General features: G+C 67.2%; 50 protein-coding genes and 1 tRNA gene. 12 read left to right on the forward strand and 39 right to left on the reverse strand.

Annotated features, from left to right (window positions below; genetic code table 11):
• Nucleotides 1-91 precede the first annotated feature (91 nt).
• The 4 genes from E3O44_RS15305 to bglB all read right to left on the reverse strand — a co-directional run bounded on the left by E3O44_RS15305 (nucleotide 92) and on the right by bglB (nucleotide 4296).
• Nucleotides 92-1426, reverse strand: a complete 1335-nt coding sequence (locus E3O44_RS15305; RefSeq protein ID WP_134535642.1) for an MFS transporter — start codon at nucleotides 1424-1426, stop codon at nucleotides 92-94.
• Between the two features lie 227 nt (nucleotides 1427-1653).
• Entirely contained in the window at nucleotides 1654-2292 is a 639-nt protein-coding gene (locus tag E3O44_RS15310; protein ID WP_134535643.1) for an RpiB/LacA/LacB family sugar-phosphate isomerase, read from the reverse strand.
• Between the two features lie 57 nt (nucleotides 2293-2349).
• Nucleotides 2350-3162 carry a gluconate 5-dehydrogenase gene (locus tag E3O44_RS15315; RefSeq protein WP_134535644.1) on the reverse strand — a complete coding sequence of 271 codons (813 nt, stop codon included), beginning with the start codon at nucleotides 3160-3162 and terminating at the stop codon, nucleotides 2350-2352.
• Nucleotides 3163-3195: 33 nt separating this feature from the next.
• Nucleotides 3196-4296, reverse strand: a complete 1101-nt coding sequence (bglB, locus tag E3O44_RS15320) for a beta-galactosidase BglB (RefSeq protein WP_134535645.1) — start codon at nucleotides 4294-4296, stop codon at nucleotides 3196-3198.
• A gap of 166 nt (nucleotides 4297-4462) precedes the next feature.
• Here bglB and E3O44_RS15325 point away from each other — a divergent pair, with 166 nt between their 5' ends.
• Nucleotides 4463-5347, forward strand: a complete 885-nt coding sequence (locus E3O44_RS15325; RefSeq protein ID WP_134535646.1) for an AraC family transcriptional regulator — start codon at nucleotides 4463-4465, stop codon at nucleotides 5345-5347.
• On the opposite strand, the gene E3O44_RS15330 is transcribed toward E3O44_RS15325, so the two are convergent.
• A complete protein-coding gene (locus E3O44_RS15330; protein WP_134535647.1) occupies nucleotides 5320-6165 on the reverse strand; it encodes a sugar phosphate isomerase/epimerase family protein in 846 nt (281 codons plus the stop codon). The genes E3O44_RS15325 and E3O44_RS15330 overlap by 28 nt on opposite strands.
• Nucleotides 6166-6299: 134 nt before the next feature.
• Between E3O44_RS15330 and E3O44_RS15335 the strand changes: the two genes are divergently transcribed.
• The 3 genes from E3O44_RS15335 to araA all read left to right on the forward strand — a co-directional run bounded on the left by E3O44_RS15335 (nucleotide 6300) and on the right by araA (nucleotide 10572).
• A complete protein-coding gene (locus tag E3O44_RS15335) occupies nucleotides 6300-7331 on the forward strand; it encodes a LacI family DNA-binding transcriptional regulator (RefSeq protein WP_134535648.1) in 1032 nt (343 codons plus the stop codon).
• Nucleotides 7332-7414: 83 nt separating this feature from the next.
• Nucleotides 7415-9055 carry a xylulokinase gene (locus E3O44_RS15340; protein WP_134535649.1) on the forward strand — a complete coding sequence of 547 codons (1641 nt, stop codon included), beginning with the start codon at nucleotides 7415-7417 and terminating at the stop codon, nucleotides 9053-9055.
• Nucleotides 9052-10572 (forward strand): L-arabinose isomerase, encoded by a 1521-nt coding sequence (gene araA, locus E3O44_RS15345; protein ID WP_134535650.1) that lies wholly within the window; start codon nucleotides 9052-9054, stop codon nucleotides 10570-10572. Before E3O44_RS15340 ends, araA begins: the two co-directional genes overlap by 4 nt.
• Nucleotides 10573-10766: 194 nt before the next feature.
• On the opposite strand, the gene E3O44_RS15350 is transcribed toward araA, so the two are convergent.
• On the reverse strand, nucleotides 10767-11864 hold the full coding sequence (locus tag E3O44_RS15350; protein ID WP_198415963.1) for an oxygenase MpaB family protein: 1098 nt from the start codon (nucleotides 11862-11864) through the stop codon (nucleotides 10767-10769).
• A gap of 145 nt (nucleotides 11865-12009) precedes the next feature.
• On the opposite strand from E3O44_RS15350, the gene E3O44_RS15355 reads away from it, so the two are divergent.
• Nucleotides 12010-12663 (forward strand): TetR/AcrR family transcriptional regulator, encoded by a 654-nt coding sequence (locus E3O44_RS15355; protein WP_134535651.1) that lies wholly within the window; start codon nucleotides 12010-12012, stop codon nucleotides 12661-12663.
• Nucleotides 12664-12795: 132 nt separating this feature from the next.
• On the opposite strand, the gene E3O44_RS15360 is transcribed toward E3O44_RS15355, so the two are convergent.
• Together E3O44_RS15360 and E3O44_RS15365 are read right to left on the reverse strand one after the other, a co-directional pair.
• Entirely contained in the window at nucleotides 12796-13368 is a 573-nt protein-coding gene (locus tag E3O44_RS15360) for a TetR/AcrR family transcriptional regulator (RefSeq protein ID WP_134535652.1), read from the reverse strand.
• 3 nt (nucleotides 13369-13371) lie between these two features.
• The gene (locus E3O44_RS15365; RefSeq protein ID WP_134535653.1) at nucleotides 13372-13830 is read right to left on the reverse strand and encodes a DoxX family protein; all 459 of its coding nucleotides are present in this window, start codon (nucleotides 13828-13830) and stop codon (nucleotides 13372-13374) included.
• Between the two features lie 220 nt (nucleotides 13831-14050).
• Here E3O44_RS15365 and E3O44_RS15370 point away from each other — a divergent pair, with 220 nt between their 5' ends.
• Entirely contained in the window at nucleotides 14051-15664 is a 1614-nt protein-coding gene (locus E3O44_RS15370) for a M1 family metallopeptidase (protein ID WP_241976367.1), read from the forward strand.
• An 84-nt stretch (nucleotides 15665-15748) separates the two neighbouring features.
• Here the strand turns inward: E3O44_RS15370 and E3O44_RS15375 are convergent, their stop codons facing one another.
• From E3O44_RS15375 to E3O44_RS15400, 6 genes are all read right to left on the reverse strand, one after another.
• Complete coding sequence (locus E3O44_RS15375) at nucleotides 15749-16471, reverse strand: CE1759 family FMN reductase (protein WP_134535655.1); 723 nt, start codon at nucleotides 16469-16471, stop codon at nucleotides 15749-15751.
• A complete protein-coding gene (locus E3O44_RS15380; RefSeq protein ID WP_134535656.1) occupies nucleotides 16468-16944 on the reverse strand; it encodes a MarR family winged helix-turn-helix transcriptional regulator in 477 nt (158 codons plus the stop codon). The genes E3O44_RS15375 and E3O44_RS15380 overlap by 4 nt, the downstream gene beginning before the upstream one ends.
• The gene (locus tag E3O44_RS15385) at nucleotides 16941-18131 is read right to left on the reverse strand and encodes a CE1758 family FMN-dependent luciferase-like monooxygenase (RefSeq protein WP_134535657.1); all 1191 of its coding nucleotides are present in this window, start codon (nucleotides 18129-18131) and stop codon (nucleotides 16941-16943) included. Before E3O44_RS15385 ends, E3O44_RS15380 begins: the two co-directional genes overlap by 4 nt.
• Nucleotides 18132-18336: 205 nt before the next feature.
• Nucleotides 18337-18906 (reverse strand): dihydrofolate reductase family protein, encoded by a 570-nt coding sequence (locus E3O44_RS15390; RefSeq protein WP_134535658.1) that lies wholly within the window; start codon nucleotides 18904-18906, stop codon nucleotides 18337-18339.
• Between the two features lie 239 nt (nucleotides 18907-19145).
• Complete coding sequence (locus tag E3O44_RS15395; RefSeq protein WP_166792678.1) at nucleotides 19146-19607, reverse strand: SRPBCC domain-containing protein; 462 nt, start codon at nucleotides 19605-19607, stop codon at nucleotides 19146-19148.
• Nucleotides 19608-20063: 456 nt separating this feature from the next.
• Nucleotides 20064-20651, reverse strand: coding sequence for a hypothetical protein (locus tag E3O44_RS15400; protein ID WP_134535660.1), 588 nt, complete (start codon nucleotides 20649-20651; stop codon nucleotides 20064-20066).
• A 1194-nt stretch (nucleotides 20652-21845) separates the two neighbouring features.
• On the opposite strand from E3O44_RS15400, the gene E3O44_RS15405 reads away from it, so the two are divergent.
• Nucleotides 21846-22949, forward strand: a complete 1104-nt coding sequence (locus E3O44_RS15405; protein ID WP_134535661.1) for a site-specific integrase — start codon at nucleotides 21846-21848, stop codon at nucleotides 22947-22949.
• Nucleotides 22950-23046: 97 nt separating this feature from the next.
• Here E3O44_RS15405 and E3O44_RS15410 read toward each other — a convergent pair whose 3' ends face one another.
• Both E3O44_RS15410 and E3O44_RS15415 read right to left on the reverse strand, forming a co-directional pair.
• Nucleotides 23047-23712, reverse strand: coding sequence for a hypothetical protein (locus E3O44_RS15410; RefSeq protein ID WP_134535662.1), 666 nt, complete (start codon nucleotides 23710-23712; stop codon nucleotides 23047-23049).
• A gap of 327 nt (nucleotides 23713-24039) precedes the next feature.
• Nucleotides 24040-24129 (reverse strand) — tRNA-Ser (locus tag E3O44_RS15415).
• A 148-nt stretch (nucleotides 24130-24277) separates the two neighbouring features.
• On the opposite strand from E3O44_RS15415, the gene E3O44_RS15420 reads away from it, so the two are divergent.
• Together E3O44_RS15420 and radA are read left to right on the forward strand one after the other, a co-directional pair.
• Entirely contained in the window at nucleotides 24278-25078 is an 801-nt protein-coding gene (locus E3O44_RS15420) for an SGNH/GDSL hydrolase family protein (protein WP_241976368.1), read from the forward strand.
• A gap of 141 nt (nucleotides 25079-25219) precedes the next feature.
• Nucleotides 25220-26587 carry a DNA repair protein RadA gene (gene radA, locus E3O44_RS15425; RefSeq protein ID WP_134535663.1) on the forward strand — a complete coding sequence of 456 codons (1368 nt, stop codon included), beginning with the start codon at nucleotides 25220-25222 and terminating at the stop codon, nucleotides 26585-26587.
• A gap of 208 nt (nucleotides 26588-26795) precedes the next feature.
• Here radA and E3O44_RS15430 read toward each other — a convergent pair whose 3' ends face one another.
• From E3O44_RS15430 to E3O44_RS15450, 5 genes are all read right to left on the reverse strand, one after another.
• Entirely contained in the window at nucleotides 26796-28427 is a 1632-nt protein-coding gene (locus tag E3O44_RS15430) for a GGDEF domain-containing protein (protein ID WP_134535664.1), read from the reverse strand.
• Nucleotides 28428-28587: 160 nt separating this feature from the next.
• Nucleotides 28588-29052, reverse strand: coding sequence for a dehydrogenase (locus E3O44_RS15435; RefSeq protein WP_174775090.1), 465 nt, complete (start codon nucleotides 29050-29052; stop codon nucleotides 28588-28590).
• Between the two features lie 121 nt (nucleotides 29053-29173).
• Nucleotides 29174-29794 (reverse strand): hypothetical protein, encoded by a 621-nt coding sequence (locus E3O44_RS15440; protein WP_134535665.1) that lies wholly within the window; start codon nucleotides 29792-29794, stop codon nucleotides 29174-29176.
• Nucleotides 29795-29912: 118 nt separating this feature from the next.
• Nucleotides 29913-30419, reverse strand: a complete 507-nt coding sequence (locus E3O44_RS15445) for an amino-acid N-acetyltransferase (protein WP_134535666.1) — start codon at nucleotides 30417-30419, stop codon at nucleotides 29913-29915.
• Nucleotides 30420-30633: 214 nt separating this feature from the next.
• Nucleotides 30634-33159: an ATP-dependent Clp protease ATP-binding subunit gene (locus E3O44_RS15450; RefSeq protein ID WP_134535667.1), complete on the reverse strand. Its 2526-nt coding sequence runs from the start codon at nucleotides 33157-33159 to the stop codon at nucleotides 30634-30636.
• Between the two features lie 244 nt (nucleotides 33160-33403).
• Between E3O44_RS15450 and E3O44_RS15455 the strand changes: the two genes are divergently transcribed.
• A complete protein-coding gene (locus E3O44_RS15455; protein ID WP_134535668.1) occupies nucleotides 33404-34639 on the forward strand; it encodes an AI-2E family transporter in 1236 nt (411 codons plus the stop codon).
• Nucleotides 34640-34658: 19 nt separating this feature from the next.
• On the opposite strand, the gene E3O44_RS15460 is transcribed toward E3O44_RS15455, so the two are convergent.
• Entirely contained in the window at nucleotides 34659-35969 is a 1311-nt protein-coding gene (locus tag E3O44_RS15460; RefSeq protein WP_134535669.1) for an amidohydrolase, read from the reverse strand.
• Between the two features lie 125 nt (nucleotides 35970-36094).
• On the opposite strand from E3O44_RS15460, the gene E3O44_RS15465 reads away from it, so the two are divergent.
• On the forward strand, nucleotides 36095-37288 hold the full coding sequence (locus tag E3O44_RS15465) for a pirin family protein (protein WP_420897936.1): 1194 nt from the start codon (nucleotides 36095-36097) through the stop codon (nucleotides 37286-37288).
• Nucleotides 37289-37389: 101 nt separating this feature from the next.
• On the opposite strand, the gene cls is transcribed toward E3O44_RS15465, so the two are convergent.
• The 16 genes from cls to E3O44_RS15540 all read right to left on the reverse strand — a co-directional run bounded on the left by cls (nucleotide 37390) and on the right by E3O44_RS15540 (nucleotide 51622).
• Complete coding sequence (cls, locus tag E3O44_RS15470) at nucleotides 37390-38853, reverse strand: cardiolipin synthase (RefSeq protein ID WP_134535670.1); 1464 nt, start codon at nucleotides 38851-38853, stop codon at nucleotides 37390-37392.
• A gap of 6 nt (nucleotides 38854-38859) precedes the next feature.
• Nucleotides 38860-39033 (reverse strand): hypothetical protein, encoded by a 174-nt coding sequence (locus tag E3O44_RS19280; RefSeq protein ID WP_166792679.1) that lies wholly within the window; start codon nucleotides 39031-39033, stop codon nucleotides 38860-38862.
• A gap of 12 nt (nucleotides 39034-39045) precedes the next feature.
• On the reverse strand, nucleotides 39046-39258 hold the full coding sequence (locus tag E3O44_RS15475) for a hypothetical protein (RefSeq protein ID WP_134535671.1): 213 nt from the start codon (nucleotides 39256-39258) through the stop codon (nucleotides 39046-39048).
• 5 nt (nucleotides 39259-39263) lie between these two features.
• Entirely contained in the window at nucleotides 39264-40796 is a 1533-nt protein-coding gene (lysS, locus tag E3O44_RS15480; RefSeq protein WP_134535672.1) for a lysine--tRNA ligase, read from the reverse strand.
• A 114-nt stretch (nucleotides 40797-40910) separates the two neighbouring features.
• On the reverse strand, nucleotides 40911-41801 hold the full coding sequence (gene panC, locus E3O44_RS15485; protein WP_241976369.1) for a pantoate--beta-alanine ligase: 891 nt from the start codon (nucleotides 41799-41801) through the stop codon (nucleotides 40911-40913).
• Nucleotides 41798-42577, reverse strand: coding sequence for a Rossmann-like and DUF2520 domain-containing protein (locus E3O44_RS15490; RefSeq protein WP_134535673.1), 780 nt, complete (start codon nucleotides 42575-42577; stop codon nucleotides 41798-41800). The genes panC and E3O44_RS15490 overlap by 4 nt, the downstream gene beginning before the upstream one ends.
• A complete protein-coding gene (locus tag E3O44_RS15495) occupies nucleotides 42574-44286 on the reverse strand; it encodes a PH domain-containing protein (protein ID WP_134535674.1) in 1713 nt (570 codons plus the stop codon). The genes E3O44_RS15490 and E3O44_RS15495 overlap by 4 nt, the downstream gene beginning before the upstream one ends.
• A complete protein-coding gene (locus E3O44_RS15500) occupies nucleotides 44283-44843 on the reverse strand; it encodes a PH domain-containing protein (RefSeq protein ID WP_134535675.1) in 561 nt (186 codons plus the stop codon). The genes E3O44_RS15495 and E3O44_RS15500 overlap by 4 nt, the downstream gene beginning before the upstream one ends.
• A complete protein-coding gene (locus E3O44_RS15505; RefSeq protein ID WP_134535676.1) occupies nucleotides 44836-45321 on the reverse strand; it encodes a DUF3180 domain-containing protein in 486 nt (161 codons plus the stop codon). The genes E3O44_RS15500 and E3O44_RS15505 overlap by 8 nt, the downstream gene beginning before the upstream one ends.
• A complete protein-coding gene (gene folK, locus E3O44_RS15510) occupies nucleotides 45318-45938 on the reverse strand; it encodes a 2-amino-4-hydroxy-6-hydroxymethyldihydropteridine diphosphokinase (RefSeq protein ID WP_241976370.1) in 621 nt (206 codons plus the stop codon). The genes E3O44_RS15505 and folK overlap by 4 nt, the downstream gene beginning before the upstream one ends.
• Entirely contained in the window at nucleotides 45935-46300 is a 366-nt protein-coding gene (gene folB, locus E3O44_RS15515) for a dihydroneopterin aldolase (protein WP_134535677.1), read from the reverse strand. Before folB ends, folK begins: the two co-directional genes overlap by 4 nt.
• Nucleotides 46297-47103: a dihydropteroate synthase gene (folP, locus tag E3O44_RS15520; protein WP_134535678.1), complete on the reverse strand. Its 807-nt coding sequence runs from the start codon at nucleotides 47101-47103 to the stop codon at nucleotides 46297-46299. The genes folB and folP overlap by 4 nt, the downstream gene beginning before the upstream one ends.
• Nucleotides 47100-47669, reverse strand: a complete 570-nt coding sequence (gene folE, locus E3O44_RS15525) for a GTP cyclohydrolase I FolE (protein ID WP_134535679.1) — start codon at nucleotides 47667-47669, stop codon at nucleotides 47100-47102. Before folE ends, folP begins: the two co-directional genes overlap by 4 nt.
• Nucleotides 47670-47676: 7 nt before the next feature.
• Nucleotides 47677-49689, reverse strand: a complete 2013-nt coding sequence (gene ftsH, locus E3O44_RS15530; RefSeq protein ID WP_134535680.1) for an ATP-dependent zinc metalloprotease FtsH — start codon at nucleotides 49687-49689, stop codon at nucleotides 47677-47679.
• Between the two features lie 87 nt (nucleotides 49690-49776).
• Nucleotides 49777-50328: a hypoxanthine phosphoribosyltransferase gene (gene hpt / locus E3O44_RS15535; RefSeq protein ID WP_134535681.1), complete on the reverse strand. Its 552-nt coding sequence runs from the start codon at nucleotides 50326-50328 to the stop codon at nucleotides 49777-49779.
• The gene (locus E3O44_RS15540; RefSeq protein WP_134535682.1) at nucleotides 50309-51622 is read right to left on the reverse strand and encodes a tRNA lysidine(34) synthetase; all 1314 of its coding nucleotides are present in this window, start codon (nucleotides 51620-51622) and stop codon (nucleotides 50309-50311) included. Before E3O44_RS15540 ends, hpt begins: the two co-directional genes overlap by 20 nt.
• Before the next feature lie 45 nt (nucleotides 51623-51667).
• Between E3O44_RS15540 and E3O44_RS15545 the strand changes: the two genes are divergently transcribed.
• On the forward strand, nucleotides 51668-52159 hold the full coding sequence (locus tag E3O44_RS15545; protein ID WP_134446288.1) for an inorganic diphosphatase: 492 nt from the start codon (nucleotides 51668-51670) through the stop codon (nucleotides 52157-52159).
• A gap of 218 nt (nucleotides 52160-52377) precedes the next feature.
• On the opposite strand, the gene E3O44_RS15550 is transcribed toward E3O44_RS15545, so the two are convergent.
• A partial coding sequence (locus tag E3O44_RS15550; protein WP_166792680.1) for a C40 family peptidase occupies nucleotides 52378-52978 on the reverse strand: 601 nt, incomplete at its 5' end.

Consider the following 52978-nt stretch of genomic DNA (forward strand, 5'->3'; position numbering starts at 1 on the left):
TCGGCCGGACGGGCGGGTGCCGGGGCGGCTCACGACAAAGCCCCCTTCATCCCGGTCACGCGTGGGATGGAGGAGGCTTCGGTCGTTCCCGTTACTCGGCCAGGCTTTCACCGGATCCGTTGCGGAGGAACAGGGTGGCACCTGCCGCGATGACGGTGACCACCAGGGTGGTGATGCCGATCACGATCGGGATGTTGCTGGTTCCGGGAGGGGCCATCAGCGTGAAGATCGCCGGCGCGAACGCGGCAAGCATCAGGCCGACGTTCTGCGAGACGGCGAAGCCGGTGACGCGCAGCCGGGTGGGGAACTGTTCCTGGTAGGCCGTGGCGAACGTGGCATTCCACATCTGGAAGAAGATCGACATGGCGAGCACGCCGAGGATCAGCACCAGGGCGAAGTTCTTCTCCTGCACCGCGAAGAGGAACGGGATCGAGGTGAGACCGCCGCCGAGGGCGCCGGTGATCATGAGCGCCTTCCTGCCGAAGACGTCCGACAGCTTCCCGAACAGCGGGATCGTCAGGGCAGAGGCAGAGTTGATGATGAGGATGATCCAGAGGAACTCACTCGTCGTGAAGCCGACTCCGTAACTCTCCTGCTTGCCGTAGGTGACACCGAAAACCAGGGTCGCCGTGCCGATCACGTTGGCCAGGGTGCTGATCACGCAGATGAGGAGCATGCGCGGGTAGCGACGGAACAGTTCGATCGCCGGGGTCTTGAACTCCTTGACCTGGGACTGCTTCAGGTAGGCGGGCGGCTCTTCGATATTGCGGCGGATCAGGTAGCCGGCGAGGATGACGACCGCGCTCAGCAGGAACGGAATCCTCCAGCCCCAGGTCTGGAAGGCCTCGGCGGGAAGCGCGGATGCGAGCGGGAGCATGAACGCGAGGGCGAGGATGCTGCCGATCTGGGACCCCTGGAGGCTGAAGCTTGCGAAGAAGCCGCGCTTCGAGTCGGGCGAGTGTTCGACGATGAGGGCGTTCGAGGCACCCAGCTCCCCGGCGACGGCGAAGCCCTGGACGAGCCGGAGCACCACCAGCAGGATCGGCGCGAGGATGCCGACCTGGGAGTAGGTCGGCAGGACGCCGACGAGGAGCGTGGCCAGGCCCATCATCATCATCGCGATGACGAGCACGTGCTTCCTGCCGTGGCGGTCGGCCAGGTTGCCCAGGACGATGGCGCCGATCGGCCGCGCCACATAACCGACACCGTACGTGGCCAGAGAGGCGACGATGGCGACGGCCGGGCTCGAGGTGGGGAAGAACACCGTGGGGAACACCAGCGCGGCGGCCTGGGAGTACAGCGTGAAGTCGTAGTACTCCAGTGCGCTCCCGATCCACCCGCTGAAGGCGGCGCGCTTGAGATTGCGAGATGAAACCTGTTTGTCGTTGGACGGCGTCTTGAGTGACGTTGCCGTGCTTCCGGTCATGACTAACCCTGATCTTCCTAAACTAAGTGGATCTGCTTTGATCGCTTTCGAAAGAAGTACTGTCATCGTGCGCTCGCCGGGCTGAAACCCCTATTCGGGCGCGGGCCCACGCACAACTTTGTGGTGACCGCGTCGGAATTCGGGCGCGAGAGACTTACGTCTCGGTACTTTCCTTGGATAGACGTCTAGTTCGAATTGTGAAGTTGGTACAGCAGTGCGCTCGCCGGTCAGGCGAGTGACGCGAGGATGTAGTCGCGCACCTCCCCCGGTTCGGCGTTCGCGGTGAAGTACTCCGTGAAGTTCTCGGTGGCGATGGTCTCCTTCAGGAAGTCCTGATCGATTTCCTGGAGGACCTGGATGAGGGGCTTGTACACGACGGCCTTCATCTCAGTGAGGATGCGGGCATTGCGCTGCTCGGGGACCACTCGGTCCTTGGGGTACCCGCCGCCCATCGGCTCGGCGAACAGGCGCTCGAAGATGAGCGTGAGGTTGAGCTCTGCTCCCCAGCCGAAGCCCTTCGCATAGGGGATGGAGAGCGCGTTGCCACCGTTGATCTGGGAGAAGAGATAGGCATCCGTAGGTTCGATCGCGAGGCCGCAGACCACGCCGGGGAAGCTGTTGCAAGCCAGCATCGCCCCCACTCCGGTGCCGCACCCGGTGACGACGAAGTCCACGGCCTTCGTGCCCAGCAGGATCGAGGCGAGGAGACCGTTCTGCACGTAGGTCAGCTGGCTCTCGCCCGCCACACCGGTCATTCCGTAGTTAAAGGACTCGTAGCCTTTCTCGTCGGCCACGTCCGCGAGCGCCTTGTAGATGACGGCGTTCTTGGAGGCCTGGGAGTTCTCGTTTATCAAAGCAATCTTCATTGGTTCTTCGACCTTCTTCATTGATGGAGTTCACGAGCTGGTGCGGGCGGTCCCGCGTTACTGAGGGGTCTTGCCGATGTAGGCGAGGATGCCGCCGTCGACGTAGAGGACCAGTCCGTTGACGAAATTGCTCGCGTCGGAGGCCAGGAACACTGCGGGGCCGCAGAGGTCGTTCGGTGTGCCCCAGCGCGCGGCCGGGGTCCTCGCGATGATGAACTGATCGAACGGATGCCGGGAGCCGTCGTCCTGAAGCTCACGGAGCGGGGCCGTCTGCGGCGTCGCGATGTAGCCCGGGCCGATGGCGTTGCACTGGATGTTGGCCTCGGCGAATTCCGAGCAGATGTTGCGCGTGAGCATCTTCAGGCCGCCCTTGGCTGCGGCATATGCCGACACCGTTTCGCGCCCGAGCTCCGACATCATCGAGCACATGTTGATGATCTTGCCGTGACCCTTCTTGATCATTCCCGGCAGCACGGCCTTGGCGACGATGAACGGACCGTTCAGGTCCACGTCGATCACCTGGCGGAAGTCGGCGACGCTCATCTCGAGCATCGGGACACGCTTGATGATGCCGGCGTTGTTGACGAGGATGTCGATGGAACCGACCTCCTGCTCGATCTGTTTCACCATCGCGACGATCGCGTCTTCGTCCGTGACGTCGGCCACATACCCGTGGGCCTCGATCCCGGCCTCCTGGTATGCCGCGAGTCCCCGGTCCACCGCGGCCTGGTCGCGATCGTTGAAGGCGATCCGGGCGCCGGCGGCGGCGTACGCCGAGGCGATGGCGAGCCCGATGCCGTAGCTGGCTCCGGTGATCAGGGCGACTTTGCCGTTCAGGGAGAAGCTCCCCATGTCGAATTTTTCGGTCATGTTCTTACTCTTTTCGTGAAAGGCGCGGGATTCTCAGCAGAATGAGACGAGGTACTCGGCGAAGCACAGCACCGTGAGCGATTGGCCGTACGGCATCGCCGTCTGGTCGATGTTCTTGTAGAAGTCCAGGTCATCGCCCATTCCGGTTCCGACCGAGACGTTCTGGACTTCGCCATCGTCGGTGATCCGGTCGAAGAGCGCGGCGACGGCCTTCTCGGCCACGGCCGCGTAGCTCGTGTCGATGTAGCGTTCGTGCACCGCTTTGAGCAGCCCGTATGCGATGCCGGCCGTCGCGGACGACTCCAGGTAGGAGGTCGGGTCGTCGAGCAGCGTGTGCCACATGCCGGACTCGTCCTGCAGTTCCGCGAGCGCGGAGACCTGGCTGTTCAGAATTTCGAGTAACCACTCCCTGACCGGGTCGCCGGGCTTCAGCCCCAGGGTTCCGATGAGTTCCGGAATGGCGATGGTGATCCAGCAGTTGCCCCGCGCCCAGAGCGCGTTGGCGTAGTTGTCCCTGCGGTCGAACGACCAGCCGTGGAACCAGAGGCCCGTCTTCTTGTCCATGAGGTACTGGGCGTGGATGAGGAACTGATACTTGGCTTCCTCGATGTATTCCGGCCGGTCCAGCAGGCGACCGATCTTCGCCAGCGGCAGCACCGTCATCATCAGGGTGTCGTCCCAGAGCTGCTGGGAGTTCGGTCCGGCATAGGTCATGTGCTGCATGCCGCCGCCGTGGGTGCGCGGCATGTCGTGCATGGCCCACTGCGCCCACTGGTTGAGGTACGGCACGTACCTGCTGTCCTTGGTGTCCTCGTACAGGCAGGCCATGGCGAGCAGTGGCGCCATCGTGTTGACGTTCTTCGGCGGAGCGCCCGCGGCAAGCGCGGTGTCGAACCACTCGTGCACGACATCCGCTGCGAGAGGATTTCCGGTGATCCGGTAGTTCTTGTAGATCCCGTAGAGACCGACGCCCTGGGGCCAATTCCACACATTCCAGCTCTTGTCGTCGACGACGACATCATTGAAATGGAGCAGAAACTTACCCGACTCGTCCCTGATTGTGGTCAGGTTGGAGATCATGGCATCGATCTTGTGGACGATCTGCTCTCTGCTGACGGCAGTGTCTAGATGCATGGTTTCTCTTCACAATCTTCTTTGATTCCTTGGTATTTGAAACGTTACAACCCGCGAATCCGCGGATACAGGCCCCGTCATGTCGACCGTTGCGCAAAAACTGCCGTTTCTTGCAGCGGAGGCTGCGTGCCAGACTGTCGCCTGAGCTCACGGAGAGGAGAGGACGATGGAGCCTCGCCGCGCAGTGATCGTGAACTCGATGATCTCCGGGCATTTCGAGCTGTACCACGTCGACAATGCCGTCCGTGAGCACGCGAACCTGCACTATCACGACTTCCACGAGATCAACTGCGTACTGAGCGGCACGGGTGTCTTCCGGCTGGGCGGGACCGAATACTCCACGGAACCGGGAACCGTGACCTTCGTGCGGAGGAACGACCTGCACAACATCGTCAGGCAGTCCAGCGAGTACTACGAACGTGCCTACATCCACATTCGCGAGGAGTTCCTCACGAGCCGTTCGTCGGAAAGCACCAACCTCAACCTCCTGTTCGCCAAGGACGGCACCCCGACGAGCCAGGTGATCCGAGTGGATGCCGGCTGGTTGCGCGACCAGATCTCTCGCCTGGACGATCCCGGTCAGGGGGGCTTCGGCGCGGACCTCGTCCGCGAGAACCGGCTGATCGAGTTCCTGATCGAACTCAACAAGGCGGTCTTCGACTCCGAGAACGCGGTCGTTCCCCACGACCTTCCCGTGTCCGCCCTGATCTCGGCGGTCATGGGCTACGTCGCAGACAACCTCGACGAGGACCTGTCGCTCGATGCCGTCGCGGGCAGGTTCTTCATCAGTAAGTACTACCTGTCACGGCAGTTCAAGACGAACACCGGACTCAATTTCCACCGGTACACGCTGAAGAAACGGCTGCTGCACAGCAAGGATCTGCTGAGCACACACGGAAACGCCCTGGACGCCTATCGGCAGGCCGGGTTCTCGTCGTACACGCACTTCCTTCGCTGCTTCAAGGACGAGTTCGGCATGACGACCAAGGAGTTCATCCGCCGGAGTCGAAACCCCGAGGACATTCACTTCGAGAATCCCGATTCCGCGTAGCGATCCACCGTCCTGGCGATCGCGTCGTTGACGGTTTCCTCCATGATCACCGCGAGATGGGGAGAGTGCGCGCTGATCGTCGCCAGGATCTGGGCGACCGGAAGCACCCCGTCGTCGATGTCGCAGCGGATGACCCGGCCATCCGAGAGGCGGTAGTCGTCGAGGTGAGCCGCGACGATGCGTCCCCCGAACCGCTCGAAGGCGTCGCCCGCCAACACCGCAAGGTCGACGGGCTCGTGCGGGTCGAGCAACGCCGTGGCGTCGAACACGATGCCGAGGTAGGGCGAGTCGATGTCGTCGAGGAGTTGCTCGACCCGATCGAGGTTGTGGATCGGGTGGTTGATGCCCGGCTCGATGGCGACGATGGTCCCCACGCGTTCGCCGAATTCGGCCAGCCGCCGGATGACCGCGGCGGTCTCCCGATACGCCTCGTCGGTGAAGTTCGCCCGGGTGAAGGCAAAGCCCTCCCGGTTGACGCTCCCGGTCTCGGTCGCGACCATCGGTGCCCCGAAGTGCCGGGCGTTGCGAAGGTAGGCCTCGAACTTCCGCAGGATCGGCTCCCGGCGCCCGGCATCCGGATGGATGATGTTGTCGTAGCAACCCAGCACGGCGATGTCCACGCCCTGGGCGGCCAGCGTGCGGCGGAAGTATGCGCCCATTCCCGGGTTGAGGGCGTCCGCGCCGCTCAGCTCGGGGAAAGACCGGCCGAGCGCAAGTTGCACGGTGTGCACCCCGTAACCCGCCAGGCCACGTGCCAGCTCCTCGGGAGTCGACGCCCACGTCACATCGTGCCCGCGAGCGCCGAAATTGATTGTCATGTCCCAACCTTTCACCGCGGTGGCCAACTCGCCGAACTGTACTCCTGTCCCCGTGCGAGCCCTGACCTCGTCATCAGGCAGAGTTGGGACGCCCCGTGACCGGCACGACCCCCGCACCCGGCGATAATCAGACCATGGGCGTAGATCGAGACAACGAGGAGGCCAGACCTCGTGCCGCCAGTGTGTTCGATGTGGCCAGGGTCGCCGGAGTATCCCACCAGACGGTTTCCCGTGTTCTGAATGATCACCCCAGCCTGCGCGCGGCCACGCGCCAGAAGGTGCTCGATGCCATGCGGGAGTTGAACTACCGGCCGAACGCCGCCGCCCGCGCGTTGTCCTCGAGCCGATCGCGCCTGATCGGAATCCTGTCGACCTCGAGTGGAGAGTACGGCCCCGCGACCATCGTCGCGGCCATCGGGGCCGCGGCACGCAGTCGCGGCTACAGCGTGACGATCGCGAACGCGGACGGACTCGACCGGAAATCGGTGGACGACGCCCTCAGCCACCTGGCCGATCTCTCGGCCGAGGGGCTGATCGTGGTCGCCCCACAGACCCAGGTGCTCGTCGCGCTCGAAGGCCTGACGATCCCGGTGCCGTACGTGACACTGCAGACGGCGGCGGGGAGCGCGCCACACGACGGGATGCTGGACCAGGTCCGGGGGGCCCGGCTGGCCACCTCGCACCTGCTGGACCTCGGCCACCAGCGGGTGGGCCACATCGCCGGCCCGCCGGAATGGCTCGACGCACAACAGCGCCTGACCGGCTTCCAGGAGGAGCTCCGGTCGCGACAGCTGGATCCACGATTCGTGGAGATCGGCGACTGGAGCGCCGCGTCAGGACATCGTGCCGCCCGGGCGCTGATCGGACAGGGCGTGACGGCCATCTTCTCCGGCAACGACCAGATGGCGCTCGGCGCTCTGAGCGCCGCAGTCTCTCTGGGCCTGACCGTGCCGGGGGACCTCAGCATCGTCGGCTTCGATGACGTTCCCGAGGCCGCCTACTACCAGCCCGCGTTGACGACCGTGCGGCAGGACCTGGCCGAAGCCGGGCGGCGCGCCGTGGCGCTTCTCCTCGGCGAAGCGGACGTGCGCCCGGTCGTCGACCCGGAGCTCATCGAACGGGCGTCCACCGGCGCCCCGCCGGAGCGGCTGCGCCCCGCACACTGACAGTCGACAGACGGGAGGACGATGTCGTAGACTGCATACCATCGCGCATGTGATCGATCACATGAGCAAGTCAAAGGAGTCTTGTGTCGACATCGAAAACCGTTTCCCCCGGCGATTCCGCGCGAGACGACCTGCGCGCGGGGCGTCTCTCCCTCGGGATAGAACTGGGGTCGACCCGGATCAAGGCCTGTCTGATCGGCGAAGACCCGTCGCAGGTGATCGCGGTCGGCAGTCACGAGTGGGACAACGAGTTCGTCGGACAGGTGTGGACCTATTCGCTCGAGAACGTGTGGTCCGGCTTGCAGGCTGCCTACGCCGACCTCATCTACAATGCCGAATCTCGCTACGGCGTGCGCCCCGACAGCTTCGCGGCGATCGGCGTCTCGGCCATGATGCACGGATACCTCGCCTTCGATGCGGCCGGTGACCTCCTCGCGCCGTTCCGGACCTGGCGGAACACGACGACCGGCCCAGCCGCGGCGGAACTCACCGAGCTGTTCGGCGTGAACATCCCGCTGCGCTGGTCCATCGCACACCTCCGCCAGGCGGTCCTCGACAACGAACCACACGTTCCCGAGATCGCCTCTCTCACCACCCTCGCCGGTTATGTCCACTGGCAGCTCACGGGTCGGAAAGTCCTGGGCGTCGGCGACGCATCGGGCATGTTCCCGATCGACGCACTGACCAAGACCTACGACACCGAGCTCCTGGCGCGCTACGACGGGCTCTCCGCATCGGGAACCGCCGGATCCCACCTCGTCGACCTGCTGCCGGAGGTGCTCGTTGCGGGTCAGCCCGCTGGGAACTTGACCGTCCAGGGCGCCCGCCTTCTCGACCCGACGGGTACGCTCAAGCCCGGCGCGGCCCTCTGCCCGCCCGAGGGTGATGCCGGAACGGGAATGGTCGCGACCCGGTCCGTCGCCCCCCGCTCGGGCAATGTCAGTGCGGGCACGAGCATCTTCGCCATGGTCGTGCTCGAACGGCCGCTCGACAATGTGCATCACGAGCTCGATCTGGTCACTACTCCGGCTGGGGACCCCGTCGCGATGGTCCACTGCAACAACGGTGCGAGCGAACTCGCGACCTGGGTCGGCCTCTTCGCCCGGTTCGCCACGGTCGCCGGCCAGCCGCTCGCCAGCGACGCCGTCTTCAACGCGCTGTTTAGCGAAGCACTCGAGGGCGAGGCGGACGCCGGCGGGCTGCTGGCCTACAACCACCTGGCGGGCGAGCCGATCGCCGGCCTCACCGAGGGCAGGCCCCTCGTCGTGCGCACGCCGGACAGCCGGTTGACGCTCGCGAACTTCATGCGGGCCCAGCTCTACGGGGTCTTCGGCACGCTCAGCCTCGGGATGCGCGTCCTTGCGGACGAGGGTGTCGTGATCGACGAGATGTTCGCCCACGGCGGCATGTTCCGCACCGCCGGGGTCGCGCAGCGATTCCTCGCCGGGGCGCTCGGCACCCCCGTCACCGTGACCGAAACGGCCTCCGAAGGCGGGGCCTGGGGCATCGCAGTGCTGGCGTCCTACCTTCGGGCCGCCGAGCACGGCCAGAGCCTCGACGACTACCTCGACGAACACGTCTTCGCGAACACCGCGTTCGACACCACCCAGCCCGATCCGACGGACGTCGCTGGATTCACGACCTACCTTGCGCGGTATTCCGCCGGCCTCGCCGTCGAACGTACCGCAGTTGACACACTCTCACTGAAGGAAAGCACCCTATGAGCAACCGCATCACTCCCGACCTACGCTCCTACGAGGTCTGGTTCCTCACCGGCAGCCAGAACCTGTACGGCGAGGAGACCCTCCGTCAGGTGGCGGAACAGTCGCGCGCCATTTCGGACACGCTCGCGGCAGCATCCGACATTCCGGTCACGATCGTGTGGAAGCCGGTGCTGAAGGATTCGGAGTCGATCAAGCGGGCGATCCTCGAGGCGAACGCCGCCGACAACGTGATCGGCCTGATCGCGTGGATGCACACCTTCTCCCCCGCAAAGATGTGGATTTCCGGGCTCGACGCCCTCCAGAAGCCCCTGCTGCACTTCCACACCCAGGCGAACGTCGAACTGCCGTGGGCGGACATCGACATGGACTTCATGAACCTCAACCAGGCCGCGCACGGCGACCGGGAGTTCGGCTACATCCAGACCCGCCTGGGCGTCGCCCGGAAGACGGTCGTCGGCCACGCCTCGAGCTCCGCGGTCACCGCGCAGATCGGCACCTGGACCCGTGCCGCCGCCGGTTGGGCTGCGACCAAGAGCCTCAAGCTCGCCCGGTTCGGCGACAACATGCGTTACGTCGCGGTCACCGAGGGTGACAAGACCGAGGCAGAGCTGCGGTTCGGCGTTCAGGTCAACACCTGGGGCGTCAATGACCTCGCCGAGGCCGTCGACGCGGCCACGGAGGACCAGATCGACGCCCTCGTCGCCGAGTACGAGGAACTCTATGACGTCGCGCCGGAACTGCGGGCGGGCGCCGAGCGTCACGAGTCACTGCGCTACGGCGCCGCGATCGAGATCGGCCTCCGGTCATTCCTCGAAGCAGGCGGATTCGGCGCGTTCACCACAAGCTTCGAAGACCTCGGAGCCCTCCGCCAGCTCCCCGGCCTCGCCGTGCAGCGCCTGATGGCCGACGGCTACGGCTTCGGCGCCGAAGGCGACTGGAAGACGGCCATCCTCGTGCACGCCGCCAACGTCATGGGTTCCGGGCTCCCCGGCGGCGCCTCCCTGATGGAGGACTACACCTACGACCTGACCCCCGGGGCGGAAGTCATTCTGGGTGCCCACATGCTCGAGGTCAACCCCGCCCTGACGACCGCGAAGCCGACCCTCGAGATCCACCCGCTCGGTATCGGCGGCCGCGAAGACCCCGTGCGCCTCGTGTTCACGGCCGATCCTGGACCCGCCGTGGTCGTCGCGATGAGCGACATGCGCGACCGGTTCCGCCTCGTCGCCAACGTCATCGAAGTTGTCGAGCCCACCGAGCCCCTGCCGAAGCTGCCGGTCGGCCGCGCCGTCTGGAAGCCCGCACCGTCCTTCGCCGTCTCGGCGGCCGCCTGGCTTACCGCTGGTGCGGCGCACCACACCGTGATGTCGACCGCGCTCGGCCTCGAGGCGTTCACCGACTTCGCCGACATCGCGAAGACGGAGCTTCTCGTCATCGACGAGACGACCGAACTGCGGAGCTTCGAACAGGGAATCCGCTGGAACGCGGCGTACTACCGGCTGGCCCAGGGCCTCTAAGTCCAGGAACCTCAGAACGGATCGCCTGGCCGCTTTCGGCCGGGCGATCCGTTCGTTAAGGGCGGCGCAGCCCAGGTCGCATCGTGTCAGTGATCCCAATCGGCGTCACACCTGTTGATGTTGGACGCTCGATCTAGTCGAATCACTCGAACACACTGGCACCCTCGAGACTTCGTCCTGCAGGACCTGTGCTCTTATGCCGTCTGAGCGAGTGCCTCCTGCTGGAGTCGACGCGCATTGTGAATCAGGTCCACTCCGTCCGGCCCCCACAACAGCCGCATGATGCGCGCCTCGTTTGCAGGGTTCTGAATCTGACGAATGTCAGCTTCGCGACGGCGGATGACGTCATCCGAGGCATCGATCCGGTCCCGAGGCACGCCCGCCGCAACTTGCAACTTCTCCGGAAGCACCGCGTGCATCACGTCGTGCCACTGCTCATAGACTTCGGCCAACGCGTCGGTCGCGAGCTTGTGACTGGGGTCCCAGTTCTGCTGACCGACTTGCTTGTACTGGGCGATCATGTCCACCCCGGTCTCCCTGTCGCGGAAGACGCTCTCGCGGTGTCCGAAGTAGGGCCAATACTTCTCGTAGAGAGCGTCCAGGTCAGCCATGCTCTGCGGAATCTCGGACTCCTCAGCACCGACAAGGCGCAAATACGAGCCCATCTCCATGACGAACTGGTCCCGCTGGGCGGCAGTGAGCGGTCGAGGGGGCTCATCGCCGTGCCACGCGAGCTTCTCGTATGCGCAGAGCATCGCGTGCATCTCGGTGATCGCCGCCCACATCGCGTCCCGCGGCTCAGCCGCAGCGTAGCCGCCCAGCGACGGGTCTTTCGGGTCGATGACATCGCCGTTCACGTGACTGTGGATGCGATGAAGATGCGTGGCCATGCTCGTCGCCGTGGCCGTATCGCCAAGCCACATCGGCGCGTGCATTCCCGAATTGCGCTGAAACCGTTCGAAGAAGTCGAACATGGTGAATCTGCCCGCTCGAGCCTTGCGAGAGATCGGATCCAAGTCGCGGATGCCCGCCGTGATCGGCTTGTAGAGGAACTGCACCGCCCCTTGCGCGGCCGTCTCGAAAACGATCGAGGCGGGATGGAGCAGCACCTCCCAAACGATCGACCCAGGCCCGAAAAGGCCGTAGTCCGCCGATCCATCATCGTTCAGCGACCCGCCTGCAGGTACAACATCGCCGAAGCGACGCCATCGACCGGCATCACCGAGCATGAGCTCTTCTGTAATCACGGGGATCTTGGGCGTGCGTTCGGGTGCGATGCCATCAATATTCACGTGGACTCCTTCGTCATTTACGTACGATGACCGTACGTAACTGATCATAGGTAGTGACCACTCCCGATCACAAGTGTTTCTGCGCCCACGCCAGCCGGCGCTCGATGCGTAGGCTGGTGGACAACGGGCATGTGGAGGGAGCAGGGTGAACGAGCAGAAACAACGCCGGCCGGGGCGCCCTCGAGATCCAGAAATCCACAACAAGGTCCTCCTCGCTGCGCAACGCGTCTATGTGCAGGGCGGCCGAGCAGGCTTCACATTCGAGGCAATCGCGCGAGAAGCTGCTGTCGGAAAGCCAGCGATCTACCGCAGATGGGCATCCGTCGACGATCTGATGGACGATGTCCTTCGCTCCCACACCCTGGTCCCGGAGAACGTTCTTCAAGGAGACCTCCGGGGGGAACTCCAGGAAATCGCGATGGCCACACTGAGACTCGCTCATTCTGAGCAAGGTGCGTTCATCCTGCGGTTGAGTTCTGAGCGAGGGCTGCAGCCGGGGCTTTATCGACAGTATTTTGAGAGACTCCGAAACGTCATCCATTTCCAGAACCGTGCACTCATCGTCGCCGCAATCACGCGCGACGAACTTTCGACGGAATGTGACCCGGATATCCTCATCCAGGCAATCACCGGATCGGTGTTGGTGGGGACTCTCATGGGCTTCGTTCCGCCACCTCGGGAAGCGGAAGCCGCCGCCCGTTACTGCGAACACCTCGTGAACCAGCTGCTGCAGGGCGCTTTGCCCTCGCACCAGCCGCTCCCCCACGCAGTTAGTCCGGATGGACGCGCCCGGGCGTGACGTCGCCTTCCCGGCTGCTGACCGCGACCTCTCAACGTTCCGTGAACGACGCCTGGCCGCTTTCGGCCAGGCGATCCGGTCATAAGTCCGGCGCAGCCCACCGGACCTGGTCACTCGCTCCGGCCATTCCGATCAGGCCGGGCGCACCGCTCGAAGCGTCGCCAGGATCGCCTCCGGGTCGAAGATCTCCGGGTTGCGGATCGCCTGGATCGAGGCACCCTGGACCAGGGCGACCACCGTTGCCGCGAGCTCGTCACCCTGGATGCGGGTCCCGACGGCGACCTCACGACAGACCGGCGAGAACGCCTGCAGGTAGCGACCGAAATTCGATTCGATGCGGGTGCGGAACAGGTCGTCGCGTCGGGAGAAGTAGAACGCGAAGATCAGTTCGACCGCACCGTGGTACTCCACCAGGCGCTCCAGCTCGACCCGGATCATCCGCTCGAGGCGGTCCCACGGCTCCAGCCGTTCCAGGCCGGAGTCGGACAGGGCGTCGAGCGTGCCATCGAGCAGCACGCCGAGCAACGCCTCGAGCAGACCGTCTTTCGACTGGAAGTGGAAGAACACGAGGCCCGTGGAGATGCCGGCCGCGGTGGCCACCCGGCGTGCAGTGACGGCATCGAGACCCTCGGCGAGGGCGATCTCGTACGCAGCGGCGAGGATCGCAGCGCAGCGCTCCTGTTCGGGCTTCTTGGGGCCACCCATCGATCAGGCGTCTTCCTCGGTGCGCCGTTCGGCGCGATACCGGCGCCAGGCCAGCCACGCGCCCGAGGACCAGAGCGCCCACAGCACCAGGACGGGCTGGAAGAGCAGCCGAACTGCGCGATCGAGGTCGGTGTTGAGCCCGAAGGAATCGGTGTGCGTGACCAGCTGGGAGATATTGCCGGGGAAGATGGCGATGAAGAAGGCCGCGACGATCCAGCCGACCTGTACGCGGTACCGGCCCAGCGCGAGCAGGGAGGCACCGAGGACGATCTCGACGACGCCGGAGGCCAGGACGACGAAGTCTCCCGCGATCGGAAGCCAGGTGGGTACCTGGGCGAGGAACGCCTCACGGTTCACGGTGAGATGGCTGATGCCGGCGAGCAGGAGGAAGGCTCCCAGCACCATCCTGAATATGGTGCGAAGCACGGTCGTGCGCTTCTTCTGCGGTGCGAGGAGGTTCATGGTGCGGCTTTCGTCGGGAGATTCGCGGGGAGAAGCGATGCTCCGACTCTACATTGATCGCACGGTCAATGATCACCCGGTCAATGGCGGAGCTCCGGGACGGGAGGAGGCGAGGGCGGCCGCTCCGCTGCGCTCCGGTGAATCGAGCTAGCCGCTCGTGCGTGACCGAAGTAGGTTGACGGGAATGCGCCCCTGGTTCGCCCACCAAAGGAGATGTTCCGTGCAGTCATTCACAAGATTCCACACCGCCGCCGTCGCGGGGCTGTCCGTGCTGGCACTCACTGCCTTCGGGACGGGAAGCGCTGCCGCCCTCGGCACGCACGCGAGCACAGCACGTGCAAACAGTGCCGCCAGTGCCGCCTACACGGTCGGGGCTCCCGGGAGCGGCGACCCGTACTTTCCTTACGACGGCAACGGCGGTTACGACGTGCTGCACTACGATCTCGCCCTGCGCTACGCGCCGCCGACGGACCCCGCGGCACTCGTGGGAAAGCTCAGCGGCATCGCGACCATCACACTGCGAGCGAAGCAGAACCTGCAATCGCTCAACTTCGATTTGCGCGGTCTCGACGTCACGTCGGTGCGGGTGGACGGCAAGGCGGCGGCTCACGGGAAATCGCCGGGCAACGGCAGCGCCGAATGGTCGCAGAAGCAGGACGACGCCAACCGGTTCTGGGAGCTCACCGTCGGTCTGCTGCCGAAGCTCAGGGAGGGAAAGTCCACAACGATCATCATCGAATACGGCGGAAACACCGGGCGTCCGCTGGACACAACGGGAGCCCTCTATGGGTGGGTCACGACTGCGGATGGCGCGATGGTGGTCAACGAGCCCGACGGAGCCTCGACCTGGTATCCCGTGAACGACGATCCGCAAGACAAGGCCACCTATTCGTTCCACATCACCGTGCCGGAGGGAAAGACGGCGGTTGCGAACGGTCTTGCCGACGGCCGGCCACGGACCAAAGCCGGGTGGACCACCTGGTCGTGGGAGGCCACGGACCCGATGTCCAGCTACCTGGCGACGGCGACGGTCGGTGACTTCACCCTGGCCAACGATAAGGGCCCGCACGGACTCCCGATCGTCAATGCCATCGACGCGGGCGTGACGGGCCCGGCTCTCGCGGAGACGAAGGCGTCACTCGCGCTTCAGCCCCAGATGATTGCCTTCCTAGAGGGCACGTTCGGGCGCTACCCGTTCGAGTCGTTCGGCGCGATTGTCGACGACGATTCCGTCGACTACGCCCTGGAGACTCAAACCCGGCCCGTTTACTCCCAGGTCGCAGACGAAGCGACAGTGGTCCACGAACTCGGGCACCAATGGTTCGGCGATTCGGTGACGCCCTCCGACTGGAAGGACATCTGGCTCAACGAAGGCTGGGCCACCTACATCGAATGGCTCTGGGCTGAACATCAAGGCACCGCAACGATTCCTGCGCAGTTTGCCGACGCGGTCTCGTACCTGGACGCGAACGACGGCTGGACGCTCAACATCGCTGACCCCGGTCGCGACGAACTCTTCGCGGCTCCCGTCTACCTGCGGGGAGCGGCCGCCCTGCACGCGTTGCGTACGGAGGTCGGCGACAAGGCGTTCTTCGCCGGCGCCCGCTTGTGGCTGAACCGATACAAAAACTCCACGGCGACCACGGCAGACTTCGAAGCCGTGATGGAAAAGACCTCAGGCCGATCGCTCACCACCTTCTTCGACGAGTGGCTGCGTCAGGGCGTCCGCCCGGCGACGCCGCAACTGCAGGCAGAGCTCCCTGCGGGCCCGAGCAATGCAACGCAGGGGCCGGCCGCATCCGACCCCAACGCGGGCCACCGAGAGGCTCGTTGACCAAGGAGAGTGATTCCTCGCCGTGACCCGGTCCGTGCGCCGGTGCCGCGTAGCGCTCTCGGCGCGCGTCACGGGCGCAGTTCGTCAGCTGTGAGCCGCGACCGAACTGCCGCCGGTCGCGAGGCGCATCAGGTCGGTGTCGAAATTGAACTCGGCAGCAGCGCCGTCGGGGCGGGCATTGCTGCCGAAGGAGTGCTGATACTTGTCCCAGACCTTGCCGGTGATGGCGGCACTGATGCCGGTTGCGATCATGGCGGACAGTTCGTTCGCCGCCCGTTCGATCCTGCCGAGGAGGGCGGGGTCTGCCCAGTCTTCCGGTGCCGCGAAGACCGAGGTCGGTGTCGTGAGCGATCGCATGAAGGCGAAGAGGGAGCGCAGCTGGTCGTCGATGACGAGGGCGTGGCGCGCCGTGCCCGCTGTTGCGGAGAGCACGAGGGGCTTGGCGATCAGGAGGTCGTTGTCGAGGACGTCGACGAACGACTTGAGCAGTCCGCTCATCCCGGCCTTGTAGACGGGTGTGGCCACGATCACTCCGTCGGCAGCGGCGAGCTGGTGGACGGCGTCGAGGAGCGCGCCCTGGGGGAACCCGGACACGATAGCGTGCGCGATCTCCCCTGCGAGTGGGCCGAGGTCGATCAGGCGGACCGAGGCTGGGATGCCCTGGGCGCGAAGTTGATCGATGGTCTTCTGCGCGATCCGATCGGCGAGCATCCGTGACGAGGATGGGTCGCTCGTGCCTGCGTTGACGATGACGATGCGCCGAGGCTCATCAGGGGTGTCGGTGAGGTTCTGGGTTGTGGTGCTCATGCGCGGATTCGCGGGCTTTCCTGGTCGGTGTGCGTGGGGTGGATCGCGGAGGTGATCGTGCGCGAGATGTCGCGCAGCTGCTCGAGCTGCTCGTGACTGAGCGCTCGGGTCATGGTGGATGCGACGGCCGACGCATGGCGGCGGCCGACGACCTTCTGGATGCGTGCGCCGTCGGGCGTGAGGACCATCCGGACGGCCCGGCGATCGTGATCGTCCACGCAGCGTTCGAGAAGTCCGCGCGTCTCGAGTCGGGCGATGAGGCGTGAGATGCCGGCCTGGGTCATCAGGATGCCGCGGTTGATCTCGACCATGCTCATCCCGTTGGCCGACTTGGACAGGGTATAGAGCACGTCGTATTCGTTCTGGGAGACCTCGAGCCAGACGTCGTCTGCGCCGAAGGTCCGGAGGAGCGCCACCTGGGCCCGGAACATCGCTTCCCAGGCTTCGTTGGCCAACCGGGTCTCGCCGCTCACAGCAGCACAGGGTAGTTGGCGGGACGCTCGGGGTCGCTGTCCTGGTACGGCGACGTGCCGGTCACGTTGTCGCCGCGGTTGGCGTTCGGGCGGGGCTGGCGGGGTTCGGCATCGCCGTACTTCGCCCGGACCAGGCTCTCGTGGGTGGGCGCATCTGCGGCGCCGGGAGACCGGCGTGCGGCCATTTCCTTGCGAAGCACGGGGACGACTTCGGAGCCCAGGAGTTCGAGCTGGTCGAGCACCATTCCGAGCGGGAGCCCGGCGTGGTCCATCAGCCACAACTGGCGCTGGTAGTCGCCGAAGACGTCGCGGAACTCGAGCGTCTTGTCGATGATCTGCTGCGGGCTGCCGACACTGAGCGGTGAAGCCTCGGCCCACTGCTCGAGGGAGATGCTGTGATCGTAGACGGGAGCGCTGTTGAAGTAGGGACGGTAGGCGTCGAAGGCGTCCTGGGAGCGGTGGGCGATGAAGGCCTGACCGCCGAGCCCGACGATGGCCTGTTCCTCCGTGCCGTGGCCATAGTGGGCGAAGCGCTTGCGGTAGAAGTCGACGAGGGGCTTGAAATGCCCGTTGGGCGCGAACAGGTTGTTCGCGAAGAAGCCGTTGCCGTAGTACGCCGCCTGCTCCGCGATCTCGGGGGTGCGAATCGAGCCGTGCCAGACGAACGGGGCCACGTCGTCGAGAGGGCGCGGAGTCGAGGTGAATCCCTGGAGCGGGGTGCGGAACGTTCCCTCCCAATCGACGACGTCCTCGGACCACAGGCGGTGCAGCAGGTTGTAGTTCTCGAGGGCGAGCGGCAGCCCCTGACGGATGTCCTTACCGAACCACGGGTAGACCGGGACGGTGTTGCCGCGGCCGAGGGTGATGTCCAGGCGGCCCTTGGCGAGATGCTGGGCCATCGCGTATTCCTCGGCGATACGCACCGGGTCATTGGTCGTGATCAGGGTCGTCGACGTCGACAGGATGATCCGGTGGGTGAGCGCCGCGATGTGGGCGAGCAAGGTCACGGGCGACGAGGAGAAGAACGGGGCGTTGTGGTGCTCGCCCATCGCGAAGACGTCGAGGCCGACTTCCTCCGCCTTGACGGCGATCTTCACCGATGCATCGATGCGCTCGGCCTCACTGGGTGTGTATCCGGTGGTGGGATCCTGGGTGATATCGCTGACCGCGAAGATGCCGAACTGCATCGTCGGTTCCTTTCCTCTGCCCGGGGAGCCGAGCGGCTTGACTGCATGACTGGTTATGTATGTTCTGCGTAACGATGACTGTAACCACTCGTCCGCCGAATACATTCCCAGTTGTGTATTGTGGGCGCGCCGCGGAGCCCGGAGCGCGGTTCGCATCCGTCATTCGACGAGACGGACGTCCCCAGGAGAATCGCCTTTTCTGTGGCTAAGCCGCTTCTCGCGTGGGCCGGTATCGCACGGCGACCGCTCCCGACCGGAACTCGTGGCGGTCGACGAGTTCGAGCTGGATGCGCTCGCGCAGACCGGCGAGCAACGTCGGCCCGTGTCCGGCCAGGACCGGGTGCACGACGAACTCGTACTCGTCGATGAGTCCCAGGTCCGCCAACGCCACGGGGAGTGTCACTCCACCGACCCACAGGCCCTCGCCGGGCTCCTCTTTGAGCCGCTGGACCGCCAGCGCCAATCCGCCCTGTACCAGCTCGGCATTCCACTCGACGCCGCCCAGCGTGGCGGACACAACGTACTTCTTCGCCCGGTCAATCGCCTCGGCGAACGGAAGCTGCCACTCATTCACCCAGTCGGGCCAGGCGCCCGTGGCAGGCTTCCGCCACGCGGACTCCATCATTTCGTAGGCCACCCGGCCGAACAGCAGGGCATCGGCTCGCTCCATCTCCGCGGTCCAGTAGCGCATGGACTCCTCGTCTGGCGGGAGCCCCGCCTCGTGATGGCAGCAGCCGTCGAGTGTTACGTTGATCGAGTATCGAAGTGGTCTCATCTCAGGCTCCCCTCTGATGCGCAGCGCGTCTTCACGGGACCGGAAGTCTGCCAGACCGCGTGCACGCGCACGTCGTTTATGGGCAGAGAATAGTCAGCCTCGTTGCCCAACGGCAATGCGCTCGGGCTAGGCGCGCCTGGACCGAAACCGGCCAGTCGTATTCGCCCACCTGGGCGGGTCGCACACGACACTGCTGTTTCCACTGCGTGACCGCTGACAGCGCCCCCCGCAAACCTGAACTACTGGGTGACACCCTCGAGTAGGTTTACGAGCTCGTCGAGTTCGACGTCCCAGCCCTCTCGGTTCTGCTCAAGACGTTCGCGACGGTAGAGGGTGCCGCCGGGGAGTGTTTCGAAGCCCGACTCGATCACCGTGACATCCGTCCCCGTACCAGCATCGGCGATGGTGAAGCGCACGTGCGTCGAGTACTCGTCAAGCTCTTCGGCGGGGATGCCCGACCAACGGAAACCGAACGAGCCGTCGGGCACCACCTCGGTGATTTCGATCGGGAAGCTGCCGTAGTCATCCCAGTCGATGCTGCCGGTAGCACCGGGCTCGAGCGCGCCGAACTCCACACCGTCTCCAAACCACTTGACCATCACCTCGGGGTCGGTCAGCGCCTTCCAGACTTTCGCGCGGGAGGCCTCGATGTGCACGGTGCGGGTCACGGTGTGGCCCTTGATTCTTGCGTGATCAGACACGGTGTTTCCTTCACGTTCGAGCAGAGCGCGACGGGGACACTGCCCGCCGAGCGGCACGTCGACTAGTTCTGCAAACGCACCTCATCGAGCGTACCTATGTTTGCGTATCGGTTCACGGGCGGGAGAACCCCGTGAAAACGAGCACGAATCGGCGCCCAACCCACTCGGAAACGACGCATGGCCTCCAAAACCTCGGAGGCCATTCGTTTTGGGACTAGTTCTTGGAACAGAATCAAGCAATTCCAGGAACAACCCCGTGGCGGTACCGGTGGGATTTGAACTCAAACTCGCGCCCAATAGCCGCCTGGATCGAGGTCAACTTCCGCGTAATTTCAACGGTTTTCGATCACTGTGACGTGCCCGAACCCAACCTGAATTCCGTCAGATGTTGCCAAAATGTTGCCACGCGGCTGAGAACAACGTCCGTCGCATTCGACCGACTACCTGCCTCACGGCCTAGCGTCGAAGTTTCGCCATGCTGTTTCCCAACTTGGCAATCTCCTCTGGACTAGGCGGGAGCAATCCCTTGAAGCCGGTACCCACGATCATGAACGGAAGCGCGCTGGAAAGGTCGTGTTGCCGAACCACGACCTCCAAGCCGCCAAGTCGCTGACTCCGCACGACGAACATAGCCGGCACAATGTCGGCGATGTCGGTCCACGCCCATCTGCATATTTCGTACGGCCGTCCCCATCCGTCCCAGATCGCAATCCCATCCGCGGACCCCACCAAAGTGAGATACCCGAATCCCAGGCCGACTATGGAATGTCCTTCGGAGTCGACAACCCGCCTGAGCGCCTTCCTCAGTTGCAGAAGCGCCCTGGAGCGGAGCACGATGGCGTCGGGGAAGTTGATCCGAAGCCGTCGTTCTCGAAGCTCTGCAAGGTGCCTCATCGTAAGCACCCAAGCAAACACGACAACGGATGCTGCGACCGCCCAGACTCCGATCTCAAGCACCGAGTTCCAGGCTGCTGCGGGACTCCCAGTCGTTTTCAATGTGCTGCGGTAGGTCATCGCCGAGTAGCCGACGGCGAGGACGACCATTCCCAAAATCCCGCCCAGCCCTCGACTCCCCAGTCGAGGCGGCTTAGTCGACTCAGACACCGGTCTCTGGCTTGCCGTCGCTCGTCAATTGGCACCCCCACTCGGCCAGGCAACCAGACCGCTCGCTGAGGTACCGAAATCAGGAATCGAGGCTCTGTGCCAGTTCAGGCTGGCATATGCCCCTGTCGGCGTCAAGCAGTCGGGTCGGGCCGTCAACTTCGAATTCGCTGTCCAACCAATCGAGTGTCGTGAAACGAACTTTCACCGTGGTCAATCCCCCAGCGATGCCGAAAGGGGTGAGCCCAAAACTGTTCCGATTGCATCCAGTTTGCCGAGCTGACATTCTTCCGCGGCGGCCATTCTTTTCTGTTCTCACGACCGAATGCGCCCCTACCAAACCATCGTCGCTCTCACTCCAACTGCTCCAACAACCTCGCTCTCTTCTTCTCTTCTCTTCAATTTTTTCATCTCTATTTTTCTCTCTTCCATCTCTTTCTCCTTCCCTGTCCCACAGCCTCCCCTTTACTTCCCAACCCCCCACACAATGCCGTTGAGTGTGGGGGGTTGGGAAGCGAGCGCAGCGAGGGGGTGGCTGTGGGACAGGGAAGGAGGGCCCTTACCTAGTCGTTTGGGTATTCGCTCTCAACGAATAGCCAAACGAATAGGCAAACGAATAGGCGGTGCCTCCGGACAGGGCTTTCCGGCCGAGTGCTGACATCGTCTTTTGAACCCGCAACTCCCTGCCGATGATCTCTCCCAAGTCGTGCACGTCGTCCCCTTTGACGAGCACATCCATTCACCAGATAGCGAACGTGAGCATGTTCAAGACGTCGCAATGACGATCGCTTTGCGTGCCGGCGTCACAGCGTCGGTCTCCGGCAGGTCGCTTTCGGCGGCAACCGTGCATACAGTCCCACACCTCGACTGTTCGGTCTCGAAGGGCTCGAGCCCCCTGTCGCGCACTGTGTCGGAGCAACTGAGTACTCTCGGCATCGATAGATCGCAAATCCCGCTGAACGCACCATTTTGAGCTCACGCGCGGCTTTCCCTGGCTGAGGTCAACGTGCCAGAGCACCATGGGAGCCGAAGAACTCCGCAGTCGAATCGCGAAAGGACTTCAATGACACGTTTCCAGGACGGTTGCGATTCCGTCGCCATCGGGATGCGCGGAGTCGTCAAGGCAGGTGTCTGACGATGGGAAGCATCGAGTCGTACGTCACTGCGAGCGGCAAGCGTTACCGAGTTCTCTACCGTCGGCCCGACCACCGCCAGACGCAGAAGCGTGGCTTCCGGACGAAGAAGGATGCTGAGCTGTACCTGTCGGCGGTCGAGATCAAGAAGGCCACGGGCGAGTACATCGACGCAACTGCGTCCAAAGCCACCATCGCCACGCTGGGGGCGGACTGGCTCGCCTCACAGACCCACCTCAAGCCGTCGTCGCTGCACCCTGTTGAGATCGCATGGCGCCGCTACGTCCTGCCGACCTGGGGGCTGCGCCAGGTCGGTGAGATTCGCCACAGCGACGTGCAGATCTGGATCTCTCGACTTGTCGTTGGCCGGAGCGCCACGACGGTCTTGAGGATCTACGGCGTTCTCGCCGCGATCCTCGACGTCGCGGTCAAGGATCGACGCATCCCCTCGAATCCCGCGCGAGGCGTCACGCTCCCCCGAAAAACAAAGGGCCAGCACGCGTACCTGTCGCATCGTCAGGTCGCTCTGCTTGCCCAGAACTCGCGTCAGCAGTCAACGCTTATCCTCGTGCTGGCGTACACCGGTCTGCGCTGGGGCGAAGTAACCGCCCTACGCATCCGCGACGTGGACACGGTGCGGCGGCGCATCCGCGTGCACGAAAACGCTGTGAACGTCGGCGGCACGATTCACGTGGGCACACCCAAGACCCATCAGGCCCGCGCCGTCCCGTACCCCGGCTTTCTGAATCCGCTGTTCGCCGAGCTGATGCAGTCCTCGACCGGGACTGCACGCGGCCGGGATGAACTCCTGTTCGGCAACGGGCGCGACCACATGCGCAGCCCGGACACCCGGCGCGGCTGGTTCGTGTCGGCGGTGCGCAAGTCGCAGGCAGCCGACGCGGCATTCCCGAGCCTCACGCTGCACGACCTACGCCACACAGCAGCGAGCCTGGCCATCTCGGCCGGCGCCAACGTCAAAGCCATCCAGCGGATGCTCGGCCACGCCTCGGCAGCGATGACCCTCGACACCTACGCAGACCTCTTCGATGACGACCTCGACCTCGTGGCCGACGCCCTCGATGACGCTCGCACCCTCAGCATCGACTGAGTAGCGCCAGATCAACCTCATAACCACTTGGGACACGTCGATTGCTCAGCGGCACGAACAGAACGTGGTTGTTTCCGAAGAGGCGAATCTAAGCCATCTACGGGCCCGAGTTCCATTCCGGCGGGGTACATGTGCGTCTTTCGCCAAAATACATCTCGAAGCACTCGCGCCATAGTTCCGAGTTCGCTTCGGCTAATTCGACTAGCCAGACACAGGCCATCATGAGGTCGTCCGTGGACTTGAACGCGGGGGAAGATCGCCACTCGACCTTGCCATCGTCCAGCTCCGATGCGTGCCACCCCGAAAGCGCTGTGGCCGGGCTCGGGTGCGCGAACTCACTCAGCTGGTCATAGACCCCCTTGAACTCACCGAACCGCGCACTTGCACCGTTCGTGATCTGGCCGATTCGTAGCCTTGTAGCGCGAGGCGCCTCCGGGTACAAGCGAGCCAGATCGTCCGGTCGATCCTTGAGCCTCACAAGTACGGCCGCGTTCTCTGCATAGCTTCTGATGAGGGTGAATGCGGCGAATGGATTCCCCGCCCGGACTGCGTCCAAAGCTCCATCGTGAAACGATTGTGCGCGCGTCAGCAAAGACATCAGGGTCATCATGGGGACATCGAAATCAATTGGTGTCGGAAATGCGTCCGCAGCAAATCTAATGAGTCTTACTCTTGCTGCGGCAGCCTTCTCAATCCCAGATTCACGATCCGATATCCCGTGGAGTGCCGGCAGACTCGGTTCGCCTTGGTCTTCGATGTACATCCGCGCAGAGTATCGTGCTCGCGTCGACCCTTAGCGCTCGACACGTAGTCAGATGCGCACTTGCTCTTGAAGTCGTAGAAGCGATACCGGGCTTTTCCACCAATAGGCTGGCCAGCCCTTCAGCATGTTTGATGATTCAGATGTCGTCATCATTCGCACTGACCTTCCTGGCGATCTTCCGGGTCCGCGAGGACTTCGGGTCTCTAGAGGCTTTCAGAGCCACCCTGCGCCGCTGACGGTTGTTGCCAAAATGTTGCCATTTGGGGATTTGCGGGAAAAGAAAACCCCCACATCCCAGTGTTTACAAGGGATGCAGGGGGTGATTCGTGGCGGTACCGGTGGGATTTGAACCCACGGTGGAGTCTCCCCCACACAACTTTTCGAGAGTTGCACCTTCGGCCGCTCGGACACGGTACCGAGGGAGATTGTACGTGAGAAACCGGGGTCTGCGCGAATCCGGCGGATTTCGAGAACGTGCGGACGGCATCCGCTGCAGCCGAAACCCCGACACGCGGGCACAGGAAGCGGAAAGCTGGCACCCAGAAACCGGCAGTACGCTCCCCCCGTGTCTAACGTCAATCCGAACCTTCGCGCGCTCCTGGTCACCCTCGGCGCCGTCACCACCGCCACCGGAATGACCGCTGCCGCCGTCATCCGGGCACGCGGATTCCGGGAATGGCGCCAGGGCAATGCCCGGGTGCTCAACGAGACCCTCCCCGCCCACGCGCAGTGGTGGCGGGAGCACGGCCGCGAGCCGGGCGAGCTGCTCTACGTGGCGATCGGCGACAGCGCCGCGCAGGGGATCGGGGCCAGCGAACCAGGGCGCAGCTACGTCGGGTTGCTGGCCGATCACATCCGCCTGGCCACCGGTCGCACGGTGCGCGTCGCCAATCTGAGCGTCTCGGGTGCGACCGTCCAACTCGCTGTGCGCGACCAGCTGCCGCTCCTCGCGGAGCTCTCCCCCGACATCGTCACGGTCGCGATCGGTGCGAACAACGTGGCGGTGTGGGATGCCGCGGTGTTCGAAGCCGGGATCCGCACGATCTTCGCCGCATTGCCACCACATGCGCTCGTTGCCGACCTGCCGTGCTTCCACCTGCCTCACAATGAGCGGATCGTAGCCGTCGGGAACCGCATTCTGCGGTCCGTCGCCGCGGAATACGGCCTGACCGTGGTGCCGCTGCACGCGACGACGAAGCGGCCGGGGCTGCGCAGCGTCGCCACCCACGTGGCGAACGACCTGTTCCACCCGAACGACCGTGGCTACCGGGTGTGGGCCGAGGCGTTCCTGCCGGCACTGAGCGCGGACATCGCGCTGCTGGTGCCGGAGGACTCCGAGGAGTTCGCCGACCTGCGCGAAGGGTAGCCGCGCCCGAGCGGGGTGGGCGCGCGGATCGCCGGTTCGGCACGCGCGCGCTGCGAGCGGCACCGGCACGCGCGGGCCGTGAGCTGCGCGGGCACACGGCCGATTGCCCGGGTGTCGGTGGCCGAAGCTAGGCTCGCAGGCATGGCCAGACCCGTTTCCTCCTTCCGCTGTACCGAGTGTGGCTGGACCACCCTGAAGTGGGCCGGGCGCTGTGGTGAGTGCCAGCAGTGGGGCACCGTGGTCGACATGACGGAGAAGGCGAGTCTCTCCCGCGCCGTGAAGCCCGTCGCGGTGATCGGTTCCGGCGTTGCGCGCCCGATCACCCACGTGGACACCACCGCGGTCTCGCACTGGCCGACCGGCATCGGCGAATTCGACCGGGTGCTCGGCGGCGGCATCGTTCCCGGTTCGGTGATCCTACTGAGTGGGGAGCCCGGCGTCGGCAAGTCGACGCTGCTGCTCGAGGTCGCCTCGAAGGCCGCGGCAGCCAAGTCCCGGGTGCTCTACGTGAGCGCCGAGGAATCGGTGAGCCAGGTGCGCCTCCGCGCTGAACGCACAGGGGCGCTGCAGCCGGAGCTGTTCATCGCGGCCGAGACCGACCTCGCGACCATCCTCGGCCAGATCGACGCTGTGCAGCCGAGCCTCGTCATCATCGACTCCGTGCAGACCGTCGCGAGCGGGCTCTCCGACGGGCTCCCCGGCCAGCCGAGCCAGGTGCGCGAGGTCGCATCCACGCTCATTCGGGTTGCCAAGGACCGCAACCTGCCGATCCTCCTCGTCGGGCACGTCACCAAGGACGGGTCGATCGCCGGCCCCCGGCTGCTCGAGCACCTCGTGGACGTCGTCTGCCAGTTCGAAGGCGACCGGCAGACGGCCCTGCGCTTCGTGCGCGCGCTCAAGAACCGCTTCGGGCCGACCGACGAGGTCGGCTGCTTCGAGATGACCGGGGAGGGCATCTCCGAGGTACCCGACCCGAGCGGCCTGTTCCTCACCCGCGGCGGCGTGCTGGTGCCCGGCACCTGCGTCACCGTTGCCCTCGAGGGGCGCCGGGCGATGCCGGTCGAGGTGCAGGCGCTCGTCATGCCGAGCACGGCGCCGAACCCGCGCCGGGTGACCAACGGCGTGGACTCGTCGCGGGTCGCCATGATCATCGCCGTGCTCGAGCAGAGAGCTGAAGTGAAGGGCCTCGGGGCGTCGGATGTCTACGTGTCGACCGTAGGCGGCATCCGTCTGACCGAACCCGGCGCCGATCTCGCCATCGCGCTCGCGATCGCCTCGGCGGCGCGGAACAAGCCGATCGGGCACGACGTCGTGGCGTTCGGCGAGATCAGTCTCGCCGGCGAGGTGCGGCCGGTGTCGTCGGCGAAGCAGCGTGCGAGTGAGGCGGCTCGGCTCGGGTTCGTGACCCGGATCGACTCGGGCGCCGGACGGCTCGACTCGGCGATCCTCCTCGCGCTGCGAGAGCCGGTCTCGGCACGCGACGCGGAGCTCGACGCGGCGTTCCGGTAGCGGGACCGTGCCGGCCGGACAAGCACGGCATTCCGCGCGCGCCACTTGCGCCACTTCGCGCCTGCCACGCGCCACTTGCGCCACTTCGCGCCAGGCATGCCTGGCGCGAAGCGGCGAAGTTGGTGCGCGACGCTCAGGCAGCCTCAGCGCAGGCGGGAAGACGGCATGCGCGCGCAACCGCAGGGTGCGCCGCAGTCGCCAGGCGCTATCAGCGCGCGGCCGAGGCCTGGATGGTCGCGGTGTGCACGACCCGGTTGCGGCCGTCGCGTTTGGCGACGTACAGGCGCACGTCCGCGGCCCGCAGAAGGTCGGAGGTCTGGACGCCGTCCTCGGGCGCGAGGGCGACCCCGATGCTCGCGGTCACGGGCAGCCCGGCGGTGATCGGGGTCCAGTCGTAGTCTGCGATGTCGCTTCGGGCTTCTTCGAAGCGTTCGCGGGCCTCCGCCGCGTCGGCGCCGGGCAGGATCAGCAGGAATTCCTCCCCGCCGAGACGCGCGGCGATCCCGCCGGCGACCCGGTTGGCGGCGAGCTTCAGGATCTCGCCGAGCTTGCGCAACACCTCGTCGCCGACCGCGTGGGACAGGGCGTCGTTGATGCGCTTGAAGTGGTCGATGTCGATCATCGCGATGGCGAAGCACGGGCCGCCCTCGCCGGACCGGATCGCGGCGATGCTCAGGTGTTCGTCGACGAAACGCCGGTTGTGCAGGCTCGTGAGCGGGTCGCGCTCGGCGAGCTCACGGTAGCGTTCACTCTCGCGGCGTGATTCCGCGGTCTGGAACATTGCCTCGAGGATGCGCCCGCGGGCCTCGTTCTCGCTCGCGCCGAGCGCGACCGACTGGGCGTGGTAGCTCCGGTATGCCTCGAAGGCCCGCCGGTAGTCAAGGTTCGCGGCGTAGGACTCGGCCTGCTCGCGCGCGACCTCGGTCAACCAGCGGACGAGGCCGTGGCCGGCGGCGAGCGTGGCGCACTGGTCGATCACGCGCTGCGCAGCGTCGAGCCGCCCCTGGGTCCGGTAGACCTCGGCGAGGGTGACCAGTGCTGCCGAGACGGCATCGGGGTTGGGATCGTCGTTCGCGGTTTCGATGGCCGGGAGCAGCATCCGCTCGGCTTCGTCGAGCCGCCCTGCGGTGAGGTAAACCCTGGCGATCGTGTCGCGCGCGTACATGCCGATCGGGCGGGAGTTCGCCTCGGACAGGGCAATCAGGTGCTCGACGGTCTCGAGCGCTGCCTCGTGGTTTCCGGCGAGGTACTCGGTGTAGCCGAGGTTGTTCAGAATCATGTAGCGGATGTTGGTGTCGGTGTCGTCGATGACGAGACGCAGGGCCTCGTTGTAGCGACGTCGCGACTCGTCGAAGGATCCGGCGGAGCCGAGGGCATCGGCCAGGCAGAGCCGTGCGGCGGCGCGCATCAGCGGAACCTCGCTCTCGTCGATCAGGTCGTTGACGCGAACGGCGTGCTCGAGGGCGAGCGCGGGATCGCCGACCATCTCGAACACCGAGCCGAGCACGTCGTGGCAGCGGGACTGCAGGGCGACCTCACCGTGACGCTCGGCCCAGGCGAGGATCTGCTGGACCTCGGCGGCGCTGCGGCTCGGGTCGCCGCGGGTGCGGCTGATGTTGGCGAGGAGCACCCGGAGGCGCCGGGCCACGGCTCCCCGTCCGAGGCCGATCTCCACGCTGCTGTAGTCGACGGGCTCGCCGTTCACGCCGTCCACGTCGACGACGCCCAACTCGATCAGCCAGTCTCTGGCTGCCTGGGTGGCCTCATCGCGGTCGATCCAGAACAGGCGTTCGACGCGCGCGAGTCTCGCATCTATCGACTCATTCGACGGTACGTTCATCGTGGCCTGCTCCCCGACAGGCGTGTGTTCCCGGCCTGCAGTCTCCCCACCGGGAACCCTCTCCGAGAGAGGGTGAAACACTGTCGAGGCTCAGCCTAGCGCCCAGCCCAGATACCGTCGACTGGACCGCGCAGGATGCCCACCGACGGGGGGTGCCGGGTCACACGTCGCCTGTGGAACCGGCCTCGGCTTCGGTGCCGGTCCCGGCTTCCGGGAGGGTTCCGAGCGCCGCCATCAGGTCATCCGGGGCCGCCTGCATCACGTGCGGCCCGGCGATGTCGAAGAAGACCATCTCGAGCACGTTCCGGTGCACCGTGAGGAAATCGCGCAGCCACTGGGCGTCACCGACCATGACCTGCGGGTCGACTTCGTCCGGCACCATGCGGACGTAATTCTCGGCGGAGGAGAAGAGCAGCAGCATCCGCTTGTCTGTGCCTTCACGGCCGAAGACGCGCACCTGCTCGCCCTGCCCGTTGACGACGAGCTGCGGCACGATCACGACGTCGTTGCGGAGGGCGTATGCGACGGCCGCCACATCCTGGGCCGCGAGCGCGGCGGCAAGGGCCACGGAGCGGGTCGGCGGAGTTACCGGAATCGGCGGGGTCGGGTCGGTCGCGTCAGTCACGCCATCCATTCAATCATTCCGCCTGCACCTGCCGGGCACCGGAGCGGGCTATTCCGCTCTGGGCTGGTGTCCGGTCCGTGCTGGTGTCCGGCCCTGGCCGATGTCGAGTGCGGGCCGACGTTCAGTCGAGGATGAACTGCTTGGGTGTCGCCGACGCGATTCCGTCGACGGAGACGGCAAGGTGATACGAGGCTCCCCCGGCCGGCGCGGCGGCGCGGGTGGACTCGTCGCAGGTGGCGGCGTTGGAACGGACCCTGTCCCAGGCGATCGGTGTCGTCGAGCTCACCGGAACGCCCGGTTGCAGCGTCACCTCGGCGTCGGCCGCGGCGCTCTGGCAGTCCGTCGACGTCCAGTAAATGTCCTGGCCGCTTGAGATCGTGAAGATCTGCTTCGAGGTGCCCGCGTTGATCACGCAGGGGACGGTTCCCGTGTTCGTGATGCTGAGGGACAGTTCGGGCTTCTGGCCGGGCTGGTAGGTGACGGCATCGGTCAGCGCCTCCACCGTCACGGCGGCAGGGTCACACGCGGCAGGGGCGGCGTCTGCTGCCGGGGCGGCGGCCGGGGCGTCGGTACCGGTCGTCGCCGAGGGCGTCGGGGCCGGCTGGCTGCCGCCAGATCCCGGGCGCACCACGATCAGCACGATGATGACTATCACGAAGAGCAGGCCGAGACCCACGATGAGGCGTCGGCGCCAGTAGACCTTGCTCGACTGGGGGCCGACCGGATGTTTGATCGTCGACATGCCCCAAGGCTAACGAGCTTTGTCCGGCAGCTGCGGGAAGGCCGGTGCGTGTCGGCGCGGATTCCCCCGCTTCCGCAGCGGATGCCCAGCGCGCGCCGTGCGGGCCGGGCGCGCGGGGTCAGCCGAGTCGCTTCACCATTCGGGTGTTGCCGAGGGTGTTCGGCTTCACCCTGGCCAGATCGAGGAACTCGGCGACACCCTCGTCGTGGGAGCGGACGAGTTCGGCGTAGACGAGCGGGTCGACGGTCTCCGAGCCCATGTCGGTGAATCCGTGCCGGGTGAAGAAGGGGACCTCGAATGTGAGGCAGAACAGGCGGGAGAGGCCGAGCTCTCGGGCATCCGCTTCGAGCCGGGCGAGCAGCGCGTGGCCGACGCCGCGGCCGAGCCAGTCTGCGGTCACGGCGAGGGTGCGGACCTCGCCGAGGTCCTCCCACATGACGTGCAGGGCGCCGACGCCGATGAGTTCGCCCGCGGTGTCTTCGACGACACGGAACTCCTGGACGGCCTCGTAGAAGACGACGCTTTCCTTGCCGAGCAGGATGCGCTCCTGCACGAGCGGCGCCACCAGGGTCTGGATGCGGGGGACGTCGCTCGTGCGCGCCCGGCGAACCGAATACTCCTGCATCTGCTGCGTGCCCGGCCTCTCGTGTGGCTAACTCAGGAAAACCGTTCCAGTCTACGGAAGACTGGCCCGTGTTTCCGCGACCCGACGCAATCGCCGGGTCGTTCTTCCTGAGTTAGCCCCCGCGCGGGCGCGGCAGGACCGGCGGCGGTGGGCGCACAGAAGGGGCCAGGCGGATGTCTCCGCCTGGCCCCTCCAGGTTGTCGTGCGTCGCCGCTTAGTCCGTGGCGACCGCGAGGTCGGGCGTGCCCGAGCCGGTGCCGAGCGCCGCGGAGGCGTTCACGCCGACGGACACGGCCGTGGCGCGAGCCGTCGTGGTGAAGACGTATTCGCCGGCGATAAAGTCGACGTGCACGTGGTCACCCGCGTTGAGCTCGCCCTGCAGGATTTTCTCGGAGAGACGGTCCTCCACCTCGCGCTGGATCGCGCGGCGCAGCGGCCGGGCGCCGAGTGCGGGGTCGAAGCCGACCTCGATCAGGTGCTCCTTCGCGGGGACCGTCAGTTCGACGGTCATGTCGCGGTCGAGCAGACGGTCGCTCAGGCGCTTGATGAACAGGTCCACGATCTGGAGCAGTTCCGGCTTGGTCAGCTGCGGGAACACGATGACCTCGTCGACGCGGTTGAGGAACTCGGGCTTGAAGTGCTTCTTGAGTTCTTCCTTCACCTTGCCGCTCATCCGCTCGTAGCCGGTCGTCGTGTCGCCCTCGAGCTGGAAGCCGACGGGCGAGCTGCTGATGTCCTTGGTGCCGAGGTTCGTGGTCATGATGATCACGGTGTTCTTGAAGTCGATCACGCGACCCTGGCCATCCGTCAACCGGCCCTCTTCCAGAATCTGGAGCAGGGAGTTGAAGATGTCCGGGTGGGCCTTCTCGATCTCGTCGAACAGCACGACGGAGAACGGCTTGCGGCGCACCTTCTCGGTGAGCTGGCCGCCCTCTTCGAAGCCGACGAACCCGGGAGGCGCACCGAACAGGCGCGACACGGTGTGCTTCTCGCCGTACTCGCTCATGTCGAGGGAGATCATGGCGGCCTCGTCGTCGAAGAGGAACTCGGCGAGCGCCTTGGCGAGCTCGGTCTTACCGACGCCGGTGGGGCCGGCGAAGATGAACGAACCGCTCGGGCGCTTCGGGTCCTTGAGTCCGGCACGGGTGCGGCGGATGGTCTTGGCGAGCGCCGAGATGGCCTCTTCCTGACCGATGACGCGCTGGTGCAGGGCCTTCTCCATGAAGACGAGCCGCGAGGACTCCTCCTCGGTGAGCTTGAACACCGGGATGCCGGTCGCCTGGGCGAGAACCTCGGCGATCAGGCCCTCGTCGACGACGGCGGTCGTCTTGACGTCGCCGGACTTCCACTTCTTCTCGAGGCGCAGACGCTCGCCGAGGAGGTTCTTCTCCTCGTCGCGCAGGCCGGCGGCCTTCTCGAAGTCCTGGTCCTCGATCGCGGTTTCCTTCGCGGCGCGGACGACGGCGATCTTCTCGTCGAATTCGCGCAGCTCGGGCGGGCTCGACAGGATCGAGAGGCGGAGGCGTGCGCCGGCCTCGTCGATCAGGTCGATGGCCTTGTCCGGGAGGAACCGGTCGGACACGTAGCGGTCGGCGAGGTTCGCCGCGGCCACGAGGGCGCCGTCGGTGATGGACACCTTGTGGTGCGCCTCGTACCGGTCGCGGAGTCCCTTGAGGATGTTGATGGTGTGGGGCAGGGACGGCTCCGCGACCTGGATCGGCTGGAAGCGGCGCTCGAGCGCGGCATCCTTCTCGAAGTGCTTGCGGTACTCGTCGATCGTGGTGGCACCGATCGTCTGAAGTTCGCCGCGGGCGAGGAGCGGCTTGAGGATCGAGGCCGCGTCGATGGCGCCCTCAGCGGCACCGGCACCGACGAGGGTGTGGATCTCGTCGATGAAGATGATGATGTCGCCGCGGGTGCGGATCTCCTTGGTGACCTTCTTCAGGCGCTCCTCGAAGTCACCGCGGTAGCGGCTTCCGGCGATGAGCGAGCCGAGGTCGAGCGAGTAGAGCTGCTTGTCCTTGAGCGTCTCGGGCACATCGCCCTTGACGATGGCCTGGGCAAGGCCCTCGACGACGGCGGTCTTGCCGACGCCGGGCTCACCGATCAGGACCGGGTTGTTCTTCGATCGCCGGGACAGGATCTGCATGACCCGTTCGATCTCTTTCTCACGACCGATCACGGGGTCGAGCTTGTTCTCGCGCGCGGCCTGGGTGAGGTTGCGGCCGAACTGGTCGAGAATCTGGCTGCCCGCCGGTCCGCTCGCCGTCTCGTTGGCGCCGACCTGGACCTGCTCCTTGCCCTGGTAGCCGGAGAGGAGCTGGATGACCTGCTGGCGCACCCGGTTGAGGTCTGCGCCGAGCTTGACGAGCACCTGGGCGGCCACGCCTTCACCCTCGCGGATGAGGCCGAGCAGGATGTGCTCGGTGCCGATGTAGTTGTGGCCGAGCTGCAGGGCCTCGCGGAGGCTCAGCTCGAGCACCTTCTTGGCGCGCGGCGTGAACGGGATGTGCCCGGTCGGCTGCTGCTGGCCCTGGCCGATGATGTCCTGGACCTGCTCGCGCACGGCGTCGAGCGAAATGCCCAGGCTCTCGAGGGCCTTGGCGGCGACGCCTTCACCCTCGTGGATCAGCCCGAGCAGGATGTGCTCGGTGCCGATGTAGTTGTGGTTGAGCATCTTGGCCTCTTCCTGGGCCAAAACGACGACACGACGAGCTCGGTCGGTAAATCTCTCAAACATGTGATCACTCCCTTGGCACCAGGGGCAGGTGTGGCGCCGATACATCGAGAGTAACGAGGGAAGCCACCAAAGCGCGCCTCTGTTCGCCGCAGGCGTGACGGATGTCTGCCCCGGGTCGCGGTCTGACCCTCCTTGCGGTGCCGCTCGGGGTGGTAATACCCTCGGCAGCGGGCAGGGACGGCAGGGACGGCAGGGACGACGTGGTCGACAACGACGCGGTCGACGACGGCGAGAGGCAGCGGAGATGGACGGCGTTGACAATGCGCGGACAGCGGCCCCGGCTACGGGTTCGGCAGCGGGCGGCGGGCTCGCCCCGATCCGGCCACAGCGGACGGATGCCCGGCGCCGCGCGTCCCGGCCACGGGTGACGCCGGGCGTGCACTGGGGCCGCGGGGCGGCATCCGCTCGCCTGGCCGCACCGCTTTCGGTGGCCGCGACCCTGCGCTCGCCTTTCGTCGCGGGCTTCGTGGGGGCGCTCGGTGTGCTGACGGCCGTCGCGCTCGGCGCCGCCCTCGCGTCGCTGTCGACGATCCTGATCTCCGTCGGCGCAGCCCTGTTCATCGCGCTCGGACTCGATCCCGTGGTGCGGCTGCTCGTCAGCAGGGGCCTGCGTCGGCCGCTCGCGATCGGGCTCGTGTTCGTGGCGCTCACCGTGGTCGCCGTGCTGCTCGTGCTCCTCGTCGTTCCCGTGATCGTGCGGCAGATCGTGACGTTCGCCCAGCTGGCGCCGGCCTACCTGGTCGGCCTGGAACAACAGGATTGGTTCATCTTCTTGTCCGACCAGCTCGGGATCATCGACCTCCCGGCCCTGTTCGAGGGGCTGATCGCCCTCGCGACCGACCCGGCGAGCTGGTTGTTCGTGGGCTCCGGCCTGGTCAAGGTCGGCGTGGGGCTCATCAACGGGGTCACCGGCGGGATGATCGTGCTCATCCTGAGCCTGTACTTCCTCGCGTCGCTCGATGCGATGAAGAAGGCCCTCTACTCGCTCGTGCCGCGTCCACGCCGGCCGGGGTTCATCGACCTCTCCGAGCAGATCACCGGGTCGATCGGTGGCTACGTGAACGGGATGCTGCTGCTCTCGTGCCTCAACTCCGGGCTCGGCCTCGTGGCGATGCTCATCATCGGCGTGCCGTTTGCGGGGGTGCTCGCGGTCGTGGTCTTCGCGCTCGCGCTCGTGCCGCTGATCGGCTCCGTGTTCGCCGCCGTGATCGTGGTCGCGGTCGCGTTGCTCGCCTCCCCCGCGACCGCGCTCTGGATCGGCCTGTACTACCTCGTCTACCTGCAGATCGAGGCGTATGTGCTCACCCCGCGGGTGATGAACAAGGCGATCGCCGTACCGGGCTCGCTCGTGGTGATCGGGGCGATCGCCGGCGGGGCGCTGCTCGGCATGCTCGGGGCGCTCATCGCGATCCCGGTCACGGCCTCGATCCTGCTGATCATCAAGACCGTCGTCGTGCCGCGGCAGGACCGCGCCCACTGACCGGATGCTGCAGGCGGGGTCAGCGGGTGAGGGCGTGGCGGGCGGCGGCGACCAGGGCCTCGATGCCGGTCTGGATCGTGGGGTCCTGCACGGGAGCGTAGAACGGCGAGTGGTTGAAGTGCACGTCCTGCATCCGGCCGGCGGCGATCGCGGCACGGAACGCGGCCGGGTCGCCGCCGCCGGTGAACCAGAAGAACGACGGGCAGCCGGCGCGGCTGCCCCAGAGGCCGAAGTCCTCGCTCGGCGCCGCCTGCGGGCCGACTCCGACCCGCCCGGCGCCGAAGCGGTCGGTGAACACCCCCGCGAACTCCGCCGTCAGGGCCGGCTCGTTGACCAGCGCGGGTACCGAGAAGGTGACCTCGATCTCCGGCGGGCGGGGAGAGCCGGCCGCAGCGCACTCGCCGGTGACGATCCGGGTGATGGCGGCGAGCATCCGCTCACGCACGAGCGGTTCGTAGGTGCGCATGCTGATGCCGAGTTCGGCCGAGTCGGGGATGATGTTCTGCTTGGTGCCGGCGTGCAGGGTGCCGATGGTGAGCACGCCGAAGTCGGCGGCGGCGATCTCCCGCGACACGATCGTCTGCAGGCGCAGCACGACGGATGCCGCGAGCACGACGGGATCGACGGACTGCTCGGGGGTGGACCCGTGTGACCCCGTGCCGTGCAGCACGATGCGGATCGAATCGGCCGCGGTCATGACGCTCCCTGCCCGATAGAGCAGCTCGCCGGCCGGCCACGGCGTGACGTGCTGGCCGAGGGTGATGTCGGGCGTGCCGAAGCGGTCGAAGAAGCCGTCCTCGATCATCGCTGCGGCGCCGGCGCCGAGTTCCTCGGCCGGCTGGAACACGAGCTGGAGGGTGCCCGACCAGTCGGCGCGCTGCCCCGCGAGCACGGCGGCGGCGCCGACGAGCCAGGTCGCGTGCATGTCGTGGCCGCAGGCGTGCATGACCGGCGACTCCACGCCGTCGACGCCGACCTGCGTGACCGTGCTCGCATAGGCCAGCCCCGTAGCCTCTGCGACGGGCAGCGCGTCGATATCGGCGCGCAGCAGCACGGTCGGTCCCGAACCGTTGCGCAGGAGGCCGACGACGCCGGTGCGACCGACGCCCTCGGTCACCTCGTAGCCGAGGGCGCGCAGCCGCCCGGCGAGCAGGGCCGCGGTGCGGTGCTCGGCGAAGGAGAGCTCGGGATTCCGGTGCAGGTCCTCGTAGAGCGCGTGGAGCCCGGGGAGCAGGGTTGCGATGGCGGCGGTCTGCGCCCCGGCAGCAGCGGCCTCGTCGGCAGCGGGACCGGGGACCGGCGGGGACCCCGCGGGGGTCTGATCGGACATGACGGCTCCTGGGCCGAGGGGGTTCGAAGACGCGACGAGTACTCGGCAGGTCCATAGTGCCCGCTCCGGGCGCCCTCCACCAGAGCCTCCAGCGCTGACCGGGGAGTTGCGCCTAGGCTGCCAGCGTGAGCAACCTCGAACGTGACCCCTCAGAGCTCGTGATCGCCGGCGGCACGGGCGCCGTGGCGACCGCGACGAGCGCAGCGACCACGGGCCCGGGCGGTGCCGGCACCGGTGCAGCGGATGCCGGTGGCCCGGTGCTCCTGCTGCTCCCGCGGGACGTGCCGCTCGGCGGCCCCCGCGCCATGAACGTGCGCCGCACCCTGCCGCAGCGGGGCCGATCCACGATCGGCGCCTGGTGTTTCATCGACCACTACGGACCAGACGAGATCGTGGCGCCGAACGCGCCCGAGATCGGCTCCGGGACGGCATCCGGAATCTTCCCGGGGAGCGTGGCCGGCGCTCGCGAGGAGGGTCCGGGAGGCGTCGCGGACGGCGCCCGGCGCGGCATGGTCGTTCCGCCGCATCCGCACACCGGTTTGCAGACCGTCAGCTGGCTCTTCGAAGGCGAGATCGAGCATCGCGACAGTACCGGGAGCCACGCCGCGGTGCGCCCCGGCGAGCTCAACCTGATGACCGCGGGGCGCGGCATCAGCCACTCGGAGGTGTCCACGCCGGACGCCCGGGTGCTGCACGGGGTGCAGCTCTGGCTGGCGCTCCCCGACGAGCACCGGCACCAGGCGCCGCACTTCGAGCACCACGAGGTTCCGCAGGTGCCGCTCGGCGGCGGGGCGACCGCACGGGTGTTCATCGGCACGCTCGGTGCCGGAAGGAATGACAGCGCCCTTGCCGGCAGCGACGGCGACGCGGTCGTCTCCGCGGCACAGGTGTACAGCCCGGTCCTCGGCGCCCAGATCGACCTCCCGTCCGGTGCCGTGCTCGACCTGGACCTCGACCCCACGTTCGAGCACGGGGTGCTCGTCGACCGCGGCCCGGTGCTCGTCGAGGGCGTGACGCTCGCGCGCAGCGAGTTGGGATACCTCGGCGCGGGGCACGGCAGCATCCGCCTGGAGAACCACTCCAGGCACCCGGCGCGGGTGCTGCTGCTCGGCGGCGAACCGTTCCCGGAGCAGCTCGTGATGTGGTGGAACTTCATCGGCCGCAGCCACGAGGAGGTCGCCGCGTGGCGGGCCCAGTGGCAGTCCGAGGTGATCGAAGGGGCGGATGCCGCGGGCCGCTTCGGCACGGTCGCCGGCTACCCGGGTCCCGCGCTACCCGCCCCCGAGCTCCCGACCGTGCGCCTCAAGCCCCGCACCTGACCCGGCACCCGCACCCGCACCCGCACGAGACGTACCTTTCCGGTCGAGAGTGACCCGCGCAACGGTAACTCTCGACCGGAAAGGTACGCGGCGGGGCGGGGCTACTGGACGGCAGAGGTGAGGCGGGCGAGGTTGTCGAGGATGGTGGAGCGCAGCGGCTGCTTCATCCAGTCCTCGAGGGTGAGCAGGGTGCTGTCTGCCCGGTAGCCGTCCTCGACCGCGCGCAGGTCGCGCACGAAGCTGCGGCCGCGCACCATCAGGGACACCTCGAAGTTGAGGCTGAACGAGCGCATGTCCATGTTGCTCGACCCGATCACCGCGACCTCGTCGTCGATCGTGAAGTGCTTCGCGTGCAGCACGTACGGCGCCTTGTACATGTAGATGATCACGCCGGCCCGCAGTAGTTCCTCGTAGTACGACCGTTGGGCGTGGTAGACGAGGGCCTGGTCGCCGATCTCGGAGACGAAGAGCTCGACGTGCAGTCCGCGCTGGGTCGCGGTCGTGATCGCGTACATGATCGACTCGTCGGGCACGAAGTACGGGCTCGTGATCACGATGCGTTCCTGGGCGTAATAGAGCAGCGCGAGGAACAGTCGCAGGTTGTTCTCGCCCTCGAACCCCGGTCCGCTCGGCACGACCTGGCAGTCGAGCGTGTGCGGCGCTTGTGTGGGCTGCACCGGCTGGATGTCGCGGGTGAGGAGTTCGTTCGTCTCGCCGTACCAGTCGGTGATGAAGATCGCGTTGAGCCCGGCGACGATCGGGCCCTCGAGCCGCGTCATCAGGTCTTTCCACTTGAGTCCGCGCCGGAGGTTCGACTTCATGTTGTACGTGCGGTCGATGATGTTCTGCGAGCCCATGTAGCCGACGACACCGTCGACCGTCACGAGCTTGCGGTGGTTGCGCAGGTCCGGTCGCTGCCACTTGCCCTTGAGGGGCTGTAAGGGGAGCATGAGCTCCCACTTGACCCCGGATTCGGTGAGCCGCTTCAGGGTCTTGCGGTAGCCGGGCTTCCGCATCGACTGGATGTGGTCCATCAGCACCCGCACGGTCACGCCGCGCTGCACCGCGCGTTCCATCGCGTCGAAGAACGGCGCGGTGGTCGTGTCGAGGGAGAGGATGTAGAACTCCACGTGCACCCAGCGCTTGGCCTTGTCGATGTCGACGATCATCTCGGCGAAGGTCGCGTTGTAGTCACCGAGCAGGCGCGCGGTGTTGCCTCCGACGAGCGGCATCGCCCCGAGGTTGCGGTTGAGCTCGACCACGGACTCGAGCCACCCCGGCCAGGGGTGGTCGCGGCGCACCTGTTCGATCCCGTCGGTGCTTTCGAGGATGAACTGGTTGATCTCGGCCTGCATCTCAATCCGCTTTTTCGGCAGGGTGCGGTAGCCGATCAGCAGGAAGAGCAATGCGCCGATGTACGGGATGAAGAAGATGGCGAGCAGCCACGCCATGCCCGAGGTCGGGCGGCGGTTGCGGGGAACGACAATGATCGCAACGACACGGATCGTGAAATCGACGACCAGGGCCACGACGAGGATGAAGGTCGAGATGTCGATGCCGAACATGCGAACTTAGGTGGTCGGCTTCTCAAGGCCAAGTCTGGCGCGCTCTTCGGCCTCGATCTCGGCGTAGACCTTCCGCTCGGTACGGTCGGCCCTGATGATCGAGCGCATGATGACCCAAAAGATCAATCCGAGCGCGACCGTCGGCAGGATCGAGAAGAACGCACCCCAGAAGAAGTCCATAGTTCCTTCAGACTACTTGACGAGGATGCCGTACACACCGGAGACGACGAAGTAGAGCCCGATCGCGGCGACGATCACCCAGAGCACGATCCGGTTGGTCGTGATCGGCTGGCGCTCCTTGGGGGCCTTGTCCTCCAGCGTCGCGTCCGTGGCAGCCTTGTCGACGGCATCCGTCGCCGGGGTTGGCTCTACCGGGGTGTTGTCGTCCTGCGGCTGGGTGCTCATGGCCTTCACTTTACCAACGGGAACAGGATGGTCTCGCGGATGCCGAGGCCGGAGAGGGCCATCAGCAGCCGGTCGATGCCCATGCCCATGCCGCCGGTGGGCGGCATGCCGTACTCGAGGGCGCGGAGGAATTCCTCGTCGAGGCGCATCGCCTCCGGGTCGCCGCCGGCGGCGAGGCTGGCCTGTTCGATGAAACGCTCCCGCTGGATGACGGGGTCGACGAGCTCGGAATATCCGGTCGCGAGTTCGAAGCCGCGCACGTAGAGATCCCATTTCTCGACAACGCCGGCCACCGAGCGGTGCCCGCGCACGAGCGGGCTCGTGTCGACGGGGAAGTCCATCACGAAGGTCGGCCGGGTCAGGCCGCCCTTGACGAAGTGCTCCCAGAGTTCCTCGACGTACTTGCCGTGGATCGGGTGCTCGACCGCGACGCCCTCCCGGGCCGCGAGCTCCTGCAGTTCGGCGAGGGGGGTCTCCGGGGAGATGGTGTGGCCGACGGCGGCGGAGAGGCTGTCGTACATGCCGATCCGGTCCCAGTCGCCGCCGAGGTCGAACTCGGTGCCATCGGCCCAGGTCACGACGTGCGAGCCTGCGATCGCCGTCGCCGCGTTCTGGATCAGCGTCTGGGTGAGGTCGGCGATCGAGTTGTAGTCGCCGTAAGCCTCGTAGGCCTCGAGCATCGCGAACTCGGGAGAGTGCGTGGAGTCGGCGCCCTCGTTGCGGAAGTTGCGGTTGATCTCGTAGACCCGGTCGATGCCACCGACGACCGCGCGCTTGAGGAAGAGTTCCGGGGCGATCCGCAGGAAGAGTTCGGTGTCGAAGGCGTTGCTGTGGGTCGAGAACGGGCGAGCGGATGCGCCGCCGTGCATCACCTGGAGCATGGGCGTCTCGATCTCCAGGAAGTTCCGGTCCGTGAAGGTCTTCCGCAGGCTCGCGACGGTCTGTGAGCGCTGGATGACGCTGCGGCGGGCCTGCTCGCGACTGATCAGGTCGAGGTAGCGGCTCCGCACCCGGGTCTCCTCGCTCAGCTCGGAGTGCAGGTTCGGCAGCGGGAGGAGAGCTTTCGCGGCGACCTGCCATTCGGTGACCATGATGGAGAGCTCGCCGCGGCGGGAGGAGATGACCTCTCCGGCGACGAAGAGGTGGTCGCCGAGGTCGACGAGGTCCTTCCAGGCCGCGAGGGAGTCGACGCCGACGGCGGCGAGGGAGACCATGGCCTGGATCCGGCTGCCGTCGCCGGCCTGGAGGCTCGCGAAGCAGAGCTTGCCGGTGTTGCGGAGGAACACGACACGGCCGGCAACGCCGACGGTGACTCCCGTGACGGCATCCGCTTCGAGGTCGCCGAAGCGGGCACGGACGGCGGGGATCGTGTCCGTGACGGGCACGCCGACGGGGTAGGCGCCGCCGCCGGGCGTGGTCGCCGCCTGGATGAGCCGCTCGCGCTTGGCGAGGCGCACGAGCTTCTGCTCGCTGTTCTCCTGCTCGACCTGTTCGGCGGTGGGCTCGGTCTGCTCGGTCGGTTCGGTGTGCTGGCTCATGCGGATCTCCGTTGGCGGTTCAGGTTCGTGCAGGTGCGAGGTCGTGCTCGTGCGGGTCGTGCTCGTGCGGTCGTGCGGGTCGTGCCGGTCGAACGGATGCTGCGGGCGGGCGCTTCAGGCGGGTGCGCTGCCGAGGTCGATGGCCTCGTTGTCGATCAGCCGGATGCTGCCGACGTGGGCGGCGACGAGCATCCGCGCCGGACCGGTGAAGCCCGCCGCGACCGGTTGGAAGTCATGCGGGCTCACGACCACGAGATAGTCCAGCTTAACCAGCGGCTGGGCGGCGAGGATCGTGTGCGCGGCGACCTGGGCAGCCTGCAGCCCGTCGGGGGCGGCCGCGACCGCGGCAGCGAGCGCAGCGGAGAGGGCCAGGGCCGCCTCTATTTCCGTGGGTTCGAGCCGGCGGTTACGGCTCGAAAGGGCCAGGCCGCTCGGTTCGCGCACGATCGGGACGACCTCGATCTCGGTGCGCATGTTGAGGTCGGCGAAGGCCTGCTGCACGAGGAAGACCTGCTGGGCGTCCTTCTGCCCGAAGACGACGACATCGGGGCCGACGATGTTGATCAGCTTGGTCACGACCGTGAGCATGCCGTCGAAGTGGCCGGGGCGCACGGCACCCTCGAGGAGCGCCGCGACCGGGCCGGCGGTGACGCGGGTGTCCGCGGCGCCGTCCGGGTACATCGTGGACACCTCGGGGGCGAAGACGAATGCGACACCCTCCGCGGCGAGCGCCGCGACGTCGGCGTCGAGGGTGCGCGGGTAGGACGCGAGGTCCTCGGTGGGCCCGAACTGGAGCGGGTTGACGAAGATCGAGACCACGACGATGCCCCCGCGGGCGTGGGCGCGGCGCACGAGCGACAGGTGCCCGGCGTGCAGGGCGCCCATGGTGGGGACGAGGACGACCCGCGCTGCGGGGCCGGGCTCCGCGCGGTTCTTCGCGGCGGCGATGCGCTCGCGCAGCCCGTCGATGGTGCTGATGACTTCTGGTTTGATGAGCACGTTCACTCGTCCTCCGTTGTGGTGCGGTCGGTGCGGTCGTTCTGGCTGGTGGGGTCGTCGTCGGGGTCGTCGTCGAGCGCAGACAGGTCGAGGCGGTCCGGCGCGGTGCGGGCGAGGGCGTTTTCCATCGCCGAGCGCATCAGCGGGCCGATCACCCCGCCCGGCCGATCGATGCCGATCGAGCTGAGCAGGGCCGCGGCCTGGTCGACGATCGACGTCGAGAACGCCGTGGCGATCTCGACCGCCTCGGCGTAGCGGGCCCTGTCCCCCTCGGCGACGACGACGGGCTCTCCGCCCATCTCGACGACGAGCGCCTGCCCGATGGGCAGCACGGGCGTCGGCGCGGTGACCGCGAAGTAGCTGTCGGCGAGGCGGGCGAGGTCGATGCTCGTGCCGGTGAAGCTCATCGCCGGGTGGATGGCGAGCGGGATGGCACCCTGGGCGAGGGCCGGGGCGAGCACCCCGATGCCGAACTTCGCCGAGGTGTGCAGCACGAGCTGCCCGGCCTGCCAGGTGTTCGTCGCGGCGAGGCCCGCGACGAGGCTCGCGAGCTGGGCGTCCGGCACGGCGAGGATCACGAGTTCGCTGCGTTCGACGATCTCGGGAACGGTCAGGATCGGCACGAACGGCAGGATCGCCTCGGCCCGGTCGCGGCTGGACTGCGAGATCGCCGAGATGCCGACGATCGCGTGACCGGCTCCGGCGAGGGCCGCGCCGAGAATCGGGCCCACCCGTCCTGCACCGACGATCCCGATGCCGAGACGACCGGGGCGCGCGCTCACAGCGCCGCCTCCGCGGTCGGCGTGACGGGCGCGAGGGGCTGCGCAAGCGGGGCGAGCGGCGCCCGGTTCAGCGGATGCCGCGGGTCGGCCCAGTGATGACTGGTGTCGGCGCGGGCGGAGGAGATCGCTCCCGCGGAGAGGCGCTCGAACAGGCGCTCCCCCTCACGGACGTCGATGACCGGGAGCGCGGCGATGACCGGGCCGGCGACGGTGTGCACGCGGAGATGCGCGAGGCGCAGCATCCGCCGGATCGGACCCTGCTGGATCGAGATGCTCTGCAGCCGCGCGAGCGGAACGAGGACGAGCTCGCGGCTCACGAAACCTCGGCGCAGCAGCACCGTGTCGGCTGCGATGGTGAAGCCCGTGCGTCGCCAGGAGAACGGGCGGAGCCAGGCCGCGCGGCGCGGCGCGTTCGTGTACCCGTCGTCGCCGCCGGGCGAGCGCACACCGTGGTCGACCAGCAGCGTCTCCCGGCCGTTCTCGGAACCGGAGTCGCTGTCGAAACCGGGCAGGATCAGTTCGAGCACCCGGGCGACGTCGGTCAGGGTGCCGACCGGGAGCGTCGTGGTGTGCGCCTCGCCGGCCGCGCCCTTGTTCGTGGAATGGCCCGCGGTGTTGATGCGCACCTGCCACCAGCCGAACGGGCGCCAGATCAGCGGCTGCGAGACCCGGACGGCGTGGATGCGGCCGGGCGGGAGCGTCTCGTTGCTCACCGAGAGCAGGCCGAAGCCGACCCGCACACCGTCGGGAGTTCCCGCGATGCTGTAGCGGAGCGACTTCGTGAACCGGTTGAAGTAGAAGCTGAGGCTCGCGATCAGGCCGGGGAAGATCGCGATGAGCAGCCAGCCGCTGCCGCCGGCGGAGACGCTCCAGACCAGCACCGCGATGGCGATCAGGACGAAGACGGTGAAGCCGCTGAAGACGACGGAGCCGATCAGCCGGCCGGGCGGGATCCGCACCACGGACTCCGGCGGTGCCGCGTCCGGGTCGAGCTCGGGGGCGAAGAACTCGTGGGCGCGGTCGGTCGCGAAGCCGCCGATGCCGCCGGCAATGCCGCCCGCCGCGGTACCGAGGTAGCTGCCGAGGGACGGGCCGAGAGCGCTGCCGGCCGCGCGGGTGCCGGCGTGTTCGACCCAGTCCTCGCCCTCGGCGGCGGCGTCGGTCGACGCCGGGGCGGGAAGTGCCGCGGCCGCACGGGCACCGGAGGCGAGGTGCAGGATGTCGCGGCGGAGGGCATCCGCTGCGGCGGAGCCGAGATAGGCGAGGTGCACGTTCGCGTCCTGGCCTGCGACGCTGACCTCGAGTTTCGCCGCGCCGAACAGCCGGGGGATGAACGGGCGCACGATGTTGACGCCCTGGATGCGGTCGAGGCGGGCGCGGCGGTTGCTGCGGAAGACGAGCCCGCTGCGCACCTCGACGACCTCGCCGCTGACCCGGAAGGTGTGCATCCGCCAGGACAGGTAGAAGGCGACCAGGATCACGACGAGGATCACGACGACCCCGAGCAGCGCCCAGCCGACCGCCCCACGACGGAAGAGCTCGTCGATCGGGTCGTCGCCGTAGGTGGGCACGTGGAAGAAGAAGTCGAGCAGGCGCTCCCGGAGATTGCTGATGATGAAACCGAGGATGGCCACGATGAAGAGCCCGCCGCGCAGCAGCGGGCTCGCCGGGTGCAGCCGGTGCCACTCCCCGTCGGCGAGGGTGGTCACAGTCCCGCCCGGCGGCTCTCGGCGAGTTCGACGAGCCGGTCGCGGAGCGCTTCGGCATCGTCGAAGGCGAGGCCGGGAACGAGCACGCCGGAGGAGGCGGCCGCGGTGACGAATTTGAGGTCGGCGAGGCCGAGCCAGCGGGCGACCGGCCCACGGGTGACGTCGATGAGCTGCATCCGGCCGTACGGCACCGAGACGAAGCGCTGGAACATGATTCCGCGGCGGAAGAGCAGGTCGTCCTGCCGGAGCTGGTAGCCGATCGAACGCACCCGGCGCGGTTCGAACAAGACGACGATCAGGATCACGACGACGATCAGGGCGAGCACGATGGGCGCCCAGGACACCTCGGCGAGGAGCCAGAGGGCGGTCGCACCGGCGCAGAGGACGAGTCCGAAGATCACGGTGCCGACGATCTCGACGACGACGTAGCGCGGCGAGACCCGTTTCCACTCGCCGTCGACCGGGAGCTCGAGACGACCGTCCGCTTCGAGGACCGGGTCGGGCGCCGACGCGGCATCCGGTGCCGGGGCGGCGAATCCCTCAGTGGTGTCAGGCACGCACTTCTCCTCGTTTGCTGTCCTCGTCGTCGTCCGGAGGGAGAGTACAGAAATGCTCGGCAACCAAACCACTCGCCAGGAGGATCGCTGCGCCGAACGCCATCCCGATGGTGAGCCATACCGATGCTACCGCCGGAACCACCGAACGGGTCAGCAGATAGAGGCCGAGACCGCCGGCCGCCCCGAGCAAGAGGGCCCCGCTGTACGCGGATGCCTTGGCGAGCGCAGCGACGCGAACCGCCATGAACGGGTTCACGGGCTTGCGCGGTTTGCCGTCGAGGGCGCCGCGCGTGGACTTCCGGATCGGCCAGGCCAGCGCAAAGACCACGATCGCGCAGAGAACGAGGGCGAGGGCGAGGCTGGACGGCGGCAGCACGATCGAACGGCCGGCAGCCGCGAGTGCGAGCTCGAGCAGCAGCCCGATAACGAGGGCGCCGAGTACCCAGGCGACGATCACGGAGGCTCGGGTGCGCTTCATCGGCTCGCCTCCTCGACGGGATAGCGGTGCACGGTCGAATCGATCGCGGCGAGGAGGGTCGACACCGGTCCGCGGCCCGGCAGGACCGCGCCCGGGTCGAGGTCGAGCCAGGGGGCGAGCACGAAGTCGCGCTCGGCCGCGCGCGGGTGCGGGAGGGCGAGCCGGGCATCCGCCTGTTCGAGCGCCCCGAACACGACGATGTCGATGTCGAGGGTGCGGTCGCCCCAGCGCTCGGCACGCACCCGGCCGTGGTCGTGTTCAATCGCGTTAACCGCCTCGAGCAGGCCGAGGGCAGAGCCGGCGAAGCGGATGCCGACGGCCAGGTTCAGGTAGCGGGGCGCGTCCTCGTCGACCCCGTCCGGCTTCACGGCAGCGGACTCGTACAGCGGTGACACCCCGGTCACGACGAGCCCGGGCACGGTCGCGAGGTCGCGGACGGCCGCCGCGAGGGTCGCCTCCCGCTCCCCCAGGTTGCTCCCGAGCGACAACACCGCCTCCGTAGCCTCGTGAGGTGTCGCAGATCGACCTTCGCGAGCCTCGCGAACCTCGATTTGCGACACCTCAGCGGGGGTGGGGGTCACGAGGGCGGGGTTCGGCGTCACGGGGGCGGGGGTCACGGGCGGGACCTCGTGATCTGCACGGAGACGTCGGTGAAGGGGACGCTGATCGGCGCCTGCGGCTTGTGCACGGTCACCTGCACGGTCTCGGCGGTCGGGTGGGCGAGCACGACGCCCGCGATGCGCTCGGCGACGGTCTCGATGAGGTCGACCGGGTTGACCGCTGCGGCCTCGGTCACCTCGATCGCGAGTTCGCCGTAGTGGATGGTGCGGCTGACGTCGTCGCTCGACGCCGCGGCGTGCAGGTCGAGCCAGACGGTGACGTCGATCACGAAGTCCTGGCCGTTCTCACGCTCGAAGTCGTAGACGCCGTGGTGAGCGGTGACCCGCAGCCCGGTGAGAGTGATGCAATCGCGGATCATGGCTCTATTCTGGCCGACTCCACGAGCGAGAGCACCTTCAGGGCCGCCCGGGTTGCGGCGACGTCGTGCACGCGCACGGCCCAGGCGCCGGCCTGGGCGGCGAGCACGCTGACGACGGCGCTCGGCAGGTCGCGGGCGGGGATCGGGGCGTCGTCCGGGAGCGCGGTCGCGAGGAAGCGTTTGCGGGAGGCGCCGATCATGACGGGAAGGCCGAGCAGGTCGAAGGCGGCAAGGTTGGCGAGCAGGGTCCAGTTGTGGGCGGGGAGCTTGGAGAAGCCGAGGCCGGGGTCGAGCACGATCCGGTCCCGCTGCACCCCGGCGGCGACGAGTGCCTCGACGCGCCAGGCGAGTTCGGCGCGCACGTCGGCGACGACGTCTCCGTAGACCGCGAGGTCGTCCATGGTGCGGGCGTGACCGCGCCAGTGCATCGCGATGAAGGTCAGGCCGGTCTCGGCGGCGACACCGGCCATCTGCGGGTCGGCGAGGCCGCCGGAGACGTCGTTGATGATGCTCGCCCCCGCGGTCGCGGCCGCGCGGGCGGTCGAGGCGTTGAGGGTGTCGACGCTCAGCACGAGGCCCTGCCGGGCGAGTTCGGTGATCACCGGGATCACCCGGGCCTGTTCGACGGCGGGGGCGACTCGGCCGGCGCCTGGCCTGGTCGATTCGCCGCCGACATCGATGACGTCAGCGCCCTCGGACTGCAGCAGGAGACCGTGCCGGATCGCGGCATCCGTCGACGCCCACTTGCCGCCGTCGCTGAAGGAATCGGGCGTGACATTGAGCACGCCCATGATGCGGGTCATGAGCCTGCGCCGATCAGGGCCATCACTTCGGCGCGGCGGGCCGGTTCGGCGAGTTCGCCGCGCACGGCGAGTGTGACCGTCGAGCTGTTGACCTGGCGCGGGCCGCGCATCGTGACGCACCCGTGCACGGCGTCGAGCACGACGAGGATGCCGCGGGGCTCGAGACCGGTCTGGAGCGCCTCGGCGATCTCCTCGGTCAGGCGCTCCTGCACCTGGGGGCGGGCGGCGAGGCAGTCGACGAGGGCGGGCAGCCGGCCCAGGCCGACGACCTTCTCTCCGGGCAGGTAGGCGATGTGGGCGCGGCCGAGAAACGGCAGCAGGTGGTGCTCGCACACCGACCGGAAGTCGAGGTCGCGCACGAGCACGAGCTCGCCCGTCGTCGGGCCGACCGGGATCGTGTCGCGCAGCAGGTCGAGCGGGTCCGTGCCGAGTCCGGCGAAGAACTCCCCGAAGGACTCGGCGACGCGGCGCGGCGTGTCGGCGAGTCCCGGCCGGTTCGGATCGTCGCCGATCGCCGCGAGGAGCTCCGAGACGAGACCCTGGATGCGGGCCCTGTCGACTGCCACCCGGGGCCTAGGCGGTGGCGGGCCGCGGGGTGCGGGCGGGCGCGCGCTTGGGCTTGGTCTCCGCGGCGTCTCCACTGGAGACTCCGCCGTCGACGACGCCCTCTTCGATGGGCGCCTTGGGCAGGGGCATCTCGATGGGGGGCACGTCGGAGACCGGGCGCTTGTCGCTGGACAGCCACTGCGGGCGCGGCGGCAGCTTCTCGATGCCGGCGAAGATCGGCGCGAGTTCGGTCTGGCCGAGGGTTTCGTGCTCGAGCAGTTCAGCGGCGAGTTTGTCGAGGATGGCGCGGTTCTTGCCGAGCACCTCGTACGCCTCGTCGTGGGCGGCCTCGAGCAGCAGGCGCACCTCGGTGTCGACGCTCTCGGCGAGACGCTCCGAGTAGTCGCGCTGGTGGCCCATGTCGCGGCCCAGGAACATCTCACCGGATGCCTGGCCCAGCTTGAGCGGGCCGACGGCGGCGCTCATGCCGAACTCGGTGACCATCTTGCGGGCCGTCGCGGTGGCCTTCTCGATGTCGTTGCTGGCACCGGTGGTCGGGTCGTGGAAGATCATCTCTTCGGCGACACGGCCGCCCATCGCGTAGGCGAGCTGGTCGAGGAGTTCGTTGCGGGAGACCGAGTAGCGGTCTTCGAGCGGCATGACCATCGTGTAGCCGAGGGCGCGCCCACGGGGAAGGATGGTGATCTTCGTGACCGGGTCGGTGTTGTTCATCGCGCTCGCGACGAGGGCGTGGCCACCCTCGTGGTACGCGGTGATCAGCTTTTCCTTGTCGCGCATGATGCGGGTGCGGCGCTGCGGTCCGGCCATCACCCGGTCGACGGCCTCGTCGAGGGCGCGGTTGTCGATCAGCTGCGCGTTCGAGCGGGCGGTCAGGAGCGCGGCCTCGTTGAGCACGTTGGCGAGGTCGGCGCCGGTGAAGCCGGGGGTCTTGCGGGCGAGGACCTCGAGGTCGACTCCCTGAGCCATCGGCTTGCCCTTGGCGTGCACCTCGAGGATCTTCTTGCGGCCGAGCATGTCGGGGGCGTCGACGCCGATCTGGCGGTCGAAACGGCCGGGGCGGAGCAGGGCCGGGTCGAGGATGTCCGGACGGTTGGTCGCGGCGATCAGGATGACGTTCGCCTTGACGTCGAAGCCGTCCATCTCGACGAGCAGCTGGTTGAGAGTCTGCTCGCGTTCGTCGTGCCCGCCGCCCATGCCGGCGCCGCGGTGGCGGCCGACGGCGTCGATCTCGTCGATGAAGATGATCGCGGGGGCGTTCTCCTTGGCCTGCTGGAACAGGTCGCGGACGCGGCTCGCGCCGACGCCGACGAACATCTCGACGAAGTCGGAGCCGGAGATCGAGTAGAACGGCACGCCGGCCTCGCCGGCGACGGCGCGGGCCAGCAGGGTCTTACCGGTTCCGGGAGGGCCGTAGAGCAGCACGCCCTTGGGGATGCGCGCTCCGACGGCCTGGAACTTGGCGGGCTCCTTGAGGAAGTCCTTGATTTCTTCGAGCTCTTCGATCGCCTCGTCGGCGCCGGCGACGTCCGCGAAGGTGACCTGCGGGCTCTCCTTCGAGACGAGCTTCGCTTTCGACTTGCCGAACTGCATGACCTTGTTGCCGCCGCCCTGCATGCCCGAGAGCATCAGCCAGGCGAAACCGCCGATCAGGATCACGGGCAGCAGGTACCCGAGCAGGGTCACGAGCCAGTTGGTCTGCGGCACCTCGTCGGTGAAGCCGCCGGAGAGGTCGGCGTCGGTGACGGCCTTGACGACCTCTGAACCACGCGGGGCGACGTAGTAGAACTGCACCTTGGTGCCGAGCTTGTCGTCTGCACTGGACAGCGTGAGGTCGACGCGCTGTTCGCCGTCGACGATCTTGGCCTCCGAGACCTTTCCGTCCTTGAGGAACTGGAGTCCCTGTGCGGTCGGAATCTCTCGGAACCCGGACATGGTGATCAGACTCGACCCTATCCAGACGGCGATAATCGCCAGAATGATGTAGAGGAGTGGCCCGCGGAGTAGCTTCTTGACGTTCATCGTGTTGTCAGGCTACCGTGCCCGCACTGGACGGTGACCGTGTGTTCGCCCTGAGCGCGATGCAAGGCCGAGGCAGGCATCCGTTGCTCAGGAGTAGATGTGAGGAGCGAGCACCGCGACGGAACGCAGGTTGCGGTACTTCTCGGCGTAGTCGAGGCCGTAGCCGACGACGAACTGGTTCGGGATGTCGAAGCCGAGGTACTTGACGTCGATCTCGACGCGGGCGGCGTCGGGCTTGCGGAGCAGCGCGCAGATCTCGACGGATTCCGGCTGGCGGGACTTGAGGTTCGCGATCAGCCAGGAGAGGGTGAGGCCGGAGTCGATGATGTCTTCGACGATGAGCACGTTGCGCCCGTGCAGGTCGGTGTCGAGGTCCTTGAGGATCCGGACGACGCCGCTGGACTGGGTTCCGGAGCCGTAGGAGCTCACCGCCATCCAGTCCATCGCGATCGGATGCTTGAGTTCGCGGGCCAGGTCCGCCATCACCATGACGGCACCCTTGAGAACGCCGACGAGCAGGAGGTCCTTGCCCGCGTAGTCGGCTTCGATCCGGCGGCAGAGTTCGGCGAGGCGGCCGTGGATCTGCTCTTCTTCGATCAGGATTTCGGTGAGGTCGCCATCAATGTCGCGGGGTTCCATGGGGGAGGGAGGGTCCTTTGCTTTGTGCGTATTCAGTTGGCCGAGCGTGCCGTCCGAGGCCGGGTCCGGTGAAGACGAGCCAGCCGTCGTGCCGTACAACTCTAACGCCTGGCAGGTCGAGCGGGCCCTGGCCGTGCCAATCGGTCACGAGCCGGCCGACGGCCAGGGTCGCCCCGCGGGGCAGGGCCAGCACGACGCCGCCCGGTATGTGCCGTGCGGCGGGCGCCGCGGCGGGCGGCTCGGCGGGCGGCATCGCGGCATCAGGCAGGGGCGCTGGCGCCGTGGGCCGCAGGACGGCGCGAGCCGCGGCGAGGCGGATCAGCCGGTTCTGCAGCGCCGCCGGCTGCGCTGCGAGCATCGAAACGGGCACACGGATGCCGTCGGCCACGGCCTCGAAGCACCCTTCGGCGAGCTCCAGCGTGCGTTCCCGGAGGGCTGCGTCGTCCTCCCGCAGCAGGTCGGCGGTGCGGGCGAGCGCTTCGGCGACGCCGGGACCGAGCTCGCGCTCGAGCACCGGCAGGACGGTCTCGCGCACCCTGACGCGGGCGAACCGGTGTTCCGCGTTGTGCGGGTCCGTCCAGGGGGTGAGGCCGGCATCCGCGCAGGCCGCCTGGGTCTGGGCGCGGCGGATGTCGAGCAGCGGGCGGAGGTAGGGACCGCTGACCCGCAGCATGCCGTGCAGGCTGACCGGGCCGGATCCGCGGGCGAGGCCGAGCAGCACGGTCTCGGCCTGGTCGTCGAGGGTGTGCCCGAGCAGGACGTGGGTCGCGCCGGTGTCGGCGAGTGCGCGGACGAAGGCGGCGTAGCGGCCGGTGCGGGCGGCGGCCTCCGGGCCGCTGTAGCTCTCGGCGGAGTCGGCGGTGGCGGTCGTGTCGGCGGTGAGGTCTGCGGCACTCCCCCGGTGGTTCTCGCCGTGGTCGACGGTGATGCGAACGATGAGTACGGGGTCGAGGCCGAGGGCCGTGGCCTGCCGGGCGGCCTCGGCGGCGACGTCGGCGGAACCGGCCTGCAGGCCGTGGTCGACGATCACGGCCCCGGCGCGGAGTCCCGCCCGGGGTGCCTCGAAGGCGGTCCCCGCCGCGAGCGCGAGGGAATCGGCGCCGCCGCTGAGGCCGACGAGGACGAGGCCGCGGGTGTCGGGGGCCGGACCGGAGCTGTCGGGGGCGGAGGGGCCGTAGCCGGGGGCCGGGGGCGTCGCGGAGGCGCCGAGCCCGGCATCCGCCAGCACGGTGCGGATCGCCCGGCGGATGTCGGCGATCTCCGGTGTCAGTCTCGGGCGGCGCGTGGACTCCATCCAGTAACGTTATCCGGAGACTGTGAACAAGGGAGAGACCAGGCCATGGCCGCATATGACGCAGTAATCGAAATTCCCCGGGGAAGCCGCAACAAGTACGAGGTCGACCACGAAACCGGACGGGTCTACCTCGACCGTGTGCTCTACACGAGCTTCGTGTACCCGACGGACTACGGGTTCTTCGAGAACACCCTCGGCCTGGACGGCGACCCCGTCGACGTTCTCGTGCTGCTCGACTTCCCGCTGTTCCCCGGCGTCGGCGTCTCGGTGCGTCCGGTCGGTGTCTTCAACATGACGGATGACGGCGGCTCGGACGCCAAGGTCATCGCCGTTCCCGCGGGCGACCCCCGCTGGGACCACATCCAGGACGTCCTCGATATCCCGGAGTACACCCGCAAGGAAATCGAGCACTTCTTCGAGCACTACAAGGACCTCGAGCCGAACAAGTGGGTCAAGACGGAGGGCTGGGGCGACGCCGCCGAGGCCAACCAGATCGTCGAAGACGGCATCAAGAAGCTCGCCGCCGAAGGTCACTGACCCTCAGCGCTCGCGCACCACGAAGGCCTCCCGGATCGCTCCGGGGGGCCTTTCTGCGTACCGGACCACCCGCATCCGCTCTCGCGCGCCACGTGCGCCGCTTCGCGCCAGGCACGCTTGGCGCGAAGCGGCGGAAAGGGCGCGCGGCGCGCGACCTTGACCGAGCGCGCCAGTTGCGCCGCTGCGCGGGTGTTACGCCGTTTCGCCTGCGGAGCGGATCAGCCGGTGGGGCGGCCGACGTAGGAGGCGACGTCGCCGGGCGACCAGATGGAGTGGATGCGCACGGGCTTACCGACGTCGGGGGCCTCGATGATCTGGCCGCCGCCGACGTAGATGGCCACGTGGTAGTAGTCGCCGCCGCTGCCCCAGAAGACGAGGTCGCCGACCTGTACGTTGCTGAAGGAGACGAGCCGGCCCTGGCTGGCCATGGTGTTGTACTGGTTCGTGGCGGAATGGGTGCCGATGTACACCCCGGCCGCGGCGTAGGCGGCCTTGGTCAGCCCGGAGCAGTCCCACGCATCGGGTCCCGAACCTCCGAGGAGGTAGCGGTCGCCGAGTTGCTGCTTGGCGAAGGCGATCGCGGTCTGCACGGCGCTTGCGTTCGGAGCCGGCGCGGTCGCCGCCCCGCCGCCCGAGGACGAGCCGGAACCCGAGCTGCCGGAGCCTGAGTTGCCGGACCCGGAGTTACCCGAGCCCGAGTTGCTGCCGCCCGCGGCCGGAGCCGGAGCTTGAGCCGCCGCCGCGGCAGACGCGGCTGCCGCGCGCGCGGCCGACGCGGCCTGGTCTGCGGCAGCCTTGGCCGCAGCCGCACTCTGGGCC

This window comes from Cryobacterium algoricola (genome assembly GCF_004402485.1).
Lineage (GTDB): Bacteria > Actinomycetota > Actinomycetes > Actinomycetales > Microbacteriaceae > Cryobacterium > Cryobacterium algoricola.

Bases quoted from the DNA above. Each gene is read 5' to 3' on its own strand.
- radA (WP_134535663.1), top strand. From the start codon at position 25,220: ATGGCCAGACCCGTTTCCTCCTTCCGCTGTACCGAGTGTGGCTGGACC.
- E3O44_RS15335 (WP_134535648.1), top strand. From the start codon at position 6,300: ATGGGCGTAGATCGAGACAACGAGGAGGCCAGACCTCGTGCCGCCAGT.
- lysS (WP_134535672.1), bottom strand. From the start codon at position 40,796: ATGAGCCAGCACACCGAACCGACCGAGCAGACCGAGCCCACCGCCGAA.
- cls (WP_134535670.1), bottom strand. From the start codon at position 38,853: ATGTTCGGCATCGACATCTCGACCTTCATCCTCGTCGTGGCCCTGGTC.
- E3O44_RS15540 (WP_134535682.1), bottom strand. From the start codon at position 51,622: ATGGAGTCCACGCGCCGCCCGAGACTGACACCGGAGATCGCCGACATC.
- ftsH (WP_134535680.1), bottom strand. From the start codon at position 49,689: ATGAACGTCAAGAAGCTACTCCGCGGGCCACTCCTCTACATCATTCTG.
- E3O44_RS15445 (WP_134535666.1), bottom strand. From the start codon at position 30,419: ATGCAGGAGTATTCGGTTCGCCGGGCGCGCACGAGCGACGTCCCCCGC.
- E3O44_RS15410 (WP_134535662.1), bottom strand. From the start codon at position 23,712: ATGTACATCGAAGACCAAGGCGAACCGAGTCTGCCGGCACTCCACGGG.
- E3O44_RS15325 (WP_134535646.1), top strand. From the start codon at position 4,463: ATGGAGCCTCGCCGCGCAGTGATCGTGAACTCGATGATCTCCGGGCAT.
- E3O44_RS15330 (WP_134535647.1), bottom strand. From the start codon at position 6,165: ATGACAATCAATTTCGGCGCTCGCGGGCACGATGTGACGTGGGCGTCG.
- E3O44_RS15460 (WP_134535669.1), bottom strand. From the start codon at position 35,969: ATGTCCGATCAGACCCCCGCGGGGTCCCCGCCGGTCCCCGGTCCCGCT.
- folP (WP_134535678.1), bottom strand. From the start codon at position 47,103: ATGACCCGCATCATGGGCGTGCTCAATGTCACGCCCGATTCCTTCAGC.
- E3O44_RS15315 (WP_134535644.1), bottom strand. From the start codon at position 3,162: ATGACCGAAAAATTCGACATGGGGAGCTTCTCCCTGAACGGCAAAGTC.
- E3O44_RS15475 (WP_134535671.1), bottom strand. From the start codon at position 39,258: ATGAGCACCCAGCCGCAGGACGACAACACCCCGGTAGAGCCAACCCCG.
- E3O44_RS15365 (WP_134535653.1), bottom strand. From the start codon at position 13,830: ATGAACCTCCTCGCACCGCAGAAGAAGCGCACGACCGTGCTTCGCACC.
- E3O44_RS15385 (WP_134535657.1), bottom strand. From the start codon at position 18,131: ATGCAGTTCGGCATCTTCGCGGTCAGCGATATCACCCAGGATCCCACC.
- folB (WP_134535677.1), bottom strand. From the start codon at position 46,300: ATGATCCGCGATTGCATCACTCTCACCGGGCTGCGGGTCACCGCTCAC.
- E3O44_RS15505 (WP_134535676.1), bottom strand. From the start codon at position 45,321: ATGAAGCGCACCCGAGCCTCCGTGATCGTCGCCTGGGTACTCGGCGCC.
- E3O44_RS15405 (WP_134535661.1), top strand. From the start codon at position 21,846: ATGGGAAGCATCGAGTCGTACGTCACTGCGAGCGGCAAGCGTTACCGA.
- E3O44_RS15545 (WP_134446288.1), top strand. From the start codon at position 51,668: ATGGCCGCATATGACGCAGTAATCGAAATTCCCCGGGGAAGCCGCAAC.
- hpt (WP_134535681.1), bottom strand. From the start codon at position 50,328: ATGGAACCCCGCGACATTGATGGCGACCTCACCGAAATCCTGATCGAA.
- E3O44_RS15310 (WP_134535643.1), bottom strand. From the start codon at position 2,292: ATGAAGATTGCTTTGATAAACGAGAACTCCCAGGCCTCCAAGAACGCC.
- E3O44_RS15360 (WP_134535652.1), bottom strand. From the start codon at position 13,368: ATGGGTGGCCCCAAGAAGCCCGAACAGGAGCGCTGCGCTGCGATCCTC.
- E3O44_RS15450 (WP_134535667.1), bottom strand. From the start codon at position 33,159: ATGTTTGAGAGATTTACCGACCGAGCTCGTCGTGTCGTCGTTTTGGCC.
- E3O44_RS15375 (WP_134535655.1), bottom strand. From the start codon at position 16,471: ATGAGCACCACAACCCAGAACCTCACCGACACCCCTGATGAGCCTCGG.
- E3O44_RS19280 (WP_166792679.1), bottom strand. From the start codon at position 39,033: ATGGACTTCTTCTGGGGTGCGTTCTTCTCGATCCTGCCGACGGTCGCG.
- E3O44_RS15305 (WP_134535642.1), bottom strand. From the start codon at position 1,426: ATGACCGGAAGCACGGCAACGTCACTCAAGACGCCGTCCAACGACAAA.
- bglB (WP_134535645.1), bottom strand. From the start codon at position 4,296: ATGCATCTAGACACTGCCGTCAGCAGAGAGCAGATCGTCCACAAGATC.
- araA (WP_134535650.1), top strand. From the start codon at position 9,052: ATGAGCAACCGCATCACTCCCGACCTACGCTCCTACGAGGTCTGGTTC.
- E3O44_RS15455 (WP_134535668.1), top strand. From the start codon at position 33,404: ATGGACGGCGTTGACAATGCGCGGACAGCGGCCCCGGCTACGGGTTCG.
- E3O44_RS15430 (WP_134535664.1), bottom strand. From the start codon at position 28,427: ATGAACGTACCGTCGAATGAGTCGATAGATGCGAGACTCGCGCGCGTC.
- E3O44_RS15390 (WP_134535658.1), bottom strand. From the start codon at position 18,906: ATGAGACCACTTCGATACTCGATCAACGTAACACTCGACGGCTGCTGC.
- E3O44_RS15400 (WP_134535660.1), bottom strand. From the start codon at position 20,651: ATGGTCGTCCTCGCCGTCGGCTACTCGGCGATGACCTACCGCAGCACA.
- E3O44_RS15440 (WP_134535665.1), bottom strand. From the start codon at position 29,794: ATGTCGACGATCAAACATCCGGTCGGCCCCCAGTCGAGCAAGGTCTAC.